Origin of the sequence: Azospirillum lipoferum (genome assembly GCF_024170005.1) — a bacterium.
Taxonomy (GTDB): Bacteria; Pseudomonadota; Alphaproteobacteria; order Azospirillales; family Azospirillaceae; genus Azospirillum; species Azospirillum lipoferum.
The window spans coordinates 1-57,671 of sequence record NZ_JALJXJ010000016.1; the positions used below are offsets into that span (position 1 = coordinate 1).

Below are 57,671 nucleotides of genomic sequence, written 5' to 3' on the forward strand. Positions count from 1 at the left end.
CTCCACCGCCACCGTCGAGAGCGTGCTGCCGCCCGAGCCCAGCGTCACCACGTCCAGCCCCGACCCGCCGACCAGCGTCTCCAGCTGCGACACCGCCAGCGTGTTGCCGGAATTGCCCAGGGTGACGAGATCGTTGCCCACGCTGCCGATGATGGTTTCGAACAGTCCGATCTGCATCGGGCCGCCGTCATTCAGCAGCATCACCACATCGGTGCCGCTGTTGCCGGTCAGCGTCTCGATGTTACGGAGAGCCAGCGTGTTGCCGCCGGAGGCGAAGAAGACGGAATCGTTGCCGGTACCGCCCGTCAGCGTTTCGATGGAGGACACGAACAGCGTGTTGCCGGCGTTCCCCAAAGCGGCGATGTCGGTACCTTGGCCGCCCAGAAGGGTTTCCAACCCCGAAACGGCCACCGTGCCGCCACTCTGCGCCAGCGTGACGACGTCGGTGCCGGCCCCGCCGGTCAGCGTCTCGATGGCACTGACCAGCAGAGTGATGCCTGCCGTCCCGAAGGAGACGACCTCGTTGCCGGCGCTGCCGGTCAGCGTCTCCAGCAGGTCGACCTTCATGGTGGTGCCGTTGCCGGCCAGCGTCACCACATCCGTGCCGGCGCCGCCGGTGAGGGTGTCGATGGCGCCGACCAGCATCGTGGAACCGGCACCCGCCAGCATCAGCACATCCGATCCCTGCTCGCCGACGATCGTTTCGACGGCGGAGACGAACAGCGTGCTTCCGACGGTACCCAGCGTCAGCAGATCGGTGCCCACGGTTCCGGCGATGCTCTCGATCAGGGAGAGGACCAGCGTAGAACCGGCCGTTCCACCCAGCGTGATCACATCGGTGCCGCTTCCGCCCAGCAGGGTCTCCACCGCGGTGACGGTCAGGGTGTTGCCGGCGGTGCCGAGCGACACCGCGTCGATGCGGCTGCTGCCGGTCAGCGATTCCAGCGCAGAAACCAGCAAGGTGCCGCCGGTGGTGCCGAGGGTGACGATGTCGGTGCCGGCCCCGCCCAGCAGCGTTTCCAACCCGTTGACGAGCAGGGTGCTGCCGAAGCCGCCGACCAGCGAAACCAGATCGACCGCCATGGTGCCGGTGATGGTTTCGAACAGGCCGACCGCAACGGTGCTGCCGGTGCTGTCCAGCAGCAGGACATCGCTCCCGGCATCGCCGATCAGCGTTTCGACCAACCGCTGCGTCAGGGTGTTGCCCTGGGTGTTGGCGAACATCACCACATCGATGCCGGTACCGCCGGTCAGCGTCTCGATGCCGGCGGTGTAGACGGTGCTGCCGGCATCCAGGAGCGTCACCACATCGGTGCCGACGCCGCCCAGAAGCGTCTCCACGCCGCTCACCAGCAGCGTTCCGCCGGCCGTGCCCAGCGTGATCGAATCCTTGCCGGTGCTACCCAGAAGCGTTTCCACATTGGACAGCAGCAGCGTCGTGCCCGTGGTCACGCCGATGCTGATGACGTCCGTGCCGTCGGACGCGATCAGGGTCTCCAGCGCAGAGATCTCGACCGTGTTCCCAGGTGTCCCCAACGTGATGACATCGGTGCCGGCGTTGCCGAGGATGGTGCTGTACTGGGCCAGCGTGATCGTCGTGCCGCCGGTGCTGGCGACCGGATAGACCAGTGACAGCGCGTTGGCATTGTTTACGGCTGAATAGGTCAGGACCGCGTTGTTGGCGTTGGTGTCGCGGATCGTGCTGGTGTTCAGCGTCAGGCCGTTGGCGACGGCTGTCACGCCGTCCGCATCCACGTCCCCAGGCTGTACCGTATAGCTGTAGGTTGCGTACGACCCGAAAGTTTCCACGAAGGTGGCTTGGCGCGTGGTGCTCCCAACGGTCAGGGCCAGGGTGGAATCCGTCCCGGTGTAGACGACGATGTCGCTGAAGGTGACCTCGACCGTGATCTCGGTCCCCAGCGCATATGGCCCGTCGCTGATGACGACGCTGGTCACCGTCGGCGGTGTGCCGCTGATGGTGACCACCAGCGCCGCCGAAGCGACGGAGGTGTTGCCGACGCTGTTGATCTGCGTGGCGGTCAACGTATGGTCGCCGTCCGCCAACGACGCTCCCGCGGTTATGGTCCACAACCCGTTGGCGTCCGCAGTGGCGGTGCCCAACGCGGTCGTAGCGTCATACAGAACCACGGTGGCGCTGGCACCGGCCGTACCGACCAACGCCGGCTGCCTCACACCGGTGATCCGGTCGGTGTTGCTCAGACCGCTGTCGGAGTCCGGGGTCAGCGCCAGACCGGTCGGTGCGCCGGGTGCGGTGGTGTCGATGGTGACGGTCAGGCCGGCCGACGCCGTGGAGCTGTTGCCCGCCACATCCACCGCAATCGCAGTCAGGGTGTGCCCGCCGCTGCCGAGCGTGGCGCTGGTGATCGACCAGACGCCGCTGCCGTTCGCCGTACCGGTGCCGGCGATGGCCGTCCCGTCATAGAGCGTGACGACGCTGTTGGCCTCCGCCGTGCCGGTCACCGTCGGGACGGTGACACTGGTGATGCGGTCGCTGGCGCTCGACCCGCTGTCCGACCCGGCGGCCAGGACCAGACCTGTCGGGGCCGCGGTCGTGCTGTCGATGGTGACGGTCAGGCCGGCCGACGCCGTGGAGCTGTTCCCGGCAACATCCACTGCGGTCGCCGTCAGCGTGTGGTCGCCGCTGCCAAGCGTGGCACTGGTGATCGACCAGACGCCGCTGCCGTTGGCCGTGCCGGTCCCGGCGATGGCCGTACCATCGTACAGCGTGACGACGCTGTTGGCCTCCGCCGTGCCGGTCACCGTCGGGGCAGTAACATTGGTGATGCGGTCGCTGGCGCTCGACCCGCTGTCCGAGCCGGCAGCCAGAGCGAGCCCGGTCGGGGCCGCGGTCGTGGTGTCGATGGTGACGGTCAGACCGGTGGAAGCCGTGGAGGTGTTGCCCGCCAGATCCACCGCCATCGCCGTCAGCGTGTGATCGCCGCCGGCCAGGGTGGCACTGGTGATCGACCAGACGCCGCTGCCGTTCGCCGTACCGGTGCCCGCAACGGCCGTGCCGTCATAGAGCGTGACGACGCTGTTGGCCTCCGCCGTGCCGGTCACCGTCGGTGCGGTCACATTGGTGGTGCGGTCGCTGGCGCTCGACCCGCTGTCCGAGCCGGCGGCCAGGACCAGACCGGTCGGCGCCGCGGTCGTGCTGTCGATGGTAACGGTCAGGCCAGTGGAAGCCGTGGAGGTGTTCCCGGCAACATCGACCGTAGTCGCGGTCAGCGTATGCCCGCCGCTGCCGAGCGTGGCGCTGGTGATCGACCAGACGCCGCTGCCGTTGGCCGTGCCGGTGCCGGCGACAGCCGTACCGTCATAGAGCGTGACGACGCTGTTGGCCTCCGCCGTGCCGGTCACCGTCGGTGCGGTCACATTGGTGATGCGGTCGCTGGCACTCGACCCGCTGTCCGAACCGGCAGCCAGCGCCAAGCCGGTCGGCACCGCGGTCGTCGTATCGATGGTGACGGTCAAGCCTGTGGAGGCGGTAGAGGTGTTCCCGGCAACATCGACCGCGGTCGCGGTCAGCGTATGCCCGCCGGTGCTCAGAGTGGAACTGACGATCGACCAGACGCCGCTGCCATCGGCGGTGCCGGCGCCGACAACCAAAGTTCCGTCATAGAGGGTGACGACACTGTTGGCCTCCGCCGTGCCGGTGACGGTCGGGGTGACGATGTTGGTGATGCCGTCGCTGCTGTTCGACCCGCTGTCCGAGCCGGCAGCCAGCGCCAGACCGGTCGGCGCCGCGGTCGTGCTGTCGATGGTGACGGTCAGACCGGTGGAAGCCGTGGAGGTGTTGCCCGCCGCATCCAGCGCGGTGGCGGTCAGGGTGTGATCGCCGCCGGCCAGAGTGGCGCTGGTGATCGACCAGACGCCGCTGGCGCTGGCCGTGCCGGTCCCGGCGACGGCCGTGCCGTCGTACAGCGTGACGACGCTGTTGGCCTCCGCCGTGCCGGTCACCGTCGGGGCGACGACGTTGGTGATGCGGTCGCTGGCGCTCGACCCGCTGTCCGAGCCGGCAGCCAGGGCAAGACCGGTCGGGACACCCGGTGCGGTGGTGTCGATGGTGACGGTCAGACCGGTGGAAGCCGTGGAGCTGTTGCCCGCCGCATCCACCGCGACCGCGCTCAGCGTATGAGCGCCGCTGCCGAGCGTGGCGCTGGTGATCGACCACACGCCGCTGCCGTTGGCGGTGCCGGTCCCGGCGACGGCCGTCCCGTCATAGAGGGTGATGACGCTGTTGGCTTCCGCCGTGCCGGTGACGGTCGGGGCGGCGACGTTGGTCAGGCGGTCGCTGTTGCTCGACCCGCTGTCCGAGCCGGTGGCCAGCGCCAGGGCGTCCGGCGCACCCGGTGCGGTGACATCGATGGTGATCGTCAGCCCGGTGAATGCCTGCGACGTATTGCCCGCCGGATCGATTGCCAAAGCCGACAGGCTATGGGAGCCGTCGCCACGGGCGGAAGCCGTGACGGTCCACGCTCCCCCCGAATCGGCCGTGGCCTGACCGATCAGGCTGGTTCCTTCATAGAGCAGGACCGTGCTTCCGGCCTCCGCCGTGCCGGTCACGGTCGGCGCCACCACGTTGGTGATGCCATCCCCCGACGTTCCGCTGTCGGAGGCCGCCGCCAGGGCAACTCCGGAGGGAGTGGCGGAAGTGGTGTCGATGGTCAGAACCAGTGCGGAAGACGCTTGGCTGGTGCTGCCGGCCGCGTTGATCGTGCGCGCGGTCAGGGTGTGCGCGCCGTCCGGCAGCGTACCGGTGGTGACCGACCACAAGCCGGACGCATCCGCCGTCACCGTGCCGAGGGCGGTGCTTCCGTCGAAGAGCGTGACGATGCCGTTGGCTTGCGCGGTGCCGGACAGCGTCGGCGTGGTGACGCGCGTGATCCCGTCACCCGCCACGCCGCTGTCGGACGCCACCGCCAGCACCGGGGTCGACGGGGTGGTGGGCACCGACGCATCGATGGTGACCGTCAGCGAGGAGGAGGAGCCGAGGAGCGTGCCGCCCGACACCGCGGTTGCATAGAGATTATGCGCACCGCTGGACAGCGTCGTCGTGGTCACCGACCATGCTCCCACGGAATCCGCAGTGGCGGATCCGACCAGCGTGCCGCTTTCGTAGATCGAGACCGTGCTGCCCGCCTCGGCTGTGCCGGTGAGCGTCGGCGTCACCACATTGGTGAGGCGGTCGCCCACGGTGCCGCTGTCGGATCCCGAGTCCAGCTGCGGCGTGGAGGGAGCGCCCTGCAGCGGATTGCCGATGGTGATAATCAGATTGCCGGACACGGTGCTGGTGTTGCCGGCGAGATCGACGCTCCGCGCGGTGAGGGTATGGGCTCCCACCCCCAACTCCGACGAGGCGATCGACCAGTTGCCGGCGCCATTGACGGTCGTGGTGCCGAGCAGGTTGCTGCCGTCGAACAGCGACAGCACCGAGTCCGCCTCGGCCGTGCCGGTGATCGTCGGCGTCCGCACTGTCGTGGTGTTGTCCCCCGGCGTGTCGCTGTCGGACGCCGGGTCCAGCGTCAGGCCGGTGGGCGCGGTCGGCGCCGTCGCATCCACCGTCACCATCAGCGCCGTGGAGGCCGTGGAGGTGTTGCCGGCCACGTCGACCGCCTGAGCCGTCAGGGTATGGACGCCGTCCGCCAGGGAGGGGCTGGTGAGCGACCACAGGCCTGCGGCATCCACCGTCACCGTGCCGACGGCGGTGGCGCCGTCATACAGCGTCACCACACTGTTCGCCTCGGCCGTTCCGTTGACCGTGGGGGTGGTGACCTTCGTGTTGCGGTCGCTGTCGCTCGCCCCGCTGTCCGAGCCGAGCGCCAACGCCAGACCGCCGGGCGTGGCCGATGTCGTGTCGATGGTGATCGCGAGACCGGTGGATGCCGTGGACGTGTTCCCGGCCAGATCCACCGCAATCGCGCTCAGCGTGTGCCCGCCGTTGCTCAAGGTGGAACTGACGATCGACCAGACGCCGCTGCCGTTGGCCGTGCCGGTGCCGGCAATGGCCGTACCGTCGTACAGCGTGACGACGCTGTTGGCCTCCGCAGTGCCGGTCACCGTCGGGGTGACGATGTTGGTGGTGCCGTCGCTGGCGCTCGACCCGCTGTCCGAGCCGGCGGCCAGGGCAAGACCGGTCGGGGCGCCGGGCGCGGTGGTGTCAATGGTGACGGTCAAGCTGCCGGAGGCGGTGGAACTGTTCCCGGCCAGATCCACCGCACGGGCGGTCAGCGTGTGGCCGCCGCTGCCGAGTGCGGCGCTGGTGATCGACCAGACGCCGCTGCCATTGGCGGTTCCGGCGCCGACGACGACCGTGCCGTCATAGAGGGTGACGACGCTGTTGGCCTCCGCCGTGCCGGTCACCGTCGGGGTGATGACATTGGTGATGCCGTCGCTGCTGCCCGACCCGGTATCCGAGCCGGCGGCCAACGCCAGACCTGTCGGGGCCGCAATCGTGCTGTCGATGGTGACCGTCAGGCCGGTGGAGGCCGTGGAGGTATTGCCCGCCACATCCACTGCGGTCGCCGTCAGCGTGTGATCGCCGCTGCTCAGCGTGGTGCTGGTGATGCTCCAGCTTCCGCTGGCGGTGGCCGTGCCGGCGCCGACGGCCGTGCCGTTGTCGTAGAGGGTGACGACCGAATTCGCTTCGGCAGCACCGGTAACGGTGGGTGCGACGACCTTGGTGATACGGTCCGTGCTGCTCGATCCGCTGTCCGACCCGGCGGCCAGCGCCAGGTCCGTCGGGGCCGCGGTCGTGCTGTCGATGGTAACGGTCAGCGCGGCGGAGGCGGTGGAGCTGTTCCCCGCCGCGTCCACCGCCCTTGCGGTCAGCGTGTGGGCGCCGCTGCTCAGCGTGGCACTGGTGATCGACCAGACACCGCTGCCGTTGGCCGTGCCGGTGCCGGCGACGGCCGTGCCGTCGTACAGCGTGACGACGCTGCTGGCCTCCGCCGTGCCGGTCACCGTCGGGGCGACGATGTTGGTGATGCGGTCGCTGGCGCTCGACCCGCTGTCCGAGCCGGCAGCCAGGGCAAGACCGGTCGGGACACCCGGTGCGGTGGTGTCGATGGTGACGGTCAGACCGGTGGAAGCCGTGGAGCTGTTGCCCGCCACATCCACCGCAATCGCGGTCAGGGTGTGCCCGCCGCTGCCGAGCGTGGCGCTGGTGATCGACCAGACGCCGCTGCCGTTGGCCGTACCAGTGCCGGCGACCACAGTCCCGTCATAGAGCGTGACGACGCTGTTGGCCTCCGCCGTGCCGGTCACGGTCGGGGCGACGACATTGGTGGTGCCGTCGCTGGCGCTCGACCCGCTGTCCGAGCCGGCGGCCAGGGCAAGACCGGTCGGGGCCGCGGTCGTGCTGTCGATGGTGACGGTCAGGCCGGTGGAGGCCGTGGAGCTGTTCCCGGCAACATCCACTGCGGTCGCCGTCAGCGTGTGGTCGCCGCTGCCAAGCGTGGCACTGGTGATCGACCAGACGCCGCTGCCGTTGGCCGTGCCGGTGCCCGCAACGGCCGTGCCGTCATAGAGCGTGACGACGCTGTTGGCCTCCGCCGTGCCGGTCACCGTCGGGGCGACGACCTTGGTGATGCGGTCGCTGGCGCTCAACCCGCTGTCCGAGCCGGCAGCCAGCGCCAAGCCAGTCGGCGCTGCGGTCGTGCTGTCGATGGTGACGGTCAGGCCGGCCGACGCCGTGGAGCTGTTGCCGGCCAGATCCACCGCGACCGCGCTCAGCGTATGAGCGCCGCCGGCCAGGGTAGAACTGGTGATCGACCAGACGCCGCTGCCGTTGGCCGTGCCGGTGCCGGCGACAGCCGTGCCGTCGTACAGCGTGACGACGCTGTTGGCCTCCGCCGTGCCGGTCACCGTCGGGGCGACGATGTTGGTGATGCGGTCGCTGGCGCTCAATCCGCTGTCCGAGCCGGCAGCCAGGGCAAGACCGGTCGGTGCGCCGGGTGCGGTGGTGTCGATGGTGACGGTCAGGCCGGTGGAAGCCGTGGAGCTGTTGCCCGCCACATCCACCGCAATCGCGGTCAGGGTGTGCCCGCCGCTGCCGAGCGTGGCGCTGGTGATCGACCAGACGCCGCTGCCGTTGGCCGTACCAGTGCCGGCGACCACAGTCCCGTCATAGAGCGTGACGACGCTGTTGGCCTCCGCCGTGCCGGTCACGGTGGGTGCGACGACATTGGTGGTGCCGTCGCTGGCGCTCGACCCGCTGTCCGAGCCGGCGGCCAGGGCAAGACCGGTCGGGGCCGCGGTCGTGCTGTCGATGGTGACGGTCAGGCCGGCCGACGCCGTGGAGCTGTTCCCGGCAACATCCACTGCGGTCGCCGTCAGCGTGTGGTCGCCGCTGCCAAGCGTGGCACTGGTGATCGACCAGACGCCGCTGCCGTTGGCGGTGCCGGTGCCCGCAACGGCCGTGCCGTCATAGAGCGTGACGACGCTGTTGGCCTCCGCCGTGCCGGTCACCGTCGGGACGGTGACCTTGGTGATGCGGTCGCTGGCGCTCGCCCCGCTGTCCGAGCCGGCAGCCAGAGCGAGCCCGGTCGGGGCCGCGATCGTGCTGTCGATGGTGACGGTCAATGCCGTGGACGAGGTGGCCGTGTTGCTTGCCGTGGTCACGGCAACCGCGGTCAGGGTGTGCGTCCCCTCGCCCAGCGTACTGGAGATCGCCCAGGTGCCGTTCGACGACGCCGTGCCGCTGGCCAGCACCGTCCCCCCTTCATACAGGGTGACGACGCTGTCGGCTTCGGCCGCCCCCGTGAAGGTTGGGGTCGTGACATTGGTGATGCCGTCGCCGACGGTGCCCCCGTCGGACGCGGCATCGAGGAAGGGTCCGGTCAGGGAGCTTTGGGTCAGCGTGATGCTGTCGCCGGAAATCGAGAAATTGCCCGGCGTGTAAAGGCCGTCCAGCGTGATGACGCGGGTGGCCGCACCGGTGGTGCCCGCGGTGTTGATGTAGAGCGTCGTCACCCCTCCGGAGGAGGAGAGCTGAATCGCCCCGGCAGCGACGGCGGTTCCGTTGCCGTTGGTGACCGGGCCGGTCAGGGTGGCGCCGATGACGCGGAGGACGTCGTCCTTGCTGAAGCCGTTGACCGCGCCGGTGCCGGCGGCAGTGGAATCGAAGGCGAACACATCCCGGCCGGCGCCGCCGGTCAGCGTTTCGATGCCCGCGGCGAGGATCGTGTTGCCGGAGGAACCCAGCGTGACCACGTCCACGCCCGCTCCGCCGACCAGGGTTTCCAGCCCGGACACGGCGATGGTGTTGCCGCCGCCGTTCAATGTGACGAGGTCCACGCCGATGTCGCCGACCAGCGTTTCGATGCCGATGGCCAGCATGGTGCTGCCGGCGCTGCCCAGCGTCACGACGTCGATGCCGGCGCCGCCGGTCAGCGTCTCCAGCCCGGCCGCCAGGATCGTGGTCCCGCCCGACGACAGCACCACCACATCACGGCCCGTGCTGCCGATCAGGGTTTCGACCCCGCTGACCACGATGCTGTTGCCCGCCGTCCCACCAAGCGTGAGCACATCGATGGCGGCGGACCCGACCACCGTCTCGATGGAACCGACCGACAGCGTTCCACCCGTGGAGCCGAGCACCAGCACGTCGAGGCTGCCACCGCCTGTGACGGTTTCGAGATTGGAAACCGATACGGTGTTGCCCGCCGATCCCTGGAGAAGGATCGCATCGGTGCCGGCGCCGCCGATCAGCGTTTCGAAACCGACCGCCAGCATGGTGTTGCCGGCGCTGCCCAGCCTCACGATGTCCGTGCCGGTGCCGCCGAACAGCGTCTCGAGCCACGATGCGAACACCGTGTTGTAGGTTTCCGTCAGGATGATGACGTCGGTACCGCTGTCCAGGCCCTGGATCGTCTCGACCAGCGACAGCGTCGTGGTGTTCCCGCCGCCCAGCAGGCCGACCACATCGACGCCCGCGCTACCCGTCAGCGTTTCGATGGCGCTGATGGCGGCGGTGATCCCGCCGCTGGCCGTCAGCAGATCCCTGCCGGCGCCACCGATGATCGTCTCCAGGCCGCTGACCTGCATCGTGGTGCCGGTGCTGGCCAGCATGACCAGATCCAGACCGCTGCCGCCGACGACGGATTCGATGGCGCTCACCTGGATGGTGATACCGCTGGTGTCCGTGCGGATGATATCCAGGTCGTCAGAGCCGGTCAGCGTCTCGATTCCCGCCACCCACATGTTCTGGCCGGTGGTGAAGCTGTGGGAACTGGTAAACATCGTGACGCGGTCTTGCCCCGCGGAGCCGACGAGCGTCTCGATGCCGCTGATCTGCACGGTCGAGCCTTCCGGATCGATCAGCGCGAGAAAATCGGCAGGGTTGGCCGGCAGCGATGGATACTGGGCGCCGTACACGGTTTCGACATGCGAGACCGCCAGCGTCAGGGCCAAACCGAACAGATTGGAGCCTCCGGGCTTCGACGGATCGCTCGTAGCCTGCTCATAGTGGCCAAAATTGATCCCTGTCATAACGTCGATGCCAGACGTTCCAATCAGGGTATCCACGCCCATGGTGGTGACAGTGGCGCCGCCAATGTCGCCGAGAATGTAGACGTCCTTGCCGATGCCGCCGGCCAACTGCTCCACGCCGGAAACCAGAACCGTCGAGCCGTAGCCTTTGACCTGGACGATCATGTCATAGAGGGTACTGCCGATGATCGTTTCGTAGAGATCAATCCGGATCGTGTTGCCAATGGTGCCGTTATTCGTCATGAGCATGACGTCGGTACCGGTGGTGCCGAATACAGTGTCAAGCATCGACACTCTAATGGTCGAGCCTGCCGTATTATCGATATAGATCGTGTTTGCTGACGCTCCGCCGATCAGGGTTTCCACCCCGGTGACGTGCATGGTGCTGGATATGCTGCTGCCGAATTTTATATTTCCGACATCTCTGCTCATATCGATGACGTCATTGCCGGCCGTGCCGATGAGCGTATCGATCGCACCGACGAGGACGGTGGCGCCGTTCGTCTCCAGCAGCTTGACGTAGTCTTGGTTGCTGGTCGTACCGCCAAGGATGGCATCCACCCCCAAGACGGCCAGGTTGAGCGGGCTTGGCGCACCCTGTCCGGAGATCAGATCGAAGCCGATGTTGCCGATCACCGTGTCGATCTGGGACACGACCATCGTCGTGCCCACGGTCGAGGAAATCTGGGCGACATCAATCCCTGTGTTGCCCAACAGCGTGGTGATGTCCTGAACGGAGATCGTGCTGCTGGCGTCGCCGAGGAAGACGACCTCCGTTCCGGACCCGCCGATGATCGTCTCCACCAGCGACACCAGCATGGTGCTGCCAGAGGTGGCAAGAGATCCGGGCACGGAGCCGCTGCCGAAATAGACCACGTCCTTCGCCGTGGTGCCGATAAGGGTATCGATCCAGTCCACCCGGACCGTATTGCCGCTGGTCCCCACCAGAATGATGTCTTCGACCGCCGACTTGGAGGTTCCGGTCAGGGTCTCGATCAGCGATACCGCCATCGTCGTTCCGACGGTCGAGCCGTAGATCACGTCGTTGCCGGCACCACCGATCAGCGTCTCGAGCGCCCTTACCGTGGTGGTGTTGCCCCCACTGCCGAGCGTGATGAGATCGAAGCCGGTGCTGCCGATGAGCGTCTCGAGTACCCTCACCGTGGTGGTGTTGCCGGTATTGCCCAGGGTGACAACGTCCACCCCCGTGCTGCCGATGATGGTGCTCGGCGACGTGGTGGTGGTGGTGGTTCCTGTGGCGTTGACGGTTCCGGCCATAATTTCCTCACACGCGGCAGCTTGAAGGATGGGAAAGACGATGTCAGGGGTCTCAGCAGACGACGCCTGCCTTCGGAGGCGGAACTAGTCGATGGGCACCGGAGCCGAACCGCTCACATACGCCAGTATTAAGCTCGGGAAGCAAATGGCTGCTTCTAGCAAGTCTATCGTTTTGTATAGACACCGAACAAACCAAGTATACCCTCTATACTTGCAACAACTATCAAATGAAGAAATGGGTCGTGATAGCGATGAAGTCTGATAAGAATTTCTGATTTTCCCGCAAATCGCGCGCAAAAATTGCAATTCGAATTGCCGAACAGTCATGAATAACCCCCAAATACTATTCTTTTAGCACAAACGATCCAGCACCACGATTTTCGAACAGCTCAAAACCATTTTACCACGAAAGTATTACCACCCGAGTTAATAGCAAATTAGCGTGAAAGCGAGCAAACGGCTTTTTCGGGACTCCCTTGTGCCGCATACCCATAGGCTGCTTATGGCGCCCGGTTGCTCTACCGGCTCCACAGGACAATCTTCCGGGATCTCGGCCACGACGCCCGGTTCGGCGTCGGTTCAAAGCAGGACTTCGGCGTCCCAGGGGTTGTAAGGCACCAGCATGCGCCGATGACGATCCGGGCGGACGAACCGCCGGGCGGTCTGGTTCAGCAGGCCGGCCACAAAGGAAAAGGTGCTGTTGGAGATCGCCAGCACATCGGCGACGCACAGCGCATGGAAATCGGTGAAGAACTCGGCACCCGCCAGGGGCTCGCCCAGGTCGGTGGCGAGAATGGGGGAAAATGATGCGAAGGCCCCGGCCAGTTCCGGCGCGTCGGTTGCCAGATAGAGAACGGGCGAATCGAGATCGGCCCACAGCCGCTCCAGCCACGTCAGGTACCATTCCTCCGGCGCGATCCAGAACCGTCCCCAGCCATAGTCGCCCCGCCGCAGATGCAGCGCGACAACCGTCCGTCCCCGTGCGCGCAAACGATGTTCGATCGCGTCGGCGCGCGGCCACAGATACCGGCCGGGCGTGAAGATCCTGCGGAAGTCCGTCCGGTACGGTGCCAACGCCGCGGTGTGGCGGCAGAAATAACCGGTGACGTCGCACTCAGCCCGAACCGGTACGACGCCGGACAGCGAGGCGAAGAAATCATGGCCCTCCTCCGAAGCCCGGGGAAGGGGAGCCCCGGGCAGCGGATCATCGCAATCGTACAGGTAGCACCCCACCCACTCCGGCACCTCCAGATCCAGATCATGCCGGGCGGCATAGAGGCGCAGAAAGCCGTACTGAAGCAGCTGGTTGCCGAAACGCCCGTTGCACCCCAACTCCGTCGCGGCGAGGCGCCGTCCGGAACGCCCGGCCACGGAACGCGGGGGTGGGGCTTCCCAACGCTGCCGCAACTGCAAAACAGCGCGTCGGGTGAACGCTTCGCCGAATCCCGGATGGCAGCGGATCGCCCGCTCATAAGCGGCGAGCGCCTGGGCAGTGCGGCCCTCCGCCTCGGCGGCGGCGGCGAGCGCAAGGTGGGCGTCATAGCGCTCCGGGACCAGGGCCGCGGTCCGCCGCCCGTAACGGATGGCGTCCTGCCACCGGCCTTCGTCACGCAGCGCAAGGGCCAGTTCCGCCACAATGTCCGCCGCGACGGGCGAAGTCGCCGGCTCCAGCCGGGCCGCACGGTCCAGCAGCCGGCAGGCCGCATTCGCCTGCCCGATCCGGCGCGCCACCCGGCCCAGTTGGAACAGTGCATAGGCCTGCGCCGGGTCCAGCACCAGCGCATGCCGCAAGCTCGTCCCGGCGTTCGGCCAGCATCCGGAATCGAACAGCACGCTCCCCAGATTGAGATGGGCGGACACCATTTCCGGCAGCAGGCGCGCCACCCGGCGGAAGGCTGCGGCCGAGACCGCCGGCCCCTGCGCCGCATGGATCACCATGGCAAGCGCGATCCACCCTTCGACGCAGCCGGGATCGAGCGCCAGGGCCGTGCGCAACGCGGTGACGGCCCGGTCCGTCCGTCCGTCATGGGCACAGAGCCGGCCAAGATCCAGCACCACCCGGCCGAGGTCGGGCGCCAATGCCGCTGCGCGGGCGAACATGGTTATCGCACTGCCCGGCGCATCGTTCCGCACCGCGATGTGGCCAAGGCCAAGCAGGCCCGCCGGTTCCCCGGGACTGAGCGCCGCGAAGCAGCGGAAATACATCGCAGCGGCGCCGATCCGGCCGCTTGCCAGCATCCGATGCGCTTCGGCAAGAACATCGGCCGGAGTCACGGCCAGACCAGACGCCGAATGCCTGCCTGCCGTCACAGGGCGATCATCCGCCCATTCCTGTCGGGAAGAATGGGCGGTCCATCCCACTGCATTCCACGCTTGGCCTCCAGGGCATAGAGCCGGCGGCGGATCAGAAGCTCCGCCGCCAGATGGACCGGTTCCGGCGGCGCTCCCTGCCCGGGCGGCCTGCCGCTCAGCATGTCCGCCTTCAACCTGTCGAACACATTCCCGTCGCTGAGCGTATAGTACACCGTCGGTTCCGCGGTCTTCGCCCCGACGAACAGCGACTGCAATGCCCTGCTGTAGCAGACATCCTCAGGCCCGGCCGGATTGAACGGTTCCTCGTCGGGAAAGCCGCCGATCAGGTCATGGCAGACGCGACGCACACCCAGGTTGCAGGGATAGGTCGTTTCGGAGGCCGAGCGCCAGACCGGAGTGATGTCCCGGTCGATGCTGTCGAAGCGAATGCCGGTGCGCACGAAGCCGATCTCCGGATGGCGGTCGAGCGCCGTGGCCGTCACCCAGAGATGGCGGTCGAGAAACCAGTCGTCGGCGTCGAGAAACCACAGATACGGCCCCATCGCCATGGCGGCCCCGAGGTTGCGCGACCGCCCGGCCCCGCCGTTGCGGCTGCTGGCGATCAACGACAGGCTGTGTTCGGGATGGGCCTGTGACCACGCCCGGACCGCCTTCACGGTATCGTCCGGCGAAGCGTCGTCCACCACGCAGATATGAAAGGACGCGTCCGGTTCGTCCGCCGCCTGCCGGTAATAGCGAACCGCCCGGTCCACGCTGTCCAGGGCGCGCCCGATGCACCCCTCCACGCGATAGGCCGGGATCACCACGGTGCCCAACATTCGATGGTCCCTGCGCCGCCGCTCAAGCGCGTACAGCGCGCGCTCCAGACCGGCCTCCGCCACCGGCACGGCACCCTCGCCGGCGGCCCCATCGCCGGCGGCAAGACCCGACACCCGGGCGAGCAGTCCGCCGGCCTCGTCGGTTGCCCCCTGGATGAAACGGACCAGCGCCAGGAGACGCAGCAGGGCACGATGCGGCGGCAGCGCCTCCACCAGCCGCGCCAGTGCGACACCGGCCCGGTCGACCGCTCCCCCCTCCAGTTGAACGGACAGCCGATGCGCGGTCACCGAAAGCATGGTCTCGCGCAGCCGCTCGAAGCCGGCGTCACCGGCAGCCAGGGGGGCAGCCAGGGGGACAACCCTGGGCAGCCAGCGAACGGCTCCCCCGTCCTCCACCTCGGCCAGAGCCATCAGCAGGACCAATCCGGGATCGGCCGGGGCCATGCACAGCAGTTCGGCGTAGCATCGCCTCGCATCCGCAAGGCGCCCCTCCCGATGGGCGTCGATCGCATGGCGAAGGGCGGTCTGGGCTCTGGCTTGAGCATCCGGGGCTTTGGCGTCTGGGATTCGAGCCTCTGGGATCACGCGGGAACTCGACGGTTCGGAAAAGCGGCGGCGGGTTTCCAGTCTACAGCAGCCCGGCTCCGGATGGGACGGTCTTGCGGATGCGCGGATCCCGGCTAGGATGGCGCTCCGCCGCCAGCCGGCCACAGCGCCATGACGGAACCTCCATGCCCGTCCCCCCCGATGACGTCCCCCCCGACGTGTCCGCAACCGACCCCCAATACAGCCCGGAGTTCCAGGCCGGTTTGCTCGCCTCGCAGAAGGGCGACAGGGTGGCGGCGGTCGAGGCCTTCACCCGGGCGGCCGGCAGGTTTCCGATGTACGGCCCCACCCATGCCAATCTCGGCACCCTGACAGGCCAGCTCGGACACAGCGCCCTTGCGATGCGCTGCTTCCAACGGGCACTGGCGGTCGATCCCGGCCATGCGGAAGCCTGGTCCAACTTCGCCAGCCAGCTGTGCAGGGTCCATCGCGACGAGGATGCCATCGCGGTCCTCAAACGCGCGTTGAGCGTGGCGCCCAGACATGCCGGTGCCCTGTGCAATCTCGGCGCCATCCTGTTCGATGCCGGCCAGACCGCCAGGGCGGAAGCCTGTTTCCGGCAGTCGCTGGCGCTGGACCCCACCATGCATAAGGCGGCGAAGAATCTCGGCTTCGCGTTGCTGCGCCGCGGCGACCTCGGCGCCGGCTTCGGTTGGTACGAGCATCGCCACGCGGTTTCACCGCCGCCGGCGCCCATGCTTGACACGCCGGTTCCCCGCTGGCGCGGCGGAGCGCTGAATGGCGTTTCCCTGCTGGCGGTGACGGAACAGGGCGAAGGCGACTCCATCCAGTTCGTGCGCTACGCCAAGCTGGTGGAACGCGGCGGCGGAACGCTGACCATGCTCTGCTCACCCGCTCTGAAGCGCCTGATGACGCGCGCCGACGGGGTGCGCCAGGTGGTGGCCGATGGAGACCGGATGCCGCGGGTCGACGCATGGACGCCCCTGCTGAGCCTGCCGCACCTGCTGGGCACCGACCGCGGCAGCATTCCCGGCGGGGTGCCCTATCTGCATCCGGCACCGGAGGACGCGGCGGCATGGCGCACGCGGCTGTCGGACACCGCCGGGCTGAAGGTCGGGCTGGTGTGGGCGGGCAACCCGTCGTTCGAGGGAGACCGTTGGCGGTCGCCGCGCTTCACGGCCGTCGCCCCCCTGCTGACGCTGCCCGGCGTGCACATGGTCCTGCTGCAGGTGGGGGACGGACGGCGCGACCTGGCCGGACATGTCCTGCCCACGACCGTCACCGACCTGGGCGACAGGATCCGTGACTTCGCGGATACCGCGGCGATCATGGCCGGACTCGACCTCGTCATCACCTCCTGTACGGCGCCGGCGCATCTTGCCGGTGCCTTGGGCCGGCCGGTCTGGATCATGCTGCCATTCGCCGCCGACTGGCGCTGGATGGAGGGGCGGGCCGACAGTCCCTGGTATCCAACCGCAAGGCTGTTCCGCCAGCCGACCCCGGGGGACTGGACCAGCGTCGTCACAGCGATCTCCGCCGAACTGCAGGCGGTGGCCGCCGGTCGCCGTCCTTTGAATGGCTTGGTATGATCGGAACCGCGGCCTGTCTTGATTAGCCGAAGGTTAAGCCTGTCCGGCTAGCCTTCATACCGCGGTCGGCCGCCGCTATCCGGGTTGATTGGGAACACACCGTTTTGGATGCGAGCAGCGAGATCAGAGGGAGCGGTCAGACGCAGGCGGATTGGGCTGGGGCGGGGCGGACCGGCACGCCGCCGGCCGGGAGCCTTCTGAACAAGGCGATCGCCTCCCACCGCGCCGGTCGCCTGACCGAGGCGGCCTGGCTCTATCATGCCTTGCTTGCACTGGAACCGGCCCATGCCGATGCCTGGCACCTGCTGGGGCTGACAGAACTGCAATCCCAGCGGGACGCTGGTGCACTGGCGTTGTTCGACCGCGCCTTGCGCATCACGCGCGACCGTGCCGAGTACCACAACAGCGTCGGCGAGGGACTGCGGACGCAAGGCGACATGGCCGCCGCCGCGACGGCCTATCGCAAGGCCGTCGCGCTGCGCCCGGACTATGCCGAACCCGTCATCAACCTCGCCCGCGCCCTCCAGCTCCTCGGCCAGCCGGATCGGGCCCGTGCCAGCGGCCGCCGGGCCGTCGTCCTGGCACCGGAACGGACCGAAGGCGCGATCAATCTGGCCCACGCCCTCCTCGATCTTGGACGTTTCACCGAGGCGCAAGCCCTCTACCACCGGGCGTTGGCGCTTCGGCCCGACCATGCGGAAGCCATCGGCCATCTCAGCCGCGTCGCCCGCGGATCCGGCGATCGCCGCAGGATGGAGACGGCCCTGCGCCGAGCCATGCGGATGGAGCCGCTCGCCATCGACCACCCCCAGGCGCTGGGGGACCTCTTCATCCAGCGCCAGGAGCTTGCCACGGCGGAACAGGTCTACCGGCGCGTCATCGCACTGAAACCCGATCACCCGGAGGCGCTGAACGGGCTGGGCAGCGCCTGCCTGATGCAAAAACGCTATGCGGCGGCCAAGCCCCACTACCGCCGGGCCATGCTGCTGCGGCCGGATTATCCGAGCCCCCACAACAATATGGCCAATGCCCTGTGGGAACTGGGCGAGGCCGCCGCCGCCCGCACCCGCTACCGTCAGGCCATCGCGCTGAAGCCGGACCACCCCGACGCCTATGCCAATCTCGGCCATGCGTTGCGCACCCGGGCCAAACGGTTCGCCGACTACCACGAAGCCGAAAAGGAATGCCGGCGCGCCCTGCGTCTCGATCCGGGCAACCTCGCGGCCGGCAACAATCTGGGCATCGTGCATCTGTCCCGCAACGAGCTGAAGGCGGCGGAGCAGTGCTTCCGTCAGGTCCTGGCCCGAAGCGCGGAGAACGCGGACGCCCATTTCAACCTCTCGCTGACGCTGTTGAAGGCCGGGGCCCTCGCAGAGGGGTGGAAGCATTACGAGTGGCGGTGGCGGACCGGACAGCTTCCGTTGCCCAAGCTGTCCCAGCCACGCTGGCAGGGAGAGCCGCTGGATGGCCGCAGCATCCTCGTCTATGCCGAGCAGGGGCATGGCGACACGCTGCATTTCGCGCGCTATGTGCCGCTTCTTGCAGAGCGTCTCAAGGCAGAGAGTTTGGGGGCCAAGCGTGCGGGGCGGGTGATGCTGGTCGCCCAGCCGGGGCTGGTACGGCTGCTGAAACGCATGCCGGGGATCGCTTCGGTGCACGCCGTCAACGACCCGGTTCAGGATTTCGACGTCCATACTCCACTGCTGAGCTTGCCCGGCTTCTTCGGTACGACACTGGACACGATCCCTGCGCAGGTTCCCTACCTTGCCCCCGATCCCGCGGACGTCGAGACATGGCGACAGCGGATTCCGGTCCATGGCGGGGTGCGGGTCGGTCTGGTGTGGGCCGGCGACCCGCGTCCCCACATGCTCCACGCCAACGCGACGGATCAGCGGCGCAGCATGACCCTGTCCCAGCTGGCTCCTCTGGCCACCATTCCCGGCGCGGTCTTCTTCAGCCTGCAGAAGGGAAAGGCCGGAACGCAGTCGCACACGCCGCCACGGGGCATGGCGATGATTGACCTGATGGACGAGGTGAATGATTTCGCCGACACCGCGGCCTTGATCTCCGCCCTCGACCTCGTCATCTGCGTCGACACCTCGGTCGCGCATCTGGCGGGAGCGCTGGGCAAGCCGGTGTGGGTTCTGTCACGCTTCGACGGATGCTGGCGCTGGTTGACCGGCCGTCAGACCACCCCCTGGTATCCAACCATGCGCCTGTTCCACCAGACCAGACCAGGGGACTGGACGCCGGTGGTCGAGAGTGTTGCCCGCGCCCTGCAGGTTTTCGTCGACGAACAGCTTGAAGCAGGCACCCGGTGAGATCCCTGCAGATGACCCGGTTGGAGGGCTGACCTGGGCCGACCGCCGGTCGCGCGGTTCCCTCATCCGGGGCAGGCGACGCCCCTCACTTCGCCTGCGCCGACGGAACCCGTCCCGCCGGGGCGTAGCCGGCAAGAGTCAGGTCGCGGTAGGCGGCGGCAACCGCCCGCCAGGAAAAATGCTCGACCACCCGGCGGCGTCCGCCCTCGCCCAGGCGGCGGCGCAGGGCCTGATCTCCGGCCAGACGTGCCAGTGCCGCGGCGAGAGCGGGCATGTCGTCGGCGTCCAGCATCAGCCCGGTCTCCTCCTCCACCACCAGGTCGCGGTTGCCGGCGATGCGGGTCGCCACCACGGGCAGGCCGGCGGCCATCGCCTCCAGCACCACGTTGGGCATGCCTTCGTCGCGGGACGGGAAGACGAAGGCATCGGCGGCACGGTAGGCGGCCGGCAGCTCTTCGCGCCCGAGCCAGCCGAGGAACCGGATGCGCTCCGACAGGCCGAGCCGGGCGGCCTGCGCCTCCAGCTCCGGCCGGGCGGGGCCGTCGCCGACGATGGTCAGGCCGATGCGGTCGCGCGTCCCGGAGGGCAGGGAGGCGAGCGCGTCGAACAGCACGTCAAGCCCCTTCTGCCGCACCACCCGGCCGACGAACAGCAGCGACAGGCGGCCGCCGTCGCTTCCGGCGTCAGCAGGCACGAAGCGGGCGGCATCGACGCCGTTGGGGATGATGGCGATGGGCCGGTCCGGGGCGAAGCGGCGGGCCAGCTCGGCCAGCCCTTCGCTGTTGGCGACGACGGCCGAGGCGCGTCGCCACAGCCAGCCGATCACCGGACCGGCCAGCCGGTGGTAGAGCGAGATGCCGTCATACTGGAAGCCCGGCACGTCGCCGCCGCGAAGGCTGACGACATAGGGCACGCCGGACAGCATCTTTACCATCCAGGCCGCCGGGCCGCAGGGCAGACCGAAATAGGCGATGGTGGCGTCCGGGCGCCAGCGGGCGGCGATCCACGGCGCCATCACCAACGAACTGACGAGGAAAGCCAGCATCTCCACCACGGAACTGCGGTCGCGGCGGCGGCGCAGGGTGGGGATGCGGCGGATCTCCACCCCGTCACCCCGGCGCTCCACCCGCGGCAGATCGCCGAAGGCGGAGGTCAGCACCAGCACCTCTTCGCCCAAGGCGGCCAGTTCGCGCGCGGTGTTATCGGTGGCGTTCGCCGCCCCGCCGCCCAGCGGCGGAAATTCGTAATTGATCAGCAGAAACCGCGCCATGCCGCCCGCCATGCTCCCCGTTCGACGAGCGCCATTGATGCGGGGGCGGAAAGGGCGATGCAACAGGCATCACGAAAAATGGAACGGTGCACGAGGGGGAATCCAAGGGGCCGCTCTTTGCAGGAACGGTCCTCTTCATGCTACTGATCCCGCCGTTCCCCAACCGAAGCGCCGCGGCCTCCATGAACATCGAACAAGCCTTCACGACGGCGGTCGGCCTCCAGAAAGCCGGCCGTTCCGACGAGGCCGGGCGGCTCTATGCACAGATCGCCGCCCGCGATCCGCACTTCGCACCGGCGGTCAACAACATGGGACTGCTGCATGCCGCAGCTGGCCGGAACGAGGCGGCGCTCGCCCTGCTGCGTCGCGCGTTGGCGCTGGTTCCAGGGTCGGTGAACAGCTGGAACAATCTGGCATCGCTGCTGATCAAACTCGGCCGTCCGGATGATGCCGCCCGGGTCTATCGGATCTCGGCAAACCTCAAGCCCGACCAGCCTGCGGTGCTCAACGAGCTGGGCCTTCTGCTGGAGGGGCTGAAGCGCCCGGACGAGGCATGCGAGGCCTTCGCCCGCGCGGCGGAGCTGGACCCGATGGAGCCGGAATATGCCAACAACCTCGGCGCCATGCTGCGTGGCGACCGGCGGCTGGAGGCGGCGGCACGTTGCTTCCGCCGGGCGATCGCGCTGAATCCGCAACACAGCGGGGCCTACAGCAATCTGGGCTCCACGATGAAGGACAGGGGCGTCTTCTGGCCGGCGCTGCTGGCTTTCCGCCGGGCCACGAGGCTGGTGCCGGATTTTGCCGGCGCCCATTGGAACGACTCCCTGCTCCGGCTTCTGCTGGGGGATTTCGTCCGGGGCTGGCGGGGCTATGAATGGCGCTGGAAACATGGCCAGTTGCCCTCGCCGCAGCGCAGCTTCACCAAGCCGCGCTGGGACGGGTCGCCGCTCAAGGGGCGGCGCCTGCTGGTTTATTGGGAACAGGGCTTCGGCGACGTGCTGCAGTTCGTGCGCTACCTGCCGCTGCTGGCACAGGTGACCGGGGAGCAGCCGATCATCTTCGAATGCCAGCATCCGTTGCTGCCGGTGCTGCGCGGCCTGCCCGGCGTCACCCTGGCGCCGACCGGAGCGCCGCTGCCCGACTTCGATGTCCAGATCCCGGTGATGAGCCTGCCGGCTCTGTTCAATACCCGGCTGGAGACCATACCGTCCCGCGTTCCCTACCTGAGGGCGGAGCCGGAGCTGGTGGCGCGCTGGGGGGAGCGGCTGGCGGGGCTGGAAAAGGACGGGGGCGGGCTGAAGGTCGGCATCGTCTGGGCGGGGTCGCCCACCCACGGCAACGACCGCAACCGCTCCATCGGCCTCGCTCCCTTCGCCCGGCTGGCCGCGATCCCCGGCGTCAGCCTGGTCTCCATCCAGAAGGGACCGACCGAAGGACAGGCGGCCGACCCGCCCGGCGGCTTCCCCCTGCTGAACCTGTCGCCCGACATCAGGGACTTCGCCGACACCGCCGCCATCATGGCCGGCCTCGATCTGGTCGTCTGCGTCGACACCTCCGTCGCCCATCTCGCCGGTGCGCTTGGCGTTCCGGTCTGGGTGCTGGTCCCCTTCGCCCCGGACTGGCGCTGGATGCTCGACCGCGAGGACAGCCCATGGTACCCGACCATGCGCCTGTTCCGGCAGTCCCGCCCGCAGAGCTGGGACGACGCCATCAACCGCCTGGAGCGCGCGCTCCGCCAACGCGCCGCCGGATAAGGACCTCTGATAAGGATCAGAGCGCGGCGTAGGGTCCGTCGCGATGGACCATCACCAGATCGACCTGCCACATCCGCTCGTCCTCCGGGCGGTACAGGGGATCGACGATGTCCCATACGCGGAAGCCGTACGGCGCCATCGCGTCGATGATGCGGGCCAGCCGGGCGTCCTCGCCCACCAGCGTCGCCTCGATCACGAAGACGCTGCCCGGCTCCATCAGCGTGGCGGCGCCAGCCAGCACCTCCAGCTCCAGCCCATCGACATCGATCTTGACCAGCAGGGGGCGGGCATAGCCGCGCTCGGCGCACAGCCCGTCGAGCGAGACCGCCGGCACCTCGCGCAGGCTGCGAAGCGCATGGTCCGGTTCGACCCGATGGTCCGCCGCGACGACGGAGGAATAGAGCCGGTCGTCGGACACCGCCAGACGGCTGGTGCCGCCCTGCCACGCGACGGCGGCGATGCGGTATTCGGCGCTGCGCAGGTCCGCGCACAGACGCTGCAACGCCGGTTCGTTCTCCGCTACCGGTTCGATCAGCACATGGTGGGCGTCGGGGAAGACCTCGTAGAGCGGCGGGGTGCCAGTCTGGGCCCCGACATCGATCACCGTGGCGGGGCGGAAGCCCCGGCCGCGCAGCAGGGCCAGGGTCTTGTGCTTGCTCTGGCGGACCATCGTCCGCTGGGACCGGATCAGCCCCAGCAGCGTCGCCGCCATCGGATGTCCCGGGCTGGCGCGCAGGATGACGCGATAGAACTCCTCCGCCCGCTCCAGGTCGCCGGACAGGTGGACGTCGAAGGCGATCTTGAGGCCGTCGGCGATGCTCACGGTTCCATGGCTCCCACCAAGTTCCGGATGGATCGCCGCATTCGGGACTCCGAATATAAAAGTGCCACGCCGGAGCGACCGGCGTGGCACAGTTTCGGCTGGAACCCTTTCCCGGGTCCATACAAACATTTGATGGCATTTTGCGAACTGTTCAAGCGCGTTCTCCTGAACGGCCGCGTTTTGGCTTGGCATCGCCCTTACCAGTTCCGCAGAACGGTGGCGAACCCGCATTCGGGGCACCGGCCCCCCCCTGGCATGGACCATTCGAGACCCGCGGGCCGCGACTCGGGGGAAGGGAGACAGGCATGCCGACTGCTTGTCAGACAGCAGGGTGTCATGGGATGAAGCCCGCCCCAGCCTGCGAGGACGACCGTCATGTCCCCCATCCCGCCCCCCACCGGACCCGCCGGCCTCCAAAGCGATCTGGACGCCGCACGCGACGCCGAGCACACGGGCAGGCGCGAAGCCGCGATGGCGCTGTACCGCCGGGTGCTGGAACTTGGTGAGAGTGGCGGGGCCGAAGCGGCAGCGGCACACGACGCGCTCGCCCGGCTGCTGGTGGGACAGGACATGGCGGAGGCGGCCGGCCATGCGCTCGCCTCCTGGCGGCTGACGCCCACCGATCAGACCCGCCGATCCAACCTGTGGCAGTTGCTGACCCATCTGGGCGAGGCCGGCGACGTCGCCCGCTTCCAGGGCCGGGAGGATTGCGTCGGGCTGGTGGCGCTGGGCAACGCGTTGCGCCGCGACGGGCAGGCGCTGCGCGCCGAGCGCGCCTATCGCCGGGCGGTGGAGCGGTTCCCGGAGGTCTCCTTCACGCTCAGCCGGCTGGCCTGCCTGTGCGCCGAACAGCACCGGCTGGAGGAGGCCGACGCCCTGTTCCTCCAGGCGGCGGAGCGCCATGGCGGACGCGATGCCGTCACCCGCACCGCACCTGCCTTTCTGGCATCCCTGCACGAGGGGCCGGCCCCCGCCGGCATCCGCGCCACGCTTGCCGAGGGGGCGGAAAGCACCGACCGGCCGCTGGTGGTCTACGCATGCTGCGACGCGGTCTATGCCCGCAAGTTCCTGCCGACCATGGTGCGGTCCATCGTCGAGGACAGCGGCCTGGACTGCGCCATCGCCCTGCACCTGATCAATCCCGACGACGAGGCCGAAGCGACGGTGGCGTCCCTGGCCGCCGCCCATGGCGCCGGCCGCTTCATCGTCCTGCGCGAGACCATCGACCTGACGCCGCTGGGCGACAATGCCAAGACCTATTACGCCTGCAGCCGTTTCCTCGTGCTGCCGGACCTGCTGGCCCGCTGGAAGCGGCCGGTGCTGATGCTGGACGTCGACCTGCTGGCGATCCGCGACCTGAACCCGCTGCTGGCGACCTCCGCCCGGTCGGACCTGGGCATGATGAGCCATGCGCTGAAGCGGCTGGACATCTGGAGCCTGCTCTACGCCGACGTGCTGCACATCCAGCCGACCATGGGGGCGTGGCGCTTCCTCGACCTGACCCGGCGCTACATCCGCCATTTCCTGGACCACGGCATGCCGGTCTGGTTCCTCGACCAGGCGGCGCTCGCCGCCGTGCATCTGGCCGGCTTCGCCGGGCAAGCGGCACCGCGCCTGACCGTCTATCCGGCCGACATCCACAGCAGCACGGTGATGGTCGACGGCGAGGGCCGCTATTGGACCGACGACAGCGCCTATTTCTATTCGGTCCGCGCCACCGGCGGCGGCCAGCACGCAGTGCACCGGCTGAAGCGCCGGGCCGGCACCACCGCCGACGTGAAACAGGGGAAGACGCAGGGATGAGACGGCGCTGACGCCGGTCTCAGCGCAGCCAGCCCGTCGTCCGGAAGCGGTCGAGGTTGTCGCGCACCAGCCGGGGATGGCGGTCGACCGCCACGACCTCGTACTCCTCGCGGGCGCCGGGCGCCCCCTCCGGCAGGGCGCCGCCACCGTCGAGGAAGCTGGCGACGCCGGCCATATTGCCCTCGCCGAAGGACTGCGCATGCTCCTGGTGGGCATAGGCGTTCAGCTTGGCGGCAAAGCGCTTCAGGTCGCCCATCCAGCTGAAGTGCCAGCCGGCGTCGCGGATGAGATGGCCGATGTCCTGCTTGGCGAGGTAACGCACGGCATTGGGGCCGGTCTGCCGGATGAAGCGGAAGGGGGCGGCCCCGGCGGCGCGCCAGTTGCGGGCGAAGCGGTAATTCAGCCGGTAGAAGAACAGGTCGAGTTCGGCGGTGAAGACGGTGTCGAAGGCCGGTCCGCCGCCACGCAGCCGCTCCACCACCTCACGCCGCAGGATCTCGTCGACGTCGGAGACGATGACCATATCGTCGTCGCGGCAGCCGTCCAGCCCGCGCAGGATGGCGTCGCGCTGGTAGGCCTCCCGCTGCCAGGAGAAGGTGCCGATGAGTTCGTCCACCACCACGTAGCGGATCTTGTCCATATAGGGCCGGAACCGTTCGTGATGGTCGCCGAAGCTGAGCGGCTTGGGCTCGCCGGAATGGGTGTGGGTCGCCTCCACCACCACGAAGCGTTCGACCACATCGTACAGCTCGGCCAGCCGGACCTCCAGGATCTCGGCCTCGTTGAAGAAGGTGCAACAGTCGAAGATTCGCCGGGATGCCGGTTCCGCCGGGACGGCCGGCGCCGCCCCTTCGGCAAAGGGGTTGCCGGACAGCGGAAGAACGGGGTTGCGTCCGAGAGCGGCTGCATAGCCGACAAGGGAGCGCAGGCCGAGCAGGGTGGTCCAGCGTTGCGTACGGGTCCAGCTGTCGATGCCGGGCGCCTCCAGCAGGCGCTCCGCCGTCGCCGACAGGCTGTCGAAGGAGGCACGGGCCGCAGCCTGCCTGTCCATGTCGTAGATATAGGCATAGGCGAAGCCCTTCAGGCTCTCCAGCAACGCCTCGATCACGAGATACTGCTGCGCCTGCGCCTTGCGCTCCAGCCCGATCGGACTGTTCCACAGGTCGAAGCCCTGCCCATGGGCTTCGAAGGCTTCGCGGTAGCGCTGCCGCTCCTGCCGCAGGTCTCCAAGCCAATGCATCGCGGCCGCCGCCGCCTGTCGGCGAGCCTCCGTCCGGCCGTCGCCCCGCCAGCCTTCCGCCTGAAGCGTCATTCCACGGCAGCGGGCCAGGGCCGCCGTCTGGCCGGGCGGGCACAGCCGGACAAGCGCAGCCAGAAGAGGAGCCGCCGGCCGGTCGCGGCCCAGCCATTCGGCAAGAGCGCGGATGCCCGCCTGCAAGGCGATATCGCGCAACTGGTCGGCATGGTCCGTCCCCGGGGCGAGCAGCAGGCCCCGGGCAATCGACATGGCCGCCACCGCCCCGTCGCCATCGGCGCCCCGTTCGAACTGCCCGACGAGCAGATGCGCCTGGGAGATTGCCGGATCGAGGATCAGCAGCAGACAGCAGGCGCGTTTGGCATCGCCGCCGCGCCCGGCATTCGCATCCTCCATGGCGCGCTGGAGGATCATCGAAACCAGGGCCTCACAGTTGGCGCGAAAGGATTCGCGCGGCGCGCCATACTCCGCGAGAAGGACGAAGCAGCAGACCGCCTCCCCGAGCCGGCCACCCCTGTAGGCTTCGCTTCCCTTCGCGAAGATATTGGTCAGCACTGCCCCGGACAGGGCGAGCGCATCGGCATTCGCAGGATCCCGCTGCAGGATGTGCCGCAGCCCTTCCATGGCATGCCAGGCGCGTCCCGCTTCGGCATCGGTACGGGCCTGGAGGAGGCGGGGGTCTGTCATGCGGCAGGTCCTGGCAACGGGATGGCTGAGACGAATGGACGAAGGAACTGACCGGAAAATCCGCGAGCCCGCGGCGGCGATCGGTTTCGGGCACCGCACCGCTCGTGCCGGTAAAGTCCGGGGGCGGCCAGGTCGGGTGGCTATGCCATGGCGATGGCGGGGCTGACAAGCACCGGGATGATGGAGCACCGCCGCCCCGACATGGTTCCCGCCCCATGCCACGCCAGCATGATATACTTCTATATCATGATTTCATGCTTCTTCTTCATGACGTGAAACCACTTCCATCTTTCCTGATCTTGCGTGTAAATCCGCGAAGCTCCCGCTCGGGTCAGCCCGTTTTCCATTCTCTGCAACCGGGAACCACCGCATGGCTCGGATCATCAGTTTCGCCTCCACCAAGGGCGGCGTCGGCAAGACCAGTCTGGTCATGGCACTCACCTCCGAACTGCGCCGGCGCGACGCGAGCGTGCTTCTGCTCGACTGCGACCCCAACCGGCATCTGGCCGAATGGGCGCGGCGACGCAACGATGCGGGCGTGCGGGTGATGGAAGAGATCACGGAGTCGAACGTCCGCCAGACCGTGCAGGAGAATGCGCCGAGCTTCGACTACACGCTGATCGATCTTGCCGGCTTCGGCAACCTGACCATGCTCTACGCCTTCTCGGTCAGCGACGGGGTGCTGATCCCTACCCAGCAATCCTTCATGGACGTGAAGGAGACGGTGCGCACCTTCAAGGTGGTGGCGGACTCCGTCGGCGTCCTGAAGCACACGCCGGCCTCCAGCGTGGTGATCGTCCGCACCCAGGCCGCCATCGAATCCCGCGTCGACCGCCATGCCCGCGGCCTGCTGGACGAACATGGCGTCCCGGCCTTCCGCACCGAGTTGATCGAACGCTCGCTCCTGAAGGAGATGACCTACACCGGCCATGGCCCGGGCGAGGTCAACCCGGACAGCAACGCCGACCTGAACGTCCGCGCCCTGACCGACGAGTTCGTTGCCTTCCTGGAGACCTCCCCGGCCAACCCGCTGATCCCCCGGGGGTGAGGCGAACCGGAAAAGTTCCCGCAGCGTGGGGGAAAGCGTCGCCGGGACAACCGGGCACAGGATGGGACCTTTCATATTTTCATGATTTCATGATGCTTCTCCTTGTCCGAACCGGTGGCCGGCAGGTGGGATGGGTCCGCATGCTTGTGGATGAAAGTGTTGGGATTTGAGCACTGGAGCCGGCGGACAGAACCAGTCAGGGCCGGTATGGACGAATGGCCGCCAAGCGTAGCCCTGCCTTACACTCGAGTGCCACGCCCGCCGGGTGAGGGCGAGCGGGCAGGGTCTGCTTGCGTTCCCAGACACAAGATCATGTCATGATTCATGATCATGACAAATTGACAGGCCAGAAGGGCACGAGATCGAGAATGAGGTCGCTTCCGCCATGCTGTAGCGGCCCTATTTGAGCAGCATGACTGACAATAAGTCCATGCTCTTTTATCATTTTATAATATCATGATAATATTTACTTCCGTTGGGAAAGCAGTACCCTTCGATCAGGATCGACCCTTCCTATGGGCCAGAAACAGGACCATGCGGGACATTCCGTACAAAGTCTGTTTCCTCAGGTACGGGAGCAGCGTACTCCTTGCTCTGTCCCGCAGCAGGGGACCGGCAGAAGCCATCGGAACCGTACCCCCCTCCTCTGTTCCCGCCGTCACGGCGCAGCCGACCGGCCAAGCGCCTATGGTCCGACGGAAATTTTCATGATTTCATCATTTATTATCATGCCATTTCTCATTTCCTCCTTCGCTTAATCCGGTAACAGCCATGTCTCCATCCTTTTGATAGGGGAGGGGCCGGTTCTGCCGGTCCGCGAAGCATGCTCCTACCCGGCAGGTGGCTTCGGGTCAGCATGTTTTCATGTTTTTATTTCATGCCCTGTTATGCTGCCTCCCTCTCTGCCGTCCTCCCTGTGTTTCCTGCGCCACGCCACCTGGCTTTCCGCCATGGCACAGCCCACGCCCGTCACATGTCGCGAAGACAGGACACCAAGTCATGATATTGCTTCATGGCTTAACCGGCCGGCTTCCAGCCGATGCCGCCCTGACTGGAGTGCCCATGTCGACCGACAGCCCCGCCAAGCCCCCTCTGAAGTCCGCAGCAAAGCCGGCCCGCCCTCCGCTCGGTGGGATCGGGATCGGCGGGTTGGGCACGGATGACATCGACCCGATCCGCCAGTACGGATTGAGCAAGGGCTTCCTGCCGACCGAGACGGAGCTGCCGGCTCCCCAGCCCGCCATTTCCCAACCTGCCATCCAGCCCGCCCCGCAGCCCCAGCCGGCCCCGGCATCTGCCATCGTCCGTCCGGCGCCGACCCGGCCGTGGCAGGCGATGTTGCCGGACTATCTGGTGGAAGAGCTGCGGCAGGCCGCCGCACGCGAAGGCACTGCGCAGAAGGTGATTGTGCTGAAGGCGCTGCGGCAGGCCGGCTTCCGGATCGACGACATCGACCTGCAGGATCTGCGGCGGCGCTGATCCTGCCCCAAGAAGCACACAAGCACGGTCGAAGGGACGGTTTGACTCTCCTTAAGGAGCCGTCTATGCCCTACCCGCGCTCTGCTCCTGCTCCAAACCGATTGCAGACCACCAGCGACGACGAGAGATGAAGGCAAACATCACCCAGGCCGCCCCGGCGCCATCCTCCTCGGCAGCCTCGCCCCTTCAGGCCTCGCCCCGTCCGGTATCCTCGGTTCCGGCTCCCACCCCGGCCCCCACCCCGGCATCGGCCCAGGGTTCCCACGGCCTCAGCATCGACATGCTGGAACGAATGCTGGAGCAGCAGCCGAAGGACCCCAATGTGTGGAGCGCGCTGGGCGCCCTGCTGCGGCAGGCCGGCAAGCCGGAGGCGGCGATCGCCTGCCAGCGGCGCGCGCTGGAGATTGACCAGCGCCATGTCGGCGCCTGGACCAATCTGGGCAACGTGCTGGGCGACGTGGAGCGCTATGACGAGGCCATCGCCGCACAGGAGCATGCGGTGGTGCTCTCGGGCGGCAACGCCAACCTGCTGTCCAACCTGGTGGTGGCGCTGCGCCACGGCTGCCGGTTCAACCGCGCGCTGGAGATCCTGGACGTCGCCCTGCGTGCACGGCCGGGCGATCCGGGGCTGCTGTGGGATCGCGCCCTGACCCTGTTGCAGGTCGGCCGCTATGCCGAGGGCTTCCGCGACTATGACTCGCGCCTGTCGCTGCCCAGCTACCAGAACCGCATCGCGGAAGGGCCGATGTGGGACGGCGGGCCTCTGCACGGCAAGACCATCCTGCTGACCACCGAACAGGGCTTCGGCGACGTTCTGCTGACCGCGCGCTATGTGCCGCTGGTCAAGGCGCGAGGCGGCCGGGTCCTGCTGGAATGCCATCCTGAACTGCAACGGCTGCTGTCCGGGGTGGAGGGCATCGACGGCTTCGTGCGCGCCGGCACCGGCTATCCGGCCTACGATGTCCATTGCCCGCTGATGAGCCTGCCGCACCGGCTGGGCACGACCATCGAGACGGTGCCGCCGCCCACCCGCCTGACCGTTCCGGCCGAAGCGCGCGAGCAGGCCGCCCGGCTGGTTCCCGGTCCGGACGGCACGATCAAGGTCGGCATCATCTGGTCCGGCCGCGTCACCTTCAAGGACAACGCGCGGCGCGCCACCACGCTCAGCCGCTTCCTGCGCTTCCTCGACGTGCCGAAGGTGCGGCTCTACAGCATCCAGAAGGGTCCGCCGGAGGCGGAACTGGAGACGCTCGGCACCTCGACCCTGATCACGCCGCTGGGACCGCATTTCAACGACTTCGCCGACACCGCGGCGGTGCTGGAACGGCTCGATCTGGTGATCATGACCGACAGTTCGGTGGCGCATCTGGCCGGCTCGCTGGGCCGCCCGGTGTGGAACCTGCTGCAGTTCATGCCCTACTGGGTCTATGGCGACGGCAAGGGCGAGACAACCCCCTGGTACCCGTCGATGCGTCTCTTCCGCCAGACCACGCCGGGCGACTGGGACAGCGTGTTCGCCGCCGCCGAACAGGCCCTGCGCCAAGTGGTGGCGCTCCGGACCTGAGGACGGACGCCGGTCCGGTCTCAAGGCCCTCGCATGCGCTCACCGGCCATAGGGAGGGAGGGGTCCTCCTTGCCCACAGCGTCAGACGCTTTGCCGTCCATACCCGATACCTCGCCCTCATGGCACGCCCCGATGGACCGCAACGCCTTGCTCACCTCGGCCAGTACGCCGGTCCAGTCGCCGGGCGTGGCCTGACGGAAGAGCCGTAGAGTCGGGTACCAGGGGGTTGTGGCTCCGGCCACCCCCCAGAACCACGCCGGCATGAACGGCAGCAGCACCCAGCCTGGAACGCCCAGCCCGCCGGCGATGTGAGCTGTGGTGTTGTCGATGGTGATGACCAGATCCATGGCGGCCACCAGGGCCGCAAACCCGTCGAGGTCGCTGGAAGGGTCAATGCTTGCCTCATGGAAAAGGCCGGCAAAGCGCCGCTCCTGGTCGTCGACACCATATTGCAGGCTGATGAGGCGCCCTCCGGCTGCCGCCAGCCCCGGAGCGAGAGCCGTTGCAAGTTGCTCCAGGCCAAGCGAACGGGTTTCACTGGCGACCGAACGCCAGGAGAGGCCGACGCGCAGCCGGGCATCGCTGTGGCGGGCGCGCAAGGCGGCAAGCTTGTGCGGATCAGCGGCCAAATAAGGCCGCTGTCGGTCAAAATCCTCCGGCCTGCGCCGCAGATAGCGTGGCAAATCACTTGCCTGGACTTGTGCCACACTGTCCATCGCCAGTGCAGGCGCCGCCATGGCAGATGGGCTGTCCGCTCTCGCCACCACCTCCGTCCCGGACAAGGAGCGCCGCAACAAGGAGACGAGGCGGGGGTCGCACACAAGACGGCAGGCGATGCCGGCTTCGGCCAAGTCCGGGATCAGACCGGCAAACAGGATTTCATCCCCCACCCCCGGTTGCCCGACCACCAGCAACCGTCCGGCCGGTATGGCAGCCCCCGACCAGCGCGGCAGCCTATCCCCCACCTCTGGCGGCGTCATGCTCTGCCAGTGGGCCGCCAGATCGTCCCATCCGCCGGCCATCTCCCCCAGCAAGAGCCGGGCGACCCCACGGTTGACCCGCAGCCCGGAATTGTCCGGCTCAATCTGCAATGCCCGGCTGTACGGAGCAATCCCACCCTGCGGCCTGCCCTGATGCACCCGCGCATTGGCGACAAGCGCATAGCCCTGGACCGAGTCGGGCGCCAGAACGGTCACCCCGCGGCCATGCCGTTCCACATCAGACAGCCGCCCCTGCGCCATCGCCACCAGGGCGCTGTTGAGCACGGCTTCCACCGCCTCCGGGGCCAGACGGCGCCCACGTGCCAAAGACAGCTCGGCAGCCTCCTGGCATCCGAGGGCATGCAGGACAGCGCCATGATTGATGTGCGCCATTGCCAGATCGGGCACGAGCAAGGCAACCGTCCGGAATGCCGCTTCGGCTTGCCTCAAGCTGCCTTGCCGGTACAGGAGCATCCCGCGCTGGAAAGCGACTTGCACCATCAGCGGATCACAGCGCAGCGCCATCCCACAGGCCGCAACCGCGCCAGTCTCCTCGCCCTGATCCGCCAGCAGCGTCGCACACTCGGCAAAGGCGGCGGCATCGGCAGGGCACAACGCGATGAGACGCCGCAGGCAGGCCAGCCCTGCTCTGCGATCGCCGGCCTTCACCACGGCCTTGCCCAGCAAGCGCCACCCGTCGATGTTCACAGGGTCGACATGCAGGACGAGGCGATACAGCGCCATCGCCTCCTCCAGACGCCCGGCGGTATGGTGATCCGCCGCCAGACGCAGAACATCACCGGTCGTCGCCATAACTCTGGTGTTCCAATGCCGTTGTGCAGCCCGATGGGCATCCTTAATGCGCCAGGGAAAGGCTGACCAGGACAATCCCATCCGGACAGCCGCGCAACGTTTCCGCCGCGCAGCCAATCTTCGTCGCGATCGAACTGATCACCGCCCACCGCGAGGCGTGATCCCCAGCATGTTCGAACACCATCCGCACCGGACGCTCGCGGACCTCCAGAGCATATTCGGGTGATGCCTGCTGGTCATGACACCCCCATCTTCTCAAGAAATGGCACCTCCGACAAACCCGGTACGGTTCACTCCGACCTGTTGGACGAGGCCCGGCCGCTCAGCGGCCGGGCGGCAGGAAGCTGAGGTCGCAGACCCAGACCCGCTCGCCGCCGCGGTCGGCGATGTCGCGCACCACGCCGGCCCTGGCGAGCTGCTCCACCAGCAGATGCACACCGCGCAGCGACAACCCGCATCGTCCCTTCAGCTCGCCCGCCACCCGGCTGATGGTGAAGGCCGGACGGTCGTGCAGCCAGTCCAGCACATCGGGCAGACGTGAGCTGCTGCGCCGCGGCGTGGTGGCCAGCCGCGCCTCCCAGTGCTCCTGCAGCAGATCGAGGTGGCGCAGCCGCTCCAGCTCATGCGCCACCAGCTCGGGAATGCCGTCGAGGACCCAGCGCATCCAGGCGCCCTCCGTCCCGGCCAGGGCAAGCCGGTAGCCAGTAGCGTCGCGGGCGAGCGCTGCCGTCAACGGCGGCCAAGCGTGATGCAGGCGGCAGGCACCGCGGACCAGATCGGGGGCGGCGAGCCACACCACCACGCTCCACCAGGAGGTCGGCGACCGTTCCGCCGCGACCACAGCCCGCAAGGTGGCGCTCTCGGCATCGTCGTCCTGGCCGCGGCGCTCCCGGGTCGGGCCGCAACGCCAGGGCGCGGATCGCCGCCGCACCGAGCAGGCCGGGCGCGGCATCCAGGGCCTCGGCCACCGCCTCCATCGCCGGACCGGCATCGGCGGCGCGGGCCTCGCCGAGACCGACCGGACAGCCACCCTGGGCAACACTCCAGCGCCGGTGCAACTCGTCCAGCCAGGGTCGGGTCCAGGGCGTGAGCAGCGGCGGTGGGGTAGCGACGGCGGCGTCGCCTTCATGCTCCTTCAGGCCTTCACCGTCCCTGAAATCAATCTCCTCCAGTGCGGCAATCGAGGCGCGCACCGCGGCCACGACGTCCCATGGCTCCTCCGCCCTGGCCGGGACCTCCGCGGGCCGGACGGGGGGTGCGCTCCGGCGGCAGGGTGGCGGTCAGGCCGGACGGCAGCTGGGCGAACAGCGGCACCAGCAGGGCGGCGCGGGCAGCCTCGCCCTGGGCATGTTCCGGCGCAGCCGGGGCGCGCTGGAAGTCGTGGGCGTCGAGGCGGTGGCCGTCGAGCCGGATCACGGCGGCGGCCGAGCGGCGGGCGGCATCGGCGACGAGGCGCCGCGCCGGGTCGGCGAGCGCCTGATCGAGGCGGCCGAGCGCGCGTTCGGCGGCGAGCAGGGCGGGGAGAAGGGAAAGGAGGATCATCGCAGTTCCGGGGAATCCACGCCAGGATAGATAATTGCAGTGATCTTTTTTAACTGCACCGACATCGGAAAGCTGAAAAGGCCGGTTTCTGGTAACCACTCGATAATCGCGGTTATCAGATCATTGTCTACGCGATAGCCTCTGAGTGTCAGCTTTCCGAAGTTGCTGGACAGAAGCGGGAAATCGCGGGAAACGGCCGAATTTGGCCCAGGATCGCTGGACTCGAACCGCACTCGGTGGACAGGCTCCGTCTTTCAGCCCCTCCCGGCATCCTCTTCAGGACCGCATTTCCCCCACGGCACGATGGTCGGCAGCCTGCTGCGGGCAAGGCAGAGCACGGCCGGTTTGATTCCGTCCGACAAGAGGCATTTTCGGACGGAACTCTTGATTGTAACTCTTAAAACCTACACCCTACGCGTGAACCGCCCACACGCCGCCGCCTTGGAGCCCCGATGCCGGACGATCCGATCCTCCAAATCCTCCCGGACGGGGAGGGCACAGCTTGGCCGGAGCCCGATGCCGGCATTGCCGTCGAAACCGGGATCTTCGGCCGTCTCGTCGTCCCCGCCGACCCGGCGCGCGCCACCGAGATCCGCGAGCTGGCCGGGCAAGCCGCCGCTTGGGCGACGCGGGCGCGCGGGGCGGGCACGCTGCGCGCCTACCGCTCCGCCTGGACGCACTATACGGCCTGGTGCGCCCGCCTCGGCTTCGCCCCGCTGACCGGCGACGCCGAGATCATCGGCCTCTACCTGGTCAAGGCGGCCGAGCGCCTGACCGTGCCGACCCTGCGCGTCCACCTCGCCGCCATCGCCACCGCCCATCGCCTCGCCGGCGTACCCGTCGACCTCAAGCACCCGCGCATCGCCCTGGTGCTTGACGGTCTCGCCCGCGGTCAGGCCGATCGTACTGTGCGGCAGGCCACCCCCATCCCGCTCGACACACTGCCGCGCCTGCTCGCCGTCCAGCCCAACAGGCCGCTGGGCTTGCGCAACCGCGCCATGCTGCTGATCGGCTACGGCGCCGCCCTCCGCCGCAGCGAGCTGGTGGCGTTGCGGATCGGCGACGTCACCCGCTACCCCGACCGCGGGGTCGAGGTCGCCGTGCGCCGCTCCAAGACCGACCCGCACGGCCGTGGTGACGCCGTTGCGATCTGGGCCTCTACCGATCCGGCCATCTGCACGCTCCGCGCTCTCGAGGCTTGGCTGGCGGTGCGCGGCGTGCTGCGCCCCGAAGAGCCGCTGTTCTGCGGCGTGCTGAAGAACGGCCGCGTCACCGGCAAGCCGCTATCCGACAAGGCGGTAGCGCGGCTGGTGAAGGACAGCGTGGCCAAGGCCGGCCTGCCCGAACCGGCGCGTTTCTCCGGTCACAGCCTGCGCGCCGGCCTTGCCACCGCAGCCGCCGAGGAGGAGGCTCAACTGCACGACATCATGCGCCAGACCCGCCACAAGTCCACCGAAGTGGCCCGGCGCTACCTGCGCTCACGCGACCGTTGGCGCAACAACGTCACCGAGAAGCTCTTCCGTCGACGAAACGACGGCTCATGAGTGAGAATCCTAGAGCATGATCGTTTCAGGCGGAATCGCTTGAAGCGTGAATCACACGGAAAACCAAAAGCTTAGAGTCTGTCTGGTGCTTCAATAAGCACCAGACAGACTCTAGAGACCCTGACCGATTCGGAGGACGCGCGACAATGTGCGGGAGAGGATGGCCGCGGCGATCCTGGTCAGGAAGAGGTTGCGGCGGAACAGCAGGGCCTCGGCCTCCCGGCGCTTACAGTGCATGCCATTCTCCGCGAGGTGGCATTCATGGCCTGCATGAAAGCCGGGGCGCAGCCGATCGGGGACTTCCGCCACCCTGTTCTTCTGGCCCATGCCACTCTCCGAACGCGCGAACTCCCTCCCGTCGGGGTGGATTTATGCTCGTCTGCGCACCGGCGTCCGCCGGCCTTCGGCAACCCTGACAGCAGTGGGAGGTTGGCATGAGCATGATAAGGCGCAGCTCCGCCGAGTTTCTCGGGACGTTCTGGCTAGTCTTCGGCGGCTGCGGCAGTGCCGTGCTCGCCGCCGCCTTTCCGCAGGTCGGGATCGGATTGCTCGGCGTGTCGCTCGCCTTCGGCCTCACCGTCCTGACCATGGCCTATTCCATCGGCCACATCTCCGGCTGCCACCTGAACCCGGCGGTCACGGTCGGGTTGTGGGCCGGCGGGCGGTTCCCGGCCAAGGATATCCTGCCCTATGTGCTGGCCCAGCTGGTCGGGGCCTTCGCAGCGGCCCTGGTGCTGTATGTCATCGCCACCGGGAAAGCCGACTACAGCCTGGCCGTCAACGGCCTCGCCGCAAACGGGTACGAGGCGCATTCGCCCGGCCAGTACGGCATCACCTCGGCCCTGGCGATCGAACTGGTCCTGACCTTCTTCTTCGTGCTGGTGATCCTGGGCTCCACCGACCGGCGGGCGCCGGCCGGCTTCGCGCCGCTGGCCATCGGCATGGCACTCGTCCTGATCCACCTGATCAGCATCCCGGTCACCAACACGTCGGTGAACCCGGCCCGCAGCACCGGTCCGGCGCTGGTGGTCGGCGGGTGGGCGCTACAGCAGCTCTGGCTGTTCTGGATCGCCCCGCTGGCCGGCGGACTGGCGGGCGGGCTGGCCTACCGCGTGCTTGCCGAGGAGGTGCCGGCGAAGCCCGCCATCACCGGGCAGGCGGAAAGCTCCACCTGAAACGGGTACGGCTCCCTTGTGATCGACGGGACCGGTTCGCAAAGGGCCGGTCCCGGATGGTGTTCCCCGATGGCCTGCCGATGTCGCAACGCCCCATCGCCGTCCACTGTTATTCAGGCAGGACAAACGGCGCAGAAGGCGTATCCATGCGGCAGTTCGACCCTGACTCCAGCCCGATGACGGAGGCCGATTACGGCATCGTGCTCGGCCTGTTCATCGGCATCTATCTCGGCCTCCTGGTGGTGTCGGCGCTTCCCTGAACATCGTTGGGCTGACCCTCACGCCCCCTCCGGCAGCATCAGGCAGCGGTTCACCAGATTCATCAGCTCGCTCTGGCGGGTGGTTCCGGTTTTGGCGAAGATGCTGCGCAGCTGGCTGCGCACCGTGCTGATCGCCACGCCGCGGCGCTCGCCGATCTCGGCCGGGGTCAGGTCGGCCAGCAGATCGGCGACAAGGCCGGCCTCCACAACCGTCAGGCCGAACAGGGCGCCCAGCCGCCTTTCAAGCCCCGGCGTCACCGCAGCCGGGTCGACGATGTAGACCGCAGCCCGGATGCGCGTGCCACCACCACAGCCGCCCGCATCGCCGAACGGTCCCGCTGCCTCGGGCGACAGCGGCAGAACGGTCAGCAGATAGGGCGCCCGGCCGGACGGGCGCGACACCCGGAGGTCGCCCGCCTCCGCCCGGTGCGCCGAAGCCCCCCTTCCGCCAGCCGACACCGCCGCCTCCAGCATATGGGCGAGCCGGCGCGCCTCACCCCCCTGTTCGGCCTGCAATCGCCCCTGCGAAAGCCGCAGGCCATCGCGCGCGTCGATCATCGCCTGCCCGGCCCGATTCAGGGTGGCGATCCGTCCGGCGGCGTCGAGCAGGGCGACCCCCATCGGCAGCCGGTCGATCGCGCGACCGTTCCAGCGATCCTCCTCCCCACCATCCTGGCGTGCCAGCAACCGGACGCGCAGCCGCATCGCCCGCTGGAGATGCGGGGCACAGCCCCGAAGAAGCCGCACCGTCTCGTCGGGGAAGGGAGTGGCGTCGGCCGGCCGATAGAGGCTCAGCACCGGCTGCACCGGCGCCAGCTCGCCGCCGTCGGACAGGGCGAGCGCGCACAGCCGCCCCATGCCGTGATCCCGCAGCAGCTCGTTGAAGAAGGCGGAGCGCCGCAGCACCGCGTCCGGCACCAGCTCCTCGCCGCGGCGGACGTCGCAGCGGCTCAGCAGGCCGCGCGCCGCCGCCGCGTTCGCCCAGACGTCGCGATGGCGGAAATGCGCGGTGTAGTCGGCGAGTTGACTGTCCGTGATGTTGTGGCGGGCCCATAGCGCCGCAGTCCGGCTGTCGTGCTGGGGGGCCGTGGTGAACAGGAAACCGTGCGTCGCATCGGTCAAGGCGCAGAGCCGCTCAAGGACGCCTCCCCAGCGCTCCGGGAAGGTCACGGCGTCGTAGATGTCCTCGATCAGCGAGTCCGCAGCGTCCACCATGGGGAAGTCCTCCGCTGCCGATCAATTTTCCGTAGGCAACGTCCCGTCCTCAAGCGCCACCAGCCGCATATGACCAACGTTGGAGCGTCCCGTCCGTCATGTGAAGGATGCGACCATCGGGATTTTCCTCAAAAGTCACCGGACCTGAGTCCCTGCCGCAAACAGGAGCCCTCGAACCGGAGCAAGCCCCCAATGACTGCGCCCATGACTGCCCGAGCGATCATCCCACTGACCACCCCGATCGCCTCTTCCATGACCGATGACAGCCGGAGGGATCACGCCGGCCCGTCGCCGGAACGGTGGGTGGCCGAAAGCCGGGTGCGTTGGGCACTGATCGCCGACCGCAGCTCATTGCTGCGCGATGGGCTGCGGCTTTACCTGGAAACGCTGGGCTGGCAGGTCGTGGCGGGCGATACGATGGAAGACGGGCTGGCCCTGATGGCAGCATCTCCATCCACCCCGTCCGACCCCATCGTTCCCGACCTGATCGTGATCGGAGAGACGGGGACGGAGCGGCGGGGACCTTGCGGACCGGAGCCATCGGTCTTCGACCGGCTGGCGGCGATGCGCAGTGCCGTGCGCCCTCTCCTGCTGTCCATCGCCGCGGCCAACCACGACCTGATGGTCCGGGCGCGGACCCGCGGCTTCGAAGCCATCCACATCGCCATGCCGCCGCTGAACCTGGAGGAATTGCTGCTCGGCTGCGTCCGCCGCATCGAACGGCGGTGAGGCGGCGATACAGTCTAATCATATGTTTTCATGAAAATATGTAATTTCTCTTTCAAATGGCTTCACTTGGGAGAGCGGCAGCCGGGTTGACAAGAGCGCCGCCGGGACGGCTTTTCAACATAACGGAACCGCAAGAGCCCCACCGTAAGAAAGACTGCCGCCACCATGCCCGACGACACGCCCTCCCCCCGGAATGCCAGCCGCCGCAGGGCCGCCTTCTTCGACCGCGACGGCGTGCTGAACGAGGACATCGGCTTCGCCCACCGCCCGGACCAGATCACCTGGATGCCGGGGGCGAAGGAGGCGGTGAAGCGGCTGAACGACGCCGGCCTCCTGGTCTTCGTCGTCACGAACCAGGCAGGTATCGCCCGCGGCCTCTACGGCGAGGAGCATGTGCGCACCTTGCATCGCTGGATGCAGCAGGAGTTGAACGCCGCCGGCGCCCATGTCGACGCCTTCTATTACTGCCCGCACCATCCCGAGCATGGCGAGCTGCCCTACCGGACCGACTGCGCCTGCCGCAAGCCGGAGCCGGGAATGCTGCTGCAGGCAATGGCCGAATGGCCGGTGGAGCCGAAGGGCAGCTTCCTGATCGGCGACCGCGATACCGATGTACAGGCGGCACAGCGGGCAGGCATCGAGGGAACGCTCTACCGCGGCGGCGACCTCGACGCCGTCGTCGCCGGCATCCTGGCACGGGCGGCGTGACGGCTAGAGCGCGATCATCAGCGCGGCGGCGGCGACACTGACCAACCGGGTGGACCGCCGTGCCGCCGCGGCCCGGTGTTCGGCCAGAAGCTCCGGCGGGATCAGGCGGACGACCAGCAGGATGCCAAGCGGCACGATCGGCAGGTCGTCCAGATAGTCCAGCACCGGGATGAAGTCTGGGATCAGGTCGATCGGGCTCAGCGCATAGGCGGCGACCGCCATCGCCAACAGGCGGACAGGCCAGGGGGTGCGCGGGTCGCGTGCCGCCAGATAGACGGCCAGCACGTCGCGCTTGATTGCGCGCGCCCATGTCTTTGCGGTTTGCAACATCGTCCGGGGGCCGGATCAGCCGATCTGCTGGAAGAAGCCGGCAGAGGACGGGGAGGGCGAGGCGGCAAGGTGGTAGCCCAGCCCAGACAGCCCATGAAGCCCGACATAAAGCCCGACCGCCAGGATCAGGACGCCGGAGACATAGGGGGCCCGCCGGGCGATGCGGCCGAAGGCGCCGGACCAGCGGCGTTCGGCATGGCGCACGCCCAGCGCCGCGACCACGCCGGCCGACATCAGGGTCAGCGCCAGCCCGATGCTGAAGCACAACACCAGCACGCCGCCCAGGGCGATCTCCTTCAATTGCAGGCACAGCAGCAGGACAGTGATGGCGGCGGGGCAGGGAATCAGGCCACCGGTCAGGCCGAACAGGACGATCTGGCCGGTGGTGACCGGACGGCCGTCGAAGCGGCGCCGGATCTCCTCGGCATGCGCCTGCGCGTGCGCATCCTCCGGCTCGTCGTCATGGTGATGATGGCCGTGGTGAAGATCATGGTCATGGCTGTGGCCATGGCCGCCGTGGTCATGATGATGGTGGTGGTCGTGATGGGGATGCTGCTCCCGCCAGGTCCGCGCCATCATCCATAGCGCCACGCCGACGATCAGCACCGCCGAAGCGACCTGGAAATAGGGCTCGGTCGTTGCGGCGTCCCAGCCCTGGCCCAGCCTCAGGCCGGCAAGCGCCACCACCCACACCACCAGCGTGTGCGACACCGTCGCGGCCAGCCCCAGCAGGACCGCCTGCAACACCGTGCCGCGGATGGCGACGATGAAGGCGGCCATCATGGTCTTCGAATGGCCGGGCTCCAGCCCGTGCAGGGCACCCAGCAGGATGGCGCTGGGAACGAACAGCCAGGCCTGCCCGGCTCCCTGCTGCAACAGGGCGGCGAAATCCGGCATCTTCGTCCCCTCACAGGTATTTGGTGATCGCCTTGAACTCGGCGACGGAGCGGCGGGACTCCTCCGGCCCGGCATCGACCGCGGCGTCCAGGCAATGGTCGAGATGATCGTGGATCAGCAGCTTCTTGGCCTCGCGCACGGCGCTCTCCACCGCGTGGAGCTGCTGCGCGATGTCCAGGCAGGGGCGTTCGGCCTCGATCATCTCGATGATGCCGCGCAGATGACCGTCGGCGCGCTTCAGACGCTTGACAATGTCGGGATGGGAATGGTGCGTGCTCATGCCCTGATCCTATCCCCCTGGAGGGGATAGAGTCAAAGACAAGTCCCCCCAATCGGGCTTTCCAGCCGGGATGGCGCTTGTGGTCGCCATCCCGGTTTCGCGAAGGAAATCAGTGCCGGGCGAAGATCTGCGGGCCGCCGCCGGCGCCGAACAGCATGACCTGATAGGGCTGGCCGCTGGCCATGTCCATGCCGGGGGCGTCCTGCGGCATGCCGGGGACCGCCAGCCCACGGGCTGGCGGCTGTTCGGCCAGCAACCGCTTCACGTCGTCGGCCGGCACATGGCCCTCCAGCACATAGCCGCCGACCCGCGCCGTGTGGCAGGAGGCGAGGTCGTCCGGCACGCCGGCCATCCGCTTCATCGGCGTCACGTCGTCGACGACATGGACGGTCACGTCGAAGCCGGCCGCGCGCATGTGCCGCACCCAGCCTTCGCAGCATTCGCAGCTCGCGGCCTTCCAGACCTCGACCGCCGTGCCGCCGGCGAGAACGGCGGCACGGACCATGCCCGACAGTCCCACGGACCCGAGGCCGAGCGCCAGAACGGCCATCAGCGCTCCCTGGCCCGCCCCTCGCATCATCGTCCGCCGCGTCATGCTCATAGAGTTTCTCCTAACGAAATCAGTGCTTTGTCCTGGACGCCCACGGGCGCCGATCACAGTCGGACAGACAGGAGGCGCAGGGCGTTGGCAGTGACCAGCACGGTGGCGCCGGTATCCGCCAGGATCGCGGGCCACAGCCCGGTGACACCAAGCACGGTGGTGAGCAGAAAGATCGCCTTCAAGCCCAAAGCCAATGCGATGTTTTGCCGTATGTTGGCCATGGTACGTCGTGACAACGCCACCATCGCCGCCACGTCGCCGACCCGGCCGTGCAGGATGGCGGCGTCGGCCGTCTCCAGCGCCACATCGGTGCCGCCGCCCATCGCGATGCCGACATCGGCGGCGGCGAGCGCCGGGGCGTCGTTGATGCCGTCGCCGACCTTCGCCACCCGCTGCCCTTGGGCCTGAAGATCGCGGACGATGCGCAGCTTGTCGTCCGGCAGCAGTTCGGCATGCGCTGCCATGCCCAGCATTCCGGCGACCGCCCCGGCGGTCCGGGCATTGTCGCCGGTCATCATCAGCGAGCGGATTCCGGCACGCTCCAGCGCGGCGATCCCGCTGCGGGCGTCGGAACGCAGCTCGTCACGCATGGCGATCAACCCGGCAGGGATGCCGTCCACCAGCAGAACCGAGACCGTCTTGCCCGCCTCCGCAAAGGCCGCAGCCTGCTCCGCCTGTGCCACGGTCAGGGCGGGTCCGGCGGCTTGAGGCGACAGCAGTGCCACCGGCCGCCCTTCCACCCTGCCGTTCAAGCCGGCACCGGGGAGCGCCGTCACCTCGTCAGCCGCCGACGGAGCAATGCCGCACTCCGCCGCCGCGGCCAGAATGGCGCGGGCCAGCGGATGGCTCGACCCGGCCTCAAGCGCCGCGGCGTCGGCCAGCAACTCCACCTCGCCCGCACCAAAGGGAACCAGATCGGTGACGCGGGGCTTGCCTTCCGTCAAGGTGCCGGTCTTGTCGAAGGCGACGGTGGTGATGCGGCCCAACGCCTCCAGCACGCCACCACCCTTCAGCAGCAGCCCGCGCCGGGCGCCGTTCGACAGGCCGGCGGCGATGGCCGCCGGGGTGGAGATCACCAGCGCGCAGGGGCAGCCGATCAGCAGCACCGCCAGGGCGCGGTAGATCCACCCCGTCCAATCGCCCCCGAAGGCCAGCGGCGGCAGCACGGCGACCAGGATGGCCACGCCGACGATGCCCGGCGTGTAGAAGCGGGCGAAGCGGTCGATCAGCCGCTCGGTCGAGGCCTTGCTCGCCTGCGCCTCCTCCACCAGCCGGACGATGCGGGCGATGGTGTTGTTGCGCGCCGCCGCGGTGACGCGGACACGCAGGGCGCCATCGGCGTTGATGGTGCCGGCGAAGACCGCATCGCCCTCGCGTTTAAGCTTCGGTACGCTCTCGCCAGTGACGGGAGATTCGTCGACACTGCTGCGGCCGGACAGCACGACACCGTCGGCCGCCACCCGGTCACCCGGCCGCACCAGGATGACGGAGCCGACGGCCAGCCCGGCAGCGGGAACGAGGTGTGGAACGGCACCGTCCCGCTCCAGCAACGCCGTGTCGGGGACCAGCGCGGTCAGGCCGCGGATGCCGGCCCGCGCCCGGCCGGCTGCCACCCCCTCCAGCAGTTCGCCGATCAGGAAGAGGACCAGGACCGTCGCCGCCTCCTCCACCGCCCCGATCAGGAGCGCGCCGACGGCGGCGACCGTCATCAGCATCTCGATGGAGAAGGGGGTTCCGGCCCGCGCCGCCGCCAGGGCACGGCGCGCCACCGGGAGCAGCCCGACCATCAGCGCCAGCGGGAAGGCCCAGGGCTCCGCCGCCGGTACCAGCAGGCCCAGCGCCGTCGCGGCGGCCAGGGCCACACCGGCCGTCACGGTCAGCAGAGCCTTGCGCCCCCGCCACCAGGGCGCTTCGGATGCATCGTCGTGGCTGTGGGAATGGTTATGGGAATGGCCATTGGAGTGAGCGTGAGGGTGCGCATGAGCCTCGGCCCCGCAGCAGTCCCCGCCGCAGGTTGACGCTCCGGCCTCCGCCACCGCATCGGCAGGGGTGGCGCCGTAACCGAGGGCCGACAGCGGACGGACCACCGCGTCGGCACCCAGCCTGTCCTCGTGCGAAACGGACACCGTTCCCGCGGACACCGACACCCGCACCTCGCGGATTCCCGGCACCCGGCGCAGCGCCGTCTCGATCTTGGCTGCGCAGGAGCCGCAATCCATGCCGGAAACCCGGTAGCGGCTGGTGCGCAGGGCGGTGCCGACCTGCGTCCCGGACGGGGGTTCGGAAATCGGTCCGTGCATGGAAGAGGCTCCTCGATCATGGCCGGTTGCCGGCAGCTCCCCCGGAGCCTAGATCCTCCAGCGACTGGAGGATCAAGAAGGAAATGCCCACCATGTCCAGCCTGCCGACACCCCTGACCATCGGGTCGCTCGCCAAGCAAACCGGCGTGAAGATCCCGACCATCCGCTATTACGAGAGCATCGGCCTGCTGCCGGAGGCGCCGCGCACCGGCAGCAATCGACGCACCTATGACAACGGGTCGGTCCGCCGCCTGCGCTTCATCCGTCATGCCCGCGAGCTGGGTTTCGAGGTGGAGGCGATCCGCCAGCTGCTGGCGATGGCCGACGATCCGGGCCGGCCTTGCCGGGAGGCCGACCTGCTGGCCCGCACCCATCTGGCCGAGATCGAGTCCAGGATCGCCCGGCTGGAGGCCCTGCGCGACGAGGTGCGGCGGATGGTGGAGGGCTGCGCCCAGGATCAGGTGCGCAGCTGCCATGTGATCGAGGTGCTGGCCGACCACACCCACTGCCTGCACGACAGTCATTGAGGCCACGGCCGGGGCGAAGCGCCGGGTGGGACAAGTGCCACCCTATGACCTGGAACCGGTTGCCCGGCAGACGAGGCTGGCATCATGGCGGCGCTGCAACGCCCCACCTGGATTTGGCCGTCAGGCGTCCTTCACGCAGGCCCCGACATGGGTGAAGCGGAACCGCGCGTCGATCGGCACGTCGGGGAACGGCAGCCCGTGGCCGTCATGGGCGCTGTCATGAACGAGGCAGCGGCCCTCGATCAGCGGCCAGACGACGCGCCCGAGGAAGCGCTGGTCCTGCAAACGCCCGCCATCGGCACGGGCGGCGGCCCCCACCAGGGGGGCCATCGGCGGGAGGATGCCGGCCCGCCCACCCCACATGCCGGCCAGCATCAGGTCGGTGTGCATGATATGGTCGCGCATGACGTGGAAGGGGAGGCCGGAGGCCAGCCAGGCATCCACCGCGGCCCGCTCGCGGCTGTTCAGGCGGGAATCGGCGTCGCGGCACAGGAAATGGCTGACGGTCGGATCGTCGGAAACGAGGAAGCGCCAGAACAGGCCATGTACCGGCCCGCTGCCGGGCTCCATGGCAACCAGTTCCGCCCCCGCCCCGGCCAGTTCGCCGAGAGCGGATGCCGGCACGGACTCGTCGTGATAAATGCGGCAGGTCCAGCCCGGATAGAACTCCGCCGCAAGGCGGACATTCTCCAGCGCCCCCTGCATGTACAGGGATGCGGTCCCCCACAGGCTGAAGCTGATGATCCGCCGCGTCCGGCCGTCCAGCCCAGACTCTTGCGAAGATGCCGGCAGGGATGTGAGCATGGATGCGGGAACAGGCACCGTTCCGCCATCCTGCCGCCCCTGCTGCGCCGCCTTCGCCTTCCGCGTCAGGATCGCACCGGCTTCGCTTGCCGCCTCCGCCCGCCGGTCGCAATGGAAAAGCGTTGCGACGAGGTATTCCTGCGTGTCCAGATGATCGGGATCGAGGGTGCTGGCGCACCGGAAGGCGGTTGCCGCCTCCGCCATCCGCCCGGCGTTGCAGGCCGCGACCCCGGAATTGTACCAGACGAGGCGTGAGGATGGGGACAGCGTCAGGACGGCGCGGTAAGCCGCCACGGCGGCCTCCCAGGACTGCCGGTCGAAACGGGCATCGGCCAGCCCGGTGCGGATGCGGAGGTCGCCGGGACGCAAACGCGACGCCTCCGCGAAGGCCGCCTCGGCGGCGGCTGGATCCCGGCCGTCCAGGCAACGGGTGCCGTGATCCAGAAGCAGGTCGGCCAGCCCCTCGGCAGCCTGCGGCGCCCCAAGGGCATGCGCCCGCCGGTAGGCCTCCATCGCCTCCGCGGTCCGCCCGGCGGCGCGGAGGAGATTGCCGTAGTTGAGCGGATATTCCGCGGAGTCCGGCCGCCGGGCCATGGCTTCGGCGATCCGGACCAGCCCTTCCTCCAGGCGTCCGGTCTGGCCCAGCAGAATGCCGGACAGATGAAGCGCGTCCGGATATCCGGGTTCGGCCTCCAGCACACGGCCATAGAGGGTTTCCGCCTCGGAAAACCGTCCTGCGGCGTGCAGATCAAACGCCAGAAGAGTCGCTTCGGAGAGGGTGGCCATCGCCATCTACATAACCGAGAACAAGGCCCCGATCCAAAGCGAAATCCCAAGGCGGTTCCCACGGCGCGTCACCGGTCCTGAAGCGCGAAGCAACCCTTTCCGGCCGTCTTCAGGACAGTGCAGGCGGCGTCGGCCTTGGCAGCGGCAAAACCGGTCAGGCGGGCCTTGTAGAGACCGCCGGAACGGACGACCGCAGGACTGGCACCGGCAGCGAGGGCCCCCAGGCGCTTGGCGGTGGCGTGGGCGCTGCGCTGTGCTGCGGCATGGCTGGCGAAGGCGCCGACCTGGATGGCCCAGGGGCCGCCAGTGGATTTCGCCGCAGGGACGCCCACGCTCACCGCCGTGTTGCGTTCGGTGATCGAGGCACTGTTCTTGGTGATCAGCAGATCCGGTTGCACAGGTGCGGGTTTGGCCGGACTGGTCGGGCGCTTGAAGCCGGCATCCAGCAGGTCGGCGACGCGGTCGTCGCGGGAGTTGGCGCTGTGTCCGCCCATCACCACGGCGATCAGGCGGCGGCCGTCCCGCACGGCCGAAGCGGCGAGGTTGAAGCCGGAGGCGGCGATGTAGCCGGTCTTGATGCCGTCCATGCCGGGATAGCGTGCCATCAGGCGGTTGTGGCCATAGACCATGTCGCCCTGCCAGTCGAAGCTGCGGCGATTGAAATAGGCATAATGCCGGGCGTGGCTGCGGATCAGCGCGCGGGACAGGATCGCCATGTCGCGCGCCGTCGTCCGCTGCAGCCGGTCGGGCAGGCCGGATGCGTTGCGGAAGACCGTGCGGCGCATGCCGATCGCCCGGGCGCGGGCGGTCATCTTCGCGGCGAAGGCGGTCTCGCTGCCGCCCAGCGCCTCGCCCAGCACCACCGCCACGTCGTTGGCCGAGCGGGTGACCAGCGCCAGGATCGCCTGCTCCACCGTGATGGTGCTGCCGGGCGCCAGCCACAGCCGCGACGGCGGCATCGATGCGGCATGCTGCGACACCACGAGGCTCTGGTCCAGCCGCAGCGTGCCGCGGTCCAGCGCCTCGAAGGTCAGCATCAGCGTCATCATCTTGGTCAGCGACGCCGGATAGGTCAGGGTGTCGGCATTGCGCGCCTGCAAGACCCTGCCGCTGCCGGCATCCATCAGGATCTCCGCGGCGACCGGTGCCGAAGCCTTCTTGGCAGAGCCTTTGGCCGAAGCCGGCAGGGGCGCCAGCAGGACCGCGGCCAAAGCCATGAGAGCGGTCAGGGAGAACAGCAGCGTCGAGACGCGGGCGAGCGGGTGCATCGTCTCAGGTCTCCCTGGAGGTTGGGGGAGGCAGGGCAGGAGGGGACAGGGAGCGGCGGGCGTCATCCGCCGGACAAGCCGTCAGACAGGCCCTCGGACAGGAGCTTCCGCACCATGGCGCGGAAGGCATCGACCGCCACCGGCTTGGCCAGCATGCGCATGTTGCGGCCAAGCCCATCCTCGCCGTCGCCGGGCCGGCCGTCCAGGGCCTGGAAGGCATAGCCGGTCAGGAACAGCACCTTCAGGTCGGGATACCGCGCCTGCGCCGCCTCCGCCAGTTGCCGGCCGTTCAGGCCGGGCAAGCCGACGTCGGTCACCAGCAGGTCGACCGGCGGCCTTTCCTCCGATTCAGCCTTCTCCCCGGCCTCTTCCAGCCGGGCGAGTGCCGTGGTGCCGTCGGCCGCCTCCAGCGTGGTGTAGCCGTCGCCCTCCAGCACCTCGACCAGCAGCATGCGGACCAGTTCCTCGTCCTCCACCACCAGCACGGTGCCGCGCCCGGCCTGCCCGGTGGACGGGTCGAAGACAGCGGCGGCCTGTTCGGCGGAAGCGGCGGCAGTGACGGCATGATCGCGCGGCAGGTGGAGATGCACCGCGGTGCCCTGGCCGATGGCGCTGTCGATGCGGACGAAGCCGCCGGACTGGCGGGCGAAGCCGTAGAGCTGGCTCAGCCCCAGACCGGTGCCCTGGCCGATCGGTTTGGTGGTGAAGAAGGGCTCGAAGACGCGGGCCAGCACGTCGGGCGGCATGCCGGTCCCGCTGTCGCGCACGCTCAGCACCGCATAGTCGCCGGGCTCCACCCCCGGCTCGCTGACGAGGTCGGCCGGTCCCAGGGCGGCATTGGCGGTCTCCACCGTCACGCACCCGCCATCGGGCATGGCGTCGCGGGCGTTGATCACCAGGTTCAGCAGGGCGCTTTCGATCTGGTTCACGTCGGCATGGACCGGCCACAGCGGCTCCGCCAGCCGCTGCTCCAGCCGGATCTGCTCGCCCACCGAGCGGCCCAGCAGGTCCCACAGCCCGGCCACCAGCGCGTTCAGGTCGACGCGCTCCGGCTTCAGCGGCTGGCGCCGGGCGAAGGCCAGCAGGCGCCGGGTCAGGGTGGCGGCGCGGTCCACCGCGGCGCGGGCGGTGGCGGTGAAGGGGGCGATGTCGCTGCGCCCGGCCGACAGCCGCTGATCGATCAGTTCCAGGCTGCTGCTGATGGCCTGGAGCAGGTTGTTGAAGTCGTGGGCGACACCGCCGGTCAGCTGGCCGACCGCTTCCATCTTCTGCGCCTGGGCCAGGACCTCGCGCGCCTCGTCCAGCGCCTGCTGGGCCTTGCGGCGTTCGGTGATGTCGCGGGTGACCTTGGCGAAGCCGCGCAGGGTCCCGGTCTCGTCACGGATGGGATCGATGACGACGCTGGCCCAGAAGCGGGTGCCGTCCTTGCGCAGGCGCCAGCCCTCCGCCTCGAACTTGCCCGCCGACAGGGCGGTGGCGAGTGCCCGCTGCGGCATACCGGCGGCGCGGTCCTCCTCCGTGTAGAAGCTGGAGAAATGCCGGCCGATGATCTCCTCGGCGGCATAGCCCTTCATCCGGGCAGCCCCCGCATTCCAGCTGCGGACGACGCCGGTGGGGTCGAGCATGAAGATCGCATAGTCGACCACGCTCTGGACCAGCAGGCGGAACTGCCGTTCGCCGGAGACGGGTTCCCAGGCGGGCGCGACACGTTCGTCCTTCATAACAACGACTTTCCGGAACACGAGGGGAAGCAAACTTCCCAATGATCCGTGCCCGATACCGTCAGGGTCAATAACCCAATACGAATATCCAGGTATTATTCCGTCGCATTACGCGGAATTTGCCGGGAGTTGGCTGGCGCAATTTGGGGCGGGATTTGCAGTCATCAGGGGAAAGGGGCGGGGCGGCGAACCGCCCCGCAGGTTCCCTTTTGGACAGGGCTCAGCGCGGGGCCAGCACCATGACCATCATGCGGCCTTCGACCCGGGGCATCTGCTCGACCTTGGCGATGTCCTGGAGCTGGTCGCGCACGCGGACGAGCACGTTCAGACCGAGATCCTGGTGCGCCATCTCGCGGCCGCGGAAGCGCATGGTCATCTTGACCTTGTCGCCTTCCTCGATGAAGCGGACGGCGGAACGCATCTTCACGTCATAGTCGTGATCGTCGATATTCGGCCGAAGCTTGATTTCCTTCAGCTCGATGATCTTCTGCTTCTTCCGCGCCTCGTTGGCCTTCTTCTGCTCCTCGAAGCGGAACTTGCCGTAATCAAGGATCTTGCAGACAGGCGGATCCGCCTGGGGCGCCACTTCGACGAGGTCGAGGTCGGCATCCGCGGCGGCTTCCAGCGCTTGGCGGAGCGGCACCACGCCGACCATCTCGCCGTCGGCGCCGACGAGGCGGACCATACGGGCGGTGATTTCACGGTTGAGGCGCGGGCCTTCGCGGACGGGGTCCGCGTCGTAGAGCTTGGCTATGGTGATCTCCTGTGGTCGTGGATGGGTAGAAAGAGGCGAGCCCGGGACAAGAGGCTCAGCCCAGGATGTCGAGCACAATCTGCCGCAGTTCGCCCCGGGTCAAGCCGGACGGCTGCGGATCGGCACGAAAATCGGGCTTTTTGCCCTCAACTGCGGCGAATTGGCCGGCAGAGGAGCGGGTGGAGGCCAGCTGGGCCGGCGCAAGCGTGGACTGGGCGGCAAAATGGCCGGCGGTCTGCGAAAGGGCGGAAACGATCGGGGTCGTCATGAAAATCCTCCAGGCCGGATGGGCGGACCGAAGGACTCGGTGCCGGCCGGCTCTTGCTTGTGTGTGGCGTCGTGAACGGGAACCGGCGCGGCGCAACACCGCCGCACGAGGCCCCGACAAAGGGAAACGGCCCCGGGTGTGGGCATGTTCCAAAAGGCCGGCGTCCCCGGTGAAGGCTCCCTCCCGCCGGGGCGGAAAGGTGGGGGGACGGCACTGCCCGAGCGGTTTCGCCCGGACGGTTTTCGGCCTTTTCCCAGATGGGGAGCCGGCTGGGATTTTCAAGCCGTTCCGCACCGGTTCTCCGCCTTGCCGCGGGCTCCGCAGGGAACGTGGGAAGCCCCTGATGGTTTCGTCTCCACCGGCCCATCGGGCCGACCCGTGACGATGGAGGGTGGCGATGCGGTGGCAGGGGGGACGGGAAAGCGAGAATGTCGAGGACCGCCGCGGGCAGGGTGGCTTCGGGGGCGGAGGATTCGGGGGCGGCTTCGGCGGCAGGGGTGGCGGCATCCGCATCGGCCGGGGCGGGCTGGGCATCGGCGGAGCCATCGTTCTGCTGGTGGTGTCGATGGTGCTGGGAGTCGATCCCACGGTGCTGCTGGGCGGTGGCGAGCAGGCGGACCAGAGTACGGGCCGCACCCGGATCGGCGAGGCCGCCCCGCGCAGTCAGGCCGACGACGAGTTGAAGCGCTTCGTCTCCGTCGTGCTGGCCGACACCGAGGACACCTGGCAGGGCCTGTTCCAGCAGATGGGGCGCCAGTACCAGGACCCGACGCTGGTGCTGTTCACCGGCACGGTGTCGTCGGGCTGCGGCCGGGCGCAGGCGGCGATGGGCCCCTTCTACTGCCCGATGGACCGCAAGCTCTACATCGATCTCGGCTTCTACCGCGAGCTGCGCGACCGCTTCCGGGCGCCCGGCGACTTCGCCCAGGCCTATGTCATCGCCCATGAGGTCGGCCACCATGTGCAGAACCTGCTGGGCATCTCCGACAAGGTGCAGGCGGCCCAGCAGCGGGCGCGCGGCCAGGCCGAGGCCAACGCCCTGTCGGTGCGGCTGGAGCTGCAGGCCGACTGCTTCGCCGGCATCTGGGGCAACCACGCCAACCGCGACCGCCGGATGCTGGAGCCCGGCGACGTCGAGGAGGCGCTGACCGCCGCCAGTGCCATCGGCGACGACCGCCTGCAACGTCAGGCGCGCGGCACCGTCAGCCCCGACAGTTTCACCCACGGCAGCTCCGCCCAGCGCGTCCGCTGGTTCCGCACCGGCCTGGAAAGCGGCCGGCTGGAGGCCTGCGACACCTTCGGCACGGACCGGCCGTGAGAAGGGCTTGATGGCTGGAAAGGGGCTTAACTCCCCACCCCGCGCATGAGCCGCAGATAGTCGAGCACGCGGGCGGTGCGCCAGTCGGGATCGGCCCAGCAGGCGGCCTCCCGGGCGCGGCGGCAGGCGGCGGCCGCTTCCAACCGGGGCTGGCCGGTCAGCGGGCGCAGGTCGGCGGGGATGGTGGCGAGGCAGGCGGCGGCGAGTTCCGCAGGCGGGGCGGGGCCGGTCTCCAGCCAGCGTTCGGCATCCCGGAAGCGGTCGCGGCACATCAGCGCGATCATGTAGTCGCAGGCCGATTGCAGGCCGGGCGCCAGCCGGCCGGGACTGACCGACAGCAGCGGCAGCAGCGGGGCCAGCGTCGGCGCCAGATGGTTGGCGTAGAGCGTCGCCCCCCAGTAACGCTCCGCCGTCTGCCGGAAATGGCCGAGGTCGCGCACCGGCACCAGACCCGACTCCGCGATGGGCAGGATTTCCACCTTCGGCTTGGTCACCACCACCGTGTCGTTCGACACGTCGACATAGAGCGCGCCGATCTGGAGCGCGTTCTGGAAATACTGCTCGCGCAGGACTCCCCAGACGCTTTGCAGCACCCCGCCCTCCTCGACGAAGGCGCGCAGCGCGCGCTCCACCGGACCGGCCGGCCGGGCCAGACGCTGCGACAGGCGGGCGAAGAGGTCGCGGGTGATCTCCTCGCAGCGGCCATAGGGGTAGGGCTTGCCGCCCGCCGGCGGCAGCCCGGCGAGCGCCCGGTCGCTCTCCCCGCGCAAGGCCATGAAATAGCTGTAGAGGGCTTCCCCATCGGCGCCCAGATGGTGGGCGGTCAGCGCCGACTGGCGGTCGTCCACCGGAGCGATCTGCTGGGGCAGGAGGGGCGGGGAGTGCGGCGTCATGGCTGGCGGGATCCGGGGTTTCGCGGCAAATTGGCACCCTTCGCGGTCCGGGCGCCAGAGTTTCCGATCCCCGGCACCCATACGGAACAGGGGGTTGCGCAAAGCCGTGCCGCCCGTCACACATTCGGCAGCCGCCGAGGGATGGTTGTCCGGGCGGCCCAGTCCTTTCGAACGGAACGGCATGATGAGCACAGCGGACACCGCACCCGATCTCCAGGCGCCGGACATCCAGTCCCTGGAAAGCGCCTATCGCGGCCGCAGCGCGCGGGTGGCGGTGATCGGGCTCGGCTATGTCGGGCTGCCGCTGGCCCTGGCGCTGACCGGGGCGGGCTTCGCGGTCACCGGCTTCGACATCGACCCGGCCAAGGCGGCGGCGCTGAACGAGGGGCGTTCCTACATCCGGCAGATCACCGGCGACCGCGTCGCCCGGGCGGTGGCGACCGGGCGGTTCCGGGCGACGACCGCGGCGGATGAATTCGCCGCCTGCGACGCCGTGATCGTCTGCGTCCCCACCCCGCTGTCGCCGCAGCGCGAGCCGGATCTGAGCTTCGTCGAGGCCTCCACCCGCCTGATCCGCGACCGGCTGCGGCCGGGTCAGCTGGTGGTGCTGGAATCGACCACTTGGCCCGGCACCACCGACGAGGTGATGCGGCCGATCCTGGAGGAGACCGGGCTGGCCAGCGGGCGCGACTTCTTCCTGGCCTATTCGCCCGAGCGCGAGGATCCCGGCAACATCACCTTCACCACCAGCACCATCCCCAAGGTGGTCGGCGGCGACGACGAGGGCGCGCGGCGGCTGGCGGTGGCGCTCTACGAGCAGGTGGTACCGCAGGTGGTGCCGGTGTCCGGCACGCGGACGGCGGAGGCGACCAAGCTGACCGAGAACATCTTCCGCTCGGTCAACATCGCCCTGGTGAACGAGCTGAAGATCGTCTTCGAGCCGATGGGCATCGACATATGGGAGGTGATCGAGGCGGCGAAGACCAAGCCCTTCGGCTTCATGCCCTTCTATCCCGGCCCCGGTCTGGGCGGCCACTGCATCCCGATCGACCCCTTCTATCTGACCTGGAAGGCGCGCGAGTACCAGATCTCCACCCGTTTCATCGAGCTGGCGGGAGAGGTCAACACGATGATGCCGCGCCATGTGGTCGACCGCCTCGCCCTGGCGCTCGACCGCCGGTCCGGGATCGGGCTCAGCCGCTCGCGCATCCTGCTGGTCGGCATGGCCTACAAGAAGAACGTCGACGACAGCCGGGAATCGCCGGGCCTGCGGCTGATGGAGATGCTGCTGGAACGCGGGGCGGCGGTCGAGTACCACGACCCCTTCATCCCCGTGCTGCCGGTCACCCGCGAGCATGCGGCGCTTGCCGGCCGGACCTCCATCGACTGGACGGCGGAGCGGCTTTCGGGGTTCGACGCGGCGGTGATCGTCACCGACCATGACGGCATCGACTATCAGGGCCTCGCCGCCCATTGCCCGCTGGTGGTCGACACCCGCAACGCCATGCACGCCGTCGAGGGGTTTGCCGACCGCATCGTGAAGGCCTGAGGCCGGGATGGGGCGGCCGGCAGCTGGAACGGCGTGGAACATGCCGGGCGCTACCGTTCCATCCGCCGGGCTGACGGCAAGAGCCAATGGAACAGGGTGAAACACGCTGGGCGGTGGCGTTCCATCCGCCGGGCGGGCAATGGGGTCGGCGATGGCGGCAGATGGAACGCTGTGAAACACGCCGGGCGCTGCCGTTCCATCGGTCGGGGAAATCCCCCTCTCCCACCCAGGGGCCGGCAATCCTGGAAAGGGGAGAGGGGTGGGCATGGCGTCGGCTCCGCAGCGGTGGGTCCGACGCCATTTTATAGGAATTTGTTCCCGAAAGGCGGCACTAAGTTCAACGGCGCGCCGCCCGGGGTCGGGATCAGAGTTCCTCTTCGCCGCCAAAATCGCTGCCGAAATCACCCCAGCCGCTGCCCTCGACCGCCTGTTCGGCATGGTCGGTGGCGGCGGTGGCCGCGTCGGTGGCAGCGGTGGCGGCCTCGCTGGCCATCGCCTCCCCGCCGGAGAACATGCTGGACAGCGCGCTGCCGATCAGCATGCCGCCGGCCACGCCGGCCGCCGTCTGCATGGCGCCGGCCATGAAGCCGCCGCCGGCCCGCGGCTGCTGGGCATAGGCGGCGACACGCGGGTCGCCATAGGCGGGGGCATTGGCAGCGGCCGGCGGGCGGCCCCAGGGCGAGCCGGCCGGCATGGCGGCAGCCGGAGCGGCAGCGGACGGGGGAGCCGCCGGATATGCGGGCTGCGGAGCGGGACGGCTGCCGCCGCCGAACAGGCTGCCGAACAGACCGCCGCCGCCGGACTGGGCCGGAGCCGCAGCGGCGGGGCGCTCGCGCAGCTGGCGCTCCAGCTCTTCGTTGCGGCCCTGGGAGGCGGCGAGCGCCTGCTCCATCATCACGATGGCCTGGGCCATCAGGTAGGCGGCGGCAGGCTGGCGGGCGATCCGCTCGCGGATCAGCGCCTCGGCCTCGGGATCGCGCGGGCCGGATTGCGCCTCGGCCTGATGCAGCTTGGCGAACAGGTCGTCGATGATCTGGCGTTCGGTCTGGTCCATGGCGATGCTCGTTCTCATGAAAGGGTTGCGGAAAGCGACCCGCTGCCGGGGCCGATATCCCGAAGGGACGCAAGGCTGCGGCCGCGCGCCGGAAGGGGGGACACGCGCCGGGGCGGCGTCGGAAGCGGGAGGGGGCGGGCTGCCCGGGCGAGGATTTGGAAAGACGGTCGGGGAAGAGGACATCGGTCCCTCCAAGTGCGGTCACGCCCGTCGGCGCAAAAGCAGGTGAAGAGATCCGACATCGCGACCACGTCTAAGTCGCCAGAGGGGCCCGGATCCAGGTGATGAGCACGTGGCCCCGTCCCGCTTTCCTGTCAAGACGGCACCCGCACAATTTGCGCCCCGAACGCGCCGGGCGATTGGGACGGCGTGCTGCGGGAGTTGGTCGAGGCGCTGCGGGAGAACTGAGAGGGCCGGCCGAAGGAGGCTTGCCTTTCGTTTTCAAAAGAACATATTGCGAACATTGGCACGGGAAAGGGAAGTCCCCACGGTGGATGAGGCGCTGCTCGACAAGCTCGAAACTCTGGCGGACGCGGCGAAATACGACGCCTCCTGCGCATCGTCGGGGGCGAAGCGGCGGACCGGTGGCCCGGACGGCATCGGATCGACCACCGGGGCCGGCATCTGCCACGCCTATACACCGGACGGGCGCTGCGTCTCGCTGCTCAAGATCCTGCTGACCAACTACTGCCTGTTCGACTGCGCCTACTGCATCAACCGCCGCTCCTCCAACGTGCGCCGCGCGCGCTTCAGCGTGGAGGAGGTGGTGCGGCTGACGCTGGGCTTCTACAAGCGCAACTGCATCGAGGGGCTGTTCCTGTCCTCCGGCATCATCCGCTCGCCCGATTACACCATGGAGCAGCTGATGCTGGTGGCGCGCACGCTACGGCGCGACCATGGCTTCGCCGGCTACATCCACCTGAAGACGATCCCGGAGGCCAGCCCCTGGCTGATCGAGCAGGCCGGGCTGTGGGCCGACCGGCTGTCGATCAATCTGGAACTGTCGTCCGACCGCAGTTTGAAGGCGTTCGCGCCGGAGAAGGACGGCACCTCGATCAAGGCGGTGATGGGGCAGGTCGGCGAGCGCATCCTGGAGGCCAAGGAGGAGAAGCGGCGCTTCTCCCCCGCCGGGCAGAGCACCCAGATGATCGTCGGTGCCGACGCCTCCACCGACCTGTCGGTGCTGGAGACCAGCGACACGCTCTATCGCCGCTATGGGCTGCGCCGGGTCTATTATTCCGCCTTCAGCCCGATCCCGGAAGCCAGCTCCGCCCTGCCGGTCAAGCCGCCGCCGTTGCAGCGCGAGAACCGGCTGTACCAGGCCGACTGGCTGCTGCGCTATTACGGCTTCACGGTGGAGGAGATCGCCGCCGGGGGCGAGGGCGGCATGCTGGATCTGGGCATCGACCCCAAGCTGGCCTGGGCCCTGAAGAACCGCGAGCGCTTTCCGGTCGACGTGAACAGCGCCGACCGCGAGATGCTGCTGCGGGTGCCGGGGCTGGGAGCGCGGGCGGTCGACAGGATCGTCGAGGCGCGGCGCCACACCACCCTGCGGCTGGAGGATGTGGCACGGCTGTCCTCGGGGCTGAAGCGGGCGCGGGCCTTCCTGATCGCCGCCGACCACCATCCGGGCGGGCTGACCGACCGCGCCGACCTGCGGCAAAGGCTGGTGGCGCCGCCCAAGCAGCTCAGCCTGTTCTGAGCCGTGAACACTCCATCGCCTAGAAGCGATGGCTTCTCGGTCAAGCTGGGCGGTGCTCCGCTGCCTTGGCGACCGAAGGTCGGTTCCGGCCCCATTCCCTGCGCCCGCCGCAGGATCAGCACGACCGCCGCGACATCGCGATCGATCACACAGCCACAGGGGCATCTGTGCAGACAATCGTTGAGCATCAGCGCGGCGCACCGTCACCGGCATCCAGGACCGCCTGCTGAAGGAGGTCCGTCACTGCTGCGATTGGGCGAGTGGTGGGTGGCACTCGGTCTGCGGGGCCTGCCTGGCCTGGGCGAGGCGGTGCTGGTGAGGCTGCTGGCGCTGGGGGTGGTGGATGCGCTAGGGTAGCAAATGCAAAAGGAGCACGAAGCAAGGAAGGTGCCGCTGTGTCGCAGCGGTGATGGCGTTGATTGGATTAGTCAATCGAGATATGAAATTCCATATCCACCAATGCACTGAAGGAGCTATTATAATGAAATAATATTACAATATATCCTTTTAGGGGAAACAGGGCGACACCATAGGAAAAATAAATGACTAGTATTTCTGTACCGGAAGCCGTT

The 57,671-nt window shown here is 68.4% G+C and carries 39 protein-coding genes and 1 pseudogene (1 of these 40 running past the window's edge); 16 read left to right on the plus strand and 24 right to left on the minus strand.

From position 1 onward, the window contains the following. The 3 genes from J2848_RS28745 to J2848_RS28755 all read right to left on the minus strand — a co-directional run. Positions 1–11,790: Ig-like domain-containing protein (locus J2848_RS28745; protein ID WP_253568775.1), on the minus strand; the 11,790-nt coding region annotated here is incomplete at its 3' end. A 579-nt stretch (positions 11,791–12,369) separates the two neighbouring features. Beyond that, positions 12,370–14,028, minus strand: a complete 1,659-nt coding sequence (locus tag J2848_RS28750; protein ID WP_149233515.1) for a tetratricopeptide repeat protein — start codon at positions 14,026–14,028, stop codon at positions 12,370–12,372. 68 nt (positions 14,029–14,096) lie between these two features. Beyond that, positions 14,097–15,365: a glycosyltransferase family 2 protein gene (locus J2848_RS28755; RefSeq protein WP_149233514.1), complete on the minus strand. Its 1,269-nt coding sequence runs from the start codon at positions 15,363–15,365 to the stop codon at positions 14,097–14,099. A gap of 287 nt (positions 15,366–15,652) precedes the next feature. Between J2848_RS28755 and J2848_RS28760 the strand changes: the two genes are divergently transcribed. After that, positions 15,653–17,077 (plus strand): tetratricopeptide repeat protein, encoded by a 1,425-nt coding sequence (locus tag J2848_RS28760; protein ID WP_170307161.1) that lies wholly within the window; start codon positions 15,653–15,655, stop codon positions 17,075–17,077. Positions 17,078–17,181: 104 nt separating this feature from the next. After that, positions 17,182–19,398 (plus strand): tetratricopeptide repeat protein, encoded by a 2,217-nt coding sequence (locus tag J2848_RS28765; protein ID WP_149233512.1) that lies wholly within the window; start codon positions 17,182–17,184, stop codon positions 19,396–19,398. 85 nt (positions 19,399–19,483) lie between these two features. Here the strand turns inward: J2848_RS28765 and J2848_RS28770 are convergent, their stop codons facing one another. Then, complete coding sequence (locus J2848_RS28770; RefSeq protein ID WP_149233511.1) at positions 19,484–20,668, minus strand: glycosyltransferase; 1,185 nt, start codon at positions 20,666–20,668, stop codon at positions 19,484–19,486. Between the two features lie 182 nt (positions 20,669–20,850). Here J2848_RS28770 and J2848_RS28775 point away from each other — a divergent pair, with 182 nt between their 5' ends. Continuing rightward, a complete protein-coding gene (locus J2848_RS28775) occupies positions 20,851–22,422 on the plus strand; it encodes a tetratricopeptide repeat protein (protein WP_149233510.1) in 1,572 nt (523 codons plus the stop codon). Positions 22,423–22,438: 16 nt separating this feature from the next. Here J2848_RS28775 and J2848_RS28780 read toward each other — a convergent pair whose 3' ends face one another. After that, on the minus strand, positions 22,439–23,245 hold the full coding sequence (locus J2848_RS28780; protein WP_149233509.1) for an FkbM family methyltransferase: 807 nt from the start codon (positions 23,243–23,245) through the stop codon (positions 22,439–22,441). Between the two features lie 375 nt (positions 23,246–23,620). Here J2848_RS28780 and J2848_RS28785 point away from each other — a divergent pair, with 375 nt between their 5' ends. Beyond that, positions 23,621–25,048, plus strand: a complete 1,428-nt coding sequence (locus tag J2848_RS28785) for a tetratricopeptide repeat protein (protein WP_149233508.1) — start codon at positions 23,621–23,623, stop codon at positions 25,046–25,048. Between the two features lie 19 nt (positions 25,049–25,067). On the opposite strand, the gene J2848_RS28790 is transcribed toward J2848_RS28785, so the two are convergent. Further along, entirely contained in the window at positions 25,068–26,990 is a 1,923-nt protein-coding gene (locus tag J2848_RS28790) for a glycosyltransferase family 17 protein (protein WP_149233507.1), read from the minus strand. A gap of 370 nt (positions 26,991–27,360) precedes the next feature. Between J2848_RS28790 and J2848_RS28795 the strand changes: the two genes are divergently transcribed. The 3 genes from J2848_RS28795 to J2848_RS28805 all read left to right on the plus strand — a co-directional run bounded on the left by J2848_RS28795 (position 27,361) and on the right by J2848_RS28805 (position 31,081). After that, positions 27,361–28,038, plus strand: a complete 678-nt coding sequence (locus tag J2848_RS28795) for an AAA family ATPase (RefSeq protein WP_149233506.1) — start codon at positions 27,361–27,363, stop codon at positions 28,036–28,038. A gap of 1,062 nt (positions 28,039–29,100) precedes the next feature. After that, positions 29,101–29,517 (plus strand): hypothetical protein, encoded by a 417-nt coding sequence (locus tag J2848_RS28800; RefSeq protein WP_149233505.1) that lies wholly within the window; start codon positions 29,101–29,103, stop codon positions 29,515–29,517. A 127-nt stretch (positions 29,518–29,644) separates the two neighbouring features. Continuing rightward, on the plus strand, positions 29,645–31,081 hold the full coding sequence (locus J2848_RS28805; RefSeq protein WP_149233504.1) for a CDC27 family protein: 1,437 nt from the start codon (positions 29,645–29,647) through the stop codon (positions 31,079–31,081). A 20-nt stretch (positions 31,082–31,101) separates the two neighbouring features. Here J2848_RS28805 and J2848_RS28810 read toward each other — a convergent pair whose 3' ends face one another. The 4 genes from J2848_RS28810 to J2848_RS28825 form a co-directional block, all read right to left on the minus strand. Beyond that, on the minus strand, positions 31,102–32,874 hold the full coding sequence (locus J2848_RS28810; protein WP_149233503.1) for a tetratricopeptide repeat protein: 1,773 nt from the start codon (positions 32,872–32,874) through the stop codon (positions 31,102–31,104). 322 nt (positions 32,875–33,196) lie between these two features. Then, positions 33,197–33,826: a hypothetical protein gene (locus tag J2848_RS28815; protein WP_149233502.1), complete on the minus strand. Its 630-nt coding sequence runs from the start codon at positions 33,824–33,826 to the stop codon at positions 33,197–33,199. Between the two features lie 206 nt (positions 33,827–34,032). After that, positions 34,033–34,416 (minus strand): hypothetical protein, encoded by a 384-nt coding sequence (locus tag J2848_RS28820; RefSeq protein WP_149233501.1) that lies wholly within the window; start codon positions 34,414–34,416, stop codon positions 34,033–34,035. Continuing rightward, complete coding sequence (locus tag J2848_RS28825) at positions 34,413–34,649, minus strand: hypothetical protein (protein WP_149233500.1); 237 nt, start codon at positions 34,647–34,649, stop codon at positions 34,413–34,415. Before J2848_RS28825 ends, J2848_RS28820 begins: the two co-directional genes overlap by 4 nt. A 219-nt stretch (positions 34,650–34,868) precedes the next feature. Between J2848_RS28825 and J2848_RS28830 the strand changes: the two genes are divergently transcribed. Continuing rightward, a complete protein-coding gene (locus J2848_RS28830; RefSeq protein WP_149233499.1) occupies positions 34,869–35,960 on the plus strand; it encodes a tyrosine-type recombinase/integrase in 1,092 nt (363 codons plus the stop codon). Between the two features lie 111 nt (positions 35,961–36,071). On the opposite strand, the gene J2848_RS28835 is transcribed toward J2848_RS28830, so the two are convergent. Further along, the gene (locus J2848_RS28835; RefSeq protein WP_149233498.1) at positions 36,072–36,287 is read right to left on the minus strand and encodes a hypothetical protein; all 216 of its coding nucleotides are present in this window, start codon (positions 36,285–36,287) and stop codon (positions 36,072–36,074) included. Between the two features lie 107 nt (positions 36,288–36,394). Here J2848_RS28835 and aqpZ point away from each other — a divergent pair, with 107 nt between their 5' ends. After that, positions 36,395–37,135 (plus strand): aquaporin Z, encoded by a 741-nt coding sequence (gene aqpZ / locus J2848_RS28840; RefSeq protein WP_149233497.1) that lies wholly within the window; start codon positions 36,395–36,397, stop codon positions 37,133–37,135. 278 nt (positions 37,136–37,413) lie between these two features. Here the strand turns inward: aqpZ and J2848_RS28845 are convergent, their stop codons facing one another. Continuing rightward, the gene (locus J2848_RS28845; protein ID WP_149233496.1) at positions 37,414–38,610 is read right to left on the minus strand and encodes a helix-turn-helix transcriptional regulator; all 1,197 of its coding nucleotides are present in this window, start codon (positions 38,608–38,610) and stop codon (positions 37,414–37,416) included. Positions 38,611–38,862: 252 nt separating this feature from the next. On the opposite strand from J2848_RS28845, the gene J2848_RS28850 reads away from it, so the two are divergent. Together J2848_RS28850 and J2848_RS28855 are read left to right on the plus strand one after the other, a co-directional pair. Beyond that, on the plus strand, positions 38,863–39,339 hold the full coding sequence (locus tag J2848_RS28850) for a hypothetical protein (protein WP_149233495.1): 477 nt from the start codon (positions 38,863–38,865) through the stop codon (positions 39,337–39,339). A gap of 165 nt (positions 39,340–39,504) precedes the next feature. Continuing rightward, positions 39,505–40,047: a D-glycero-alpha-D-manno-heptose-1,7-bisphosphate 7-phosphatase gene (locus J2848_RS28855; RefSeq protein ID WP_149233494.1), complete on the plus strand. Its 543-nt coding sequence runs from the start codon at positions 39,505–39,507 to the stop codon at positions 40,045–40,047. Positions 40,048–40,053: 6 nt separating this feature from the next. Here J2848_RS28855 and J2848_RS28860 read toward each other — a convergent pair. The 5 genes and pseudogenes from J2848_RS28860 to J2848_RS28880 form a co-directional block, all read right to left on the minus strand. After that, positions 40,054–40,365 (minus strand): annotated as a pseudogene (locus tag J2848_RS28860) (YkvA family protein); the annotation flags it as partial. 27 nt (positions 40,366–40,392) lie between these two features. Next, the gene (locus J2848_RS28865; RefSeq protein ID WP_149233492.1) at positions 40,393–41,274 is read right to left on the minus strand and encodes a nickel/cobalt efflux transporter; all 882 of its coding nucleotides are present in this window, start codon (positions 41,272–41,274) and stop codon (positions 40,393–40,395) included. Between the two features lie 10 nt (positions 41,275–41,284). Then, complete coding sequence (locus J2848_RS28870) at positions 41,285–41,554, minus strand: metal-sensing transcriptional repressor (protein WP_042695816.1); 270 nt, start codon at positions 41,552–41,554, stop codon at positions 41,285–41,287. Positions 41,555–41,663: 109 nt separating this feature from the next. Then, the gene (locus J2848_RS28875; RefSeq protein WP_149233491.1) at positions 41,664–42,155 is read right to left on the minus strand and encodes a DUF411 domain-containing protein; all 492 of its coding nucleotides are present in this window, start codon (positions 42,153–42,155) and stop codon (positions 41,664–41,666) included. A gap of 53 nt (positions 42,156–42,208) precedes the next feature. Further along, positions 42,209–44,455 carry a heavy metal translocating P-type ATPase gene (locus J2848_RS28880; protein WP_149233490.1) on the minus strand — a complete coding sequence of 749 codons (2,247 nt, stop codon included), beginning with the start codon at positions 44,453–44,455 and terminating at the stop codon, positions 42,209–42,211. Between the two features lie 83 nt (positions 44,456–44,538). Here J2848_RS28880 and J2848_RS28885 point away from each other — a divergent pair, with 83 nt between their 5' ends. After that, a complete protein-coding gene (locus J2848_RS28885) occupies positions 44,539–44,982 on the plus strand; it encodes a MerR family transcriptional regulator (RefSeq protein ID WP_246194099.1) in 444 nt (147 codons plus the stop codon). Positions 44,983–45,102: 120 nt separating this feature from the next. Here J2848_RS28885 and J2848_RS28890 read toward each other — a convergent pair whose 3' ends face one another. The 5 genes from J2848_RS28890 to J2848_RS28910 form a co-directional block, all read right to left on the minus strand. Further along, on the minus strand, positions 45,103–46,578 hold the full coding sequence (locus J2848_RS28890; protein WP_149233489.1) for a tetratricopeptide repeat protein: 1,476 nt from the start codon (positions 46,576–46,578) through the stop codon (positions 45,103–45,105). A gap of 62 nt (positions 46,579–46,640) precedes the next feature. Beyond that, on the minus strand, positions 46,641–47,840 hold the full coding sequence (locus tag J2848_RS28895) for a D-alanyl-D-alanine carboxypeptidase family protein (RefSeq protein ID WP_149233488.1): 1,200 nt from the start codon (positions 47,838–47,840) through the stop codon (positions 46,641–46,643). 62 nt (positions 47,841–47,902) lie between these two features. Further along, positions 47,903–49,561: a PAS domain-containing hybrid sensor histidine kinase/response regulator family protein gene (locus J2848_RS28900; RefSeq protein ID WP_149233487.1), complete on the minus strand. Its 1,659-nt coding sequence runs from the start codon at positions 49,559–49,561 to the stop codon at positions 47,903–47,905. A gap of 220 nt (positions 49,562–49,781) precedes the next feature. Further along, entirely contained in the window at positions 49,782–50,315 is a 534-nt protein-coding gene (gene infC, locus J2848_RS28905) for a translation initiation factor IF-3 (RefSeq protein WP_085085354.1), read from the minus strand. 55 nt (positions 50,316–50,370) lie between these two features. Next, entirely contained in the window at positions 50,371–50,583 is a 213-nt protein-coding gene (locus tag J2848_RS28910) for a hypothetical protein (protein WP_149233486.1), read from the minus strand. 397 nt (positions 50,584–50,980) lie between these two features. Here J2848_RS28910 and ypfJ point away from each other — a divergent pair, with 397 nt between their 5' ends. After that, positions 50,981–51,901, plus strand: a complete 921-nt coding sequence (gene ypfJ / locus J2848_RS28915; protein WP_149233485.1) for a KPN_02809 family neutral zinc metallopeptidase — start codon at positions 50,981–50,983, stop codon at positions 51,899–51,901. Between the two features lie 26 nt (positions 51,902–51,927). Here the strand turns inward: ypfJ and J2848_RS28920 are convergent, their stop codons facing one another. Beyond that, a complete protein-coding gene (locus J2848_RS28920; protein WP_149233484.1) occupies positions 51,928–52,794 on the minus strand; it encodes a hypothetical protein in 867 nt (288 codons plus the stop codon). 184 nt (positions 52,795–52,978) lie between these two features. Between J2848_RS28920 and J2848_RS28925 the strand changes: the two genes are divergently transcribed. Then, positions 52,979–54,343: a nucleotide sugar dehydrogenase gene (locus J2848_RS28925; protein WP_149233483.1), complete on the plus strand. Its 1,365-nt coding sequence runs from the start codon at positions 52,979–52,981 to the stop codon at positions 54,341–54,343. Between the two features lie 364 nt (positions 54,344–54,707). Here J2848_RS28925 and J2848_RS28930 read toward each other — a convergent pair whose 3' ends face one another. Further along, positions 54,708–55,397, minus strand: coding sequence for a DUF2076 domain-containing protein (locus J2848_RS28930; RefSeq protein ID WP_149233482.1), 690 nt, complete (start codon positions 55,395–55,397; stop codon positions 54,708–54,710). 490 nt (positions 55,398–55,887) lie between these two features. Between J2848_RS28930 and J2848_RS28935 the strand changes: the two genes are divergently transcribed. Beyond that, the gene (locus J2848_RS28935) at positions 55,888–57,099 is read left to right on the plus strand and encodes a putative DNA modification/repair radical SAM protein (protein ID WP_149233481.1); all 1,212 of its coding nucleotides are present in this window, start codon (positions 55,888–55,890) and stop codon (positions 57,097–57,099) included. A gap of 542 nt (positions 57,100–57,641) precedes the next feature. Continuing rightward, on the plus strand, positions 57,642–57,671 hold the 5' end (the start) of the coding sequence (locus tag J2848_RS28940; protein ID WP_149233480.1) for a class I SAM-dependent methyltransferase. Its footprint extends 1,098 nt past the window's final position; only the first 30 of its 1,128 coding nucleotides appear in the window; it begins with the start codon at positions 57,642–57,644; the stop codon falls past the right edge of the window.

What these genes read in the sequence shown, in the direction of transcription:
- J2848_RS28865 (WP_149233492.1), bottom strand. Translation starts at nt 41,274, where the DNA reads ATGCCGGATTTCGCCGCCCTGTTGCAGCAGGGAGCCGGGCAGGCCTGG.
- J2848_RS28790 (WP_149233507.1), bottom strand. Translation starts at nt 26,990, where the DNA reads ATGACAGACCCCCGCCTCCTCCAGGCCCGTACCGATGCCGAAGCGGGA.
- J2848_RS28845 (WP_149233496.1), bottom strand. Translation starts at nt 38,610, where the DNA reads ATGGTGGACGCTGCGGACTCGCTGATCGAGGACATCTACGACGCCGTG.
- J2848_RS28815 (WP_149233502.1), bottom strand. Translation starts at nt 33,826, where the DNA reads ATGCCGCGCCCGGCCTGCTCGGTGCGGCGGCGATCCGCGCCCTGGCGT.
- J2848_RS28760 (WP_170307161.1), top strand. Translation starts at nt 15,653, where the DNA reads ATGCCCGTCCCCCCCGATGACGTCCCCCCCGACGTGTCCGCAACCGAC.
- J2848_RS28775 (WP_149233510.1), top strand. Translation starts at nt 20,851, where the DNA reads ATGAACATCGAACAAGCCTTCACGACGGCGGTCGGCCTCCAGAAAGCC.
- J2848_RS28795 (WP_149233506.1), top strand. Translation starts at nt 27,361, where the DNA reads ATGGCTCGGATCATCAGTTTCGCCTCCACCAAGGGCGGCGTCGGCAAG.
- ypfJ (WP_149233485.1), top strand. Translation starts at nt 50,981, where the DNA reads ATGCGGTGGCAGGGGGGACGGGAAAGCGAGAATGTCGAGGACCGCCGC.
- aqpZ (WP_149233497.1), top strand. Translation starts at nt 36,395, where the DNA reads ATGAGCATGATAAGGCGCAGCTCCGCCGAGTTTCTCGGGACGTTCTGG.
- J2848_RS28750 (WP_149233515.1), bottom strand. Translation starts at nt 14,028, where the DNA reads ATGCTGGCAAGCGGCCGGATCGGCGCCGCTGCGATGTATTTCCGCTGC.
- J2848_RS28855 (WP_149233494.1), top strand. Translation starts at nt 39,505, where the DNA reads ATGCCCGACGACACGCCCTCCCCCCGGAATGCCAGCCGCCGCAGGGCC.
- J2848_RS28890 (WP_149233489.1), bottom strand. Translation starts at nt 46,578, where the DNA reads ATGGCGATGGCCACCCTCTCCGAAGCGACTCTTCTGGCGTTTGATCTG.
- J2848_RS28820 (WP_149233501.1), bottom strand. Translation starts at nt 34,416, where the DNA reads ATGATCCTCCTTTCCCTTCTCCCCGCCCTGCTCGCCGCCGAACGCGCG.
- J2848_RS28785 (WP_149233508.1), top strand. Translation starts at nt 23,621, where the DNA reads ATGTCCCCCATCCCGCCCCCCACCGGACCCGCCGGCCTCCAAAGCGAT.
- J2848_RS28885 (WP_246194099.1), top strand. Translation starts at nt 44,539, where the DNA reads ATGCCCACCATGTCCAGCCTGCCGACACCCCTGACCATCGGGTCGCTC.
- J2848_RS28925 (WP_149233483.1), top strand. Translation starts at nt 52,979, where the DNA reads ATGAGCACAGCGGACACCGCACCCGATCTCCAGGCGCCGGACATCCAG.
- J2848_RS28755 (WP_149233514.1), bottom strand. Translation starts at nt 15,365, where the DNA reads ATGGCCCCGGCCGATCCCGGATTGGTCCTGCTGATGGCTCTGGCCGAG.
- J2848_RS28910 (WP_149233486.1), bottom strand. Translation starts at nt 50,583, where the DNA reads ATGACGACCCCGATCGTTTCCGCCCTTTCGCAGACCGCCGGCCATTTT.
- J2848_RS28810 (WP_149233503.1), bottom strand. Translation starts at nt 32,874, where the DNA reads ATGGCGACGACCGGTGATGTTCTGCGTCTGGCGGCGGATCACCATACC.
- J2848_RS28850 (WP_149233495.1), top strand. Translation starts at nt 38,863, where the DNA reads ATGACCGATGACAGCCGGAGGGATCACGCCGGCCCGTCGCCGGAACGG.
- J2848_RS28800 (WP_149233505.1), top strand. Translation starts at nt 29,101, where the DNA reads ATGTCGACCGACAGCCCCGCCAAGCCCCCTCTGAAGTCCGCAGCAAAG.
- J2848_RS28895 (WP_149233488.1), bottom strand. Translation starts at nt 47,840, where the DNA reads ATGCACCCGCTCGCCCGCGTCTCGACGCTGCTGTTCTCCCTGACCGCT.
- J2848_RS28875 (WP_149233491.1), bottom strand. Translation starts at nt 42,155, where the DNA reads ATGAGCATGACGCGGCGGACGATGATGCGAGGGGCGGGCCAGGGAGCG.
- J2848_RS28870 (WP_042695816.1), bottom strand. Translation starts at nt 41,554, where the DNA reads ATGAGCACGCACCATTCCCATCCCGACATTGTCAAGCGTCTGAAGCGC.
- J2848_RS28830 (WP_149233499.1), top strand. Translation starts at nt 34,869, where the DNA reads ATGCCGGACGATCCGATCCTCCAAATCCTCCCGGACGGGGAGGGCACA.
- J2848_RS28805 (WP_149233504.1), top strand. Translation starts at nt 29,645, where the DNA reads ATGAAGGCAAACATCACCCAGGCCGCCCCGGCGCCATCCTCCTCGGCA.
- J2848_RS28930 (WP_149233482.1), bottom strand. Translation starts at nt 55,397, where the DNA reads ATGGACCAGACCGAACGCCAGATCATCGACGACCTGTTCGCCAAGCTG.
- J2848_RS28835 (WP_149233498.1), bottom strand. Translation starts at nt 36,287, where the DNA reads ATGGGCCAGAAGAACAGGGTGGCGGAAGTCCCCGATCGGCTGCGCCCC.
- J2848_RS28880 (WP_149233490.1), bottom strand. Translation starts at nt 44,455, where the DNA reads ATGCACGGACCGATTTCCGAACCCCCGTCCGGGACGCAGGTCGGCACC.
- J2848_RS28920 (WP_149233484.1), bottom strand. Translation starts at nt 52,794, where the DNA reads ATGACGCCGCACTCCCCGCCCCTCCTGCCCCAGCAGATCGCTCCGGTG.
- J2848_RS28770 (WP_149233511.1), bottom strand. Translation starts at nt 20,668, where the DNA reads ATGGCGCGGTTTCTGCTGATCAATTACGAATTTCCGCCGCTGGGCGGC.
- J2848_RS28900 (WP_149233487.1), bottom strand. Translation starts at nt 49,561, where the DNA reads ATGAAGGACGAACGTGTCGCGCCCGCCTGGGAACCCGTCTCCGGCGAA.